We start from the raw sequence: 57,671 nt of genomic DNA, 5'->3' as shown, positions 1-57,671 counted from the left end.
TCTGGCGGTGCTAAGATTTATGAAGTTAATACAAGCCACCAATTGAATAAATAATGCGAGTGTGATCAATAAATATAAATACTTAATATCTGATATCGGACCAATTTGTCTGGATATACCTTTAGAATGTAAATGGATGTCGCTTACTTTTTGAAGATAAAGCTCTTTTTTGAAATTTAACTTAGCAAAATCTTTGGCTCCACGAGCGTTAAGAAAAGCAGGAAGTTTTTCCTGAACTAAAGAAGCATTATCAGGAGAATTTAATTTTACATAGGTATAGATGAAATTTTGAGTAGCAAAGTTTTGTACACTTCTAACGAATTCACCGAGACCGGGTGTATTCATTGTTACTAAATAATTTGGATTTAGGTGTGATTTTTCAGGGTTATTATCATCAAAAACACCTGTAACTGTAAGTGATAATTGTTGTTCTCCACTACCGGATATTATAGTTTTATTGAGTGCAGGAACATTTCCAAAAAGTTTTTTTGCTAAGGATGAAGATAAGACAACAGTGTTTGGTTCTACTAAAGCTGTATTGGGGTTACCTTCTAGAAAGTTAAAAGTAAAAACATTAAATATGGTAGCATCTGCTAAATATCCTCTCGGTTCATAGAACCCTTCATTATTTTCACTTACTCGAATGAGATCTTCTGTGCCTTCTCCCATATAAACTAGCCTTGTAGCCTCTATTACTTCGGGAAAATCCTCTTTCATGGCAAATCCTATTGGAGGACCACTGGATGCAGCATTAAATTGTACAGAACTAGGATCATCAATTACAGTCCTAACTCTATACAATGACTCGGCGTTCTCGTGATGATCGTCATATCCAAGTTGAGCAAATACATATAATAATATACTTAAACAACAAACAGTACCAACTGTTAGTCCTAATAGATTAATAATAGTTTGCAACTTGTTTTTCTGTAAACTTCTCCAAGCGATTTTTATATAATTCTTGATCATGATTTTTCGTTTTTTGATTGATGATTTATTCCGTGCGTAATGCTTTAACAGGGTTTGACAGGGAAGCTTTTACCGCGTGAAAACTAACAGTTAATATTGCGATTAGTATAGCTGAACCTCCTGATAAAAGGAACATCCACCATTTTATGTCGATTCTGAAAGCAAAGTCTTGTAACCAATTGTACATAACATACCACGCAATAGGGGAGGCGATGGCAAAAGCGATCATTACTAGTTTTAAGAAGTCTTTAGACAGAAGGTTTACAATTTCAGAAACAGAAGCGCCGATTACTTTACGAATTCCGATTTCTCTTCTTCGTTGTAGGGTACTGTATGCTGCAAGTCCGAGTAATCCTAAACAAGAAATTAATATCGCTAAGCTAGCGAAGTATAAAAATAAGTTGCCAAATCGTTCTTCGCTTTCATATTGTTCATTAAAAGAATCGTCTAGAAAGAAGTAATCAAATGGTTGCTCAGGTAAAAAAGATCCCCACAATTTTTCAATTTCGCCGATGGTTTTTTTTATATTATTTGGTGCTAATTTTACTGTAATTAAATCATTTCTAGTTTGCTCCATTCGCATTGTGAGTGGACCAATATTATCGTGTAACGAATTGAAATGAAAATTCTTAATAACACCTATTACTTGGCCTTCGCGACCCCATTGTTTAAATCTTGCACCAATAGCGTTTTGCGGATTATTATACCCTAAAAGTTTTACTGCTTCTTCATTAATAATCATTGCTTGCGTAGAATCAGAAGCAAAATCTTTAGAAAAAGCTCTTCCTGCTATTATTTTAAGATCGAATTGAGGGATATATTCGTGATCTATAAAATAGAGGTCTAAGTTTGCAATTTGAAGATCACCAGCTTTATTTTCTATTTCAGAATACGCGGACGAATTTCCTCCTCCAGGAACACTAGATCCTAAGCTTGTAAATTTAACTCCAGGAATTTTATCAATAGCGTGTTTTAGTGCTACTTGAGATTTAGAAGATTCAGCCTCAAGAATTAGTAAACGATCTTTATTGAATCCTAATTCCTGATTTTGCATATATTTCATTTGATTATAGATAATAATGGTACCAGTAATAAGAATAATCGAAATGGTAAATTGCACAATTACTAAGCTTTTTCTGAGAAGAACACCTTTACCACCAGTAGAAAAATTTCCTTTTAATACTTGTATTGGTTTAAAAGATGATAAAACTATTGAAGGGTAAATTCCAGCAAACAGCCCTATCGCTAATGAAATACCTAATAGTTTAAGTATATTGCCATAGTTAGAAAAAAGGCCTTCACTAATTACTTTTCCAGCAATTTCATTAAAAAACGGTAAGGTTATAATCGTTAGTAAGGTTGTTATTAAAAAGGCTAATAAACAGGTTATAATAGATTCTCCAATAAATTGTAATGATAACTGTTGTTTTTCTGCTCCCATTACTTTTCTAATTCCTACTTCTTTTGCTCGTTCTACAGAACGCGCTGTTGTAAGATTAATAAAATTAATAGATGCAATTAGAAGAATAAAGATAGCAATGATAGAAAAGATATAAACATTAGTCATACTGCCACCTCCAGTTCCACCTCTTGTAGATTCTAGGTATAAACTTTTTAGAGGTTCTAGGTTTAGAGTAACAAACATTTTACTCTGTTTCATAAACGCTCCACTATGTTTTTCTAGGAATGCGGGAAACTTGGCGGCAAGTTTATAAGGATCAGTGTTAGAATTAACCAAAATATAAGCTGCAGCGTCATAACTACCCCATCTAGTATCTAATTCTTTATCTAAATGCTGCGTAAAAGTTGTTAGTGATAATATTATATCGGCTTTAATATGAGAGTTTTCTGGAAAATCTTTCATAACTCCAGTTACTGTAGAGTTATATCCTTCTTCGGTTATTTTTAAGGATTTACCAATAGGGTTTTGGTCACCAAAATATTTTTTAGCTATAGTCTCAGATAATACGATGCTGAATTGTTTTTTTAATACTTCTTTTGGATTTCCTTGAAGTAGTTCGAAATCAAAAACAGAGAAAAAACTAGAATCAGCAGCAATAGCATTTGTTTCTTTAAATTTTAGATCGTCTTTACGAACAATCATATTTAGATCATTAATTCTTACTGCAGAAATGATTTCGGGAAAATCCTTCTCTAGATTAGGTGGTACTGCCCAAGCAGTGATATTAGCTTCTATATTATCCGAAGGAGTTTTAATATCGGCAACTACTCTGTAGATATCATCAGTTTTACTATGAAAGCTATCGTAGCTTAACTCGAAACTAACATATAATAACATAAGAAAACTAGCAGTCATTCCTATGGATAATCCCGTGATATTGATAAAAGTAAAACCTCTTCTTCTCCAAAGGTTTCTCCATGCTATTTTAAAATAATTCCTGATCATGATTGTTAGTTTACTGTTCGTTTTTGATTTTTTTATTCTGTTCGTAAAGAATCTACAGGATTTGCAGTTACTGATTTTATTGCCTGTATGCTAATCGTAATAATAGTTATAATAATAGCTCCAGAGCCTGCGATTAAAAATATGTTCCAAGAGATGTCGGTTCTATAAGAGAATTTTTGCAGCCATTGACTCATAAAATAATAGGCTATTGGTGCTGATATAAATAGTGCAATAATTACTAATTTGATAAAGTCTTTAGAAAGTAATATCCATAGATTAGCAAGAGAAGCTCCAAGAATTTTTCGTACACCTATTTCTTTTGTACGTTGTTCTGCTACAAAAGAAGCAAGACCAAATAAACCTAAAAGACTAATGAATATGGCTAATATGGTAAAAACTTTTGCTAAACTGGAGATACGTTCTTCTGCTCTGAATTTTTTAGCGTACTCCTGATCTATGAATTGATAGTCAAATGGTACATTAGGAAAATTGTTTTTAAATACGCTTTCAACTATTTCTAAATTATCACTAATACTGTTTTCAGGATTTAGTCTTACGTTATAGAAAGAAATGTTACCAAATCTATCGAAGGCGTACATAGATTGTTTTACAGGGCTATATGGTGATTGCATAATAATATCATCGATAACACCAATAATTTTAAGAGGGGGCATTGGATTGGGATCATCCACATCAGAGTCCCGTATCAATTTCCCTATCGGATTTTTAATTCCCATATACTCAACTGCAGTTTTATTAAGAAGAACACCTAAAGAGTCCGTTGGAAAATCTCGAGAAAAACCTCTTCCTTCAATTATTTTTGCACCTAAGGTTTCGATAAATTCATAGGATACATCGGTATATGCCAAATCTTCTTGAAAACCAACTGGTTTACCTTCCCAGGTATAACCACCTCTATTGGACCAAACATCTGTAGTAGGACTGCTTGTTGTAGCCATTTCTACAGCTCCTCCAGAAGCTATAAATTGATTTCGCATGATATCTGCTTTTCCGCTAAATTCACTACTCATGACTGGTATTTGAATCAAACCTTCTTTGTCATAACCTGTTGGTCTTTCTTTGCTATACTGAATTTGGTTCATCACCACGAGTGTACCTATAATAAGTGCAATAGATACTGTAAACTGAGTGACTACTAATACTTTTCTTGGAAGTGCTGCAAAACGACCAACTCTAAAAGTCCCTTTTAAGACGGTGACAGGATTGAAAGATGATAAATACAATGCGGGATAACTTCCAGACAAGAATGCAGTTAAAAAAATGAATATTAAGGATGTAATCCAAAATAGTGTATTTGTCCACGGAAAAACAATGACTTTACTTGCTAAATTGTTAAACCCATCTAGACTCAATAATACAATTCCAATAGCTATTAAAAAAGCCACAAATACAACTAAAAATGATTCACTTAAAAATTGAAATATAAGCTGGCCTCTTTGTGAACCTATAGACTTTCTTATACCCACTTCTATAGCCCGTTTTTCTGAACGAGCTGTACTTAAATTAACAAAATTGATACAAGCTAATAATAAAATAAAGATACCGATGATACCGAATAACCAAACATTTTCAATACGACCACCACTTTGAACACCATTTTCAAAATCACCTCTCAAATACCAATTTTTCATTGGAAATAAGAAGATTTGAGGATTAAATTCTGCTTCTCCAGGAGAAGCATTTTTCTTAACATCAATGATTTTAGAAGTAATAGCTTCCATAGTTGTATTATCATTGATCTGCACGAACATTTGAAATGAATTATTTCCCCAAGCTGTCTTTGCTCTTTGTAACCAAGACTGTGTTGCTATATAATACTTCCAAGGTATTAAGTAATCCACATCGTTAAACGAATTGTTATCAGGAATATCTTCATAAACTGCAGTAACAATTAAGTCATCTTGATTATTCACTTTTACAATTTTGCCAACAGCAGGAGTACTTCCGAATAGTGTTTTTGAAGAAGATTCTGATAACATTATTGAATTCTTCTCTTTTAGACCATCTTTTATACCTTCGATAATTTTTAAATTCAACATCTCTGGAGCACCTTCTTGCATCGCATTTCCCCGTCTGTAAATATTAGTTTCTCCAAAACGGATATATCTTGGTTGTTCCCAAGAAGACATAATAATATGTTTAAAATTATCAGCATAACCTTCTCTCAATGCAAACTCTAATGGTCTTGGTATGGCAGGACCCGTATCTATAATATTATTAGCAGATTCGTGCTGAAACACCTGAGCGATGGTTGTATTGTTTTCGAAGTAATTGTTATAGTTAAGTTCATCATATATCCATAAACCAATCAGCATAGTAGCGGCCATACCAATTGCCAATCCAGATACATTTATAAAGGAATAGATCTTATTTTTTAATAAGTTTCTTAATGCGATTTTAAAATAATTCCTAATCATAACAGTTCGTTTTTTGATCCGCCAGAGGCGAAAAGATTGATTTGATTGATGATTTATTCGGTTCTTAAGGAATTTATAGGATTAGCTACAGCCGATTTAATAGCCCGTAATCCTAGTGTAAATGAGGTGATTAATAAAGCTATAAAAGCAGCCAAGCCAAACATCCACCACTTAATTGATATACTATAGGCAAAACCATCCAGCCACGAATTCATCAGATACCACGCAATAGGGAATGCAATAAGGGCAGCAATACCTACTAAAATGACATAATCTTTAGATAATAAGAATACAATTTTAGTCACTCCAGCACCTAATACTTTTCGAACACCAATTTCTTTCACTCTCCTTTTCGCTGAAAAAGAAATGAGTCCAAAAAGCCCTAAACACGAAATAAAAATGGCAAGAATTGCAGTAATATTTACAGATTTAAGAATTCCTTCAATTAATAAATATTGACCGCTGACTTTATCTGTTAATCTAGACTGTATATATCTTTTTCTAGAAGGAATATTCTCAAAAGCAGTAGAAATGATGTTTTCAATACTAGTTTCATGGCCTTCTTGTACTCGGACTGTTAAAAATCTATGTTGCTTTAAGGTTTTACGATCTCTGTAAATATGAACCAATGGTTCAACAGCATTTTGTAAGTCTTGATAGTGAAAATCTTTTACAACACCTACAATAGGTTGTCCTTTCCCATTTCCTCCTTTATAATTCAATGTTTTACCTTTGATCGTTTTCCAGCCAAATGCTTTTAAAGCGGACTCATTTATAATGACCGGGTATTCGTCAGCCTGATCAATATTTTGGTTAAAACTACGCCCTTCTACAATTGGAATTTCTAATGTTTTAAAATAAGACTGGTCTGCATAGGACCTTCGTATCCGCACATCTATATCATTTGTCGGATCGTAATAGTTCGTATAGTTAAAATAATACTCTGATGGTATTGCCTGACTTGTAGAAACACTCTTTACATAAGGATTGGATTCTAATTCGTTTAAAAGTGCATTAAATTTTGATTGTGCAATATCCAATTTTTTATAATCCAAATCTATATTTCCAACTAAAACGTTATTACGTTCAAAGCCCAAATCAGCATTTTTCATAAAGCCAATCTGTTTATTAAGTATAATTGCAATACTTATACATAAAATAGCAATTGTAAACTGAAGAATAATAAATGAGTTGCGTAATAAGAAGTTACTTTTTACCTGTTGAACCTTCCCTTTAATACCTAATGTAACAGGGATTTTTACAAAGCGAAGACTAGGTAAAATAGAAACCATTAAAGTTGCTAAAATCCCAATCAAAATAATTCCTAAAACTATAGGATAATCTTTAAAAATATCAAAGGAAATTCTACCAAATTCAGGACCAAATGTATCATTTAGCCTTGGAAGGTTTATAGTTAAGAAAAGAAATGCTGATAAAAGGATGGATACAAAAACAAGAATCCCATTTTCTATACAATATTGGATAATAAGCCCTCTTTTATCACTTCCTAATACTTTTCGTACTGCAATTGTTTTAGTGCGTCCTAACATAGTAGAGGTGTTGAGGTTAAGAAAATTAACCAATATGATTAATAGAATAAAAAAGGAAGCAGCAATGGAACTAGTGATGATGATATCCACAATGGGAATAGCATCTGTTCTCATATCTACAAACGGCATTACCGTCATTTTTGCAATCGTATTCGCATCGATACTATTTTCTGACATTAATTGAGTTACATTATTCTTAAGTTGTGTAAGATCACTATTAGGTCTCAACCTAAAATAAGTTGGTGAAAAACTATTCGCCCAATTGTTCTGTGCTATAAAAGAAGGATTTGTTTTAAGTATTGTATTAGGAAGTACCACACCTAATCGAAAAGCAGAATAGGGACTAATCGGTTCAAAAACTCCGGTAACTTTTAAGTTAAGCGTATCTGATCCAACTAAGGTCTTCCCAACTGGATTTATATCTCCAAAAATTTGTTTACTTACTTTATCTGTAAGTACAATAGAATATTTTTCTTTTAAAGCTGTCGTTTTATTCCCGTACTTCAAAGGAATGTCAAATACTTCAAAAAATTCTGGGTCCGCAAAATCGGTTCTATTTTGAAAATCTTTCTCTTCAGATGTTAACCACATATTGTTCCAATTGTGTAAATGTGTTCCTGCAATTACGTCTGGCGAACTATTCAATACACGATCTAACAATGGATACGGTACATGAGAATAATCATTACCATCTGTTAAAACAGTTTTTATATAAACAATATTCTCTTTATCAGATATATGATTATCGGCAGTGTAGTAGGCATATACTGAGAATAACAATGTTAGAACACTGGAAATCCCTACACTCAAACCAATGAGATTTAAAAGGGAAAGGGTTTTGTTTTTTAGTAGATTTCTTATTGATATTTTAAAATAATTCTTTATCATGATTGTATTTTTACCGTTCGTTTTTTGATCCGCCAGAGGCGGACAGGTTGATTTGTTTATTCTGTTCGTAATGAATCTACAGGATTGGCTGTAACGGATTTGATGGCCTGCACGCTAATTGTAATAATCGTTATGATCAATGCTCCAGAACCAGCGATTAGAAATATGTTCCAGGAGATGTCGGTTCTATAAGAGAATTTTTGCAGCCATTGACTCATAAAATAATAAGCTATTGGCGCTGATATAAATAGTGCAATAATTACTAGTTTGATAAAGTCTTTAGAAAGTAGTATCCATAGATTAGCAAGAGAAGCTCCAAGAATTTTTCGCACTCCTATTTCTTTAGTTCGTTGTTCTGCTACAAAAGATGCAAGACCAAATAAACCTAAAAGACTTATAAAAATAGCTAGCATGGTAAACACCTTCGCTAAACTAGCAATACGTTCTTCTGCTCTGAATTTTTTGGCATATTCCTGATCCACAAATTGATAATCAAATGGAAGGTTTGGGAAATTCTTTTTAAAAGTTTCTTCTACCAATACCAAACTACTGCTTACACTTTTCGCAGGGTGTAACCGCAGATTATAAAAACTTGCATTCTGATTTTTGTCAAATACATACATCGCTTGTTTTACAGGACTATAAGGAGATTGAACAATCATATCTTTGATTACTCCGATAATTTTAAGTGGATCATTAGGATCTTCGGTGTCAGAATCTCTAATGTATTTACCTATTGGATCCTTCAATCCCATATATTTAACTGCAGTTTCATTAAGAATTACCGCATTAGAATCAGAGGCAAATTCTCTGGAAAAACCTCTACCGGCAATTATTTCGATATCTAATGTTTTAGTAAATTCATAAGATACTTCTGTGTACGCTAAATCTTCCTGAAAACCTTCTGGTTTTCCATCCCATGTATACCCACTTCTGTTTGACCAAACATTTGTAGTAGGACTACTAGTCGTCGCCATTTCTATCGCAGCACCAGAGGCTATGAATTGGTTGCGCATAAGATCAGCTTTACCGATAAATTCATCGCTCATTACTGGGATTTGTATCAATCCTTCTTTATTATATCCTACAGGCCTGTCTTTACTATGTTGTATTTGATTCATTACTACGAGTGTACCTATGATAAGAGCGATAGATACTGTAAACTGTGTCACTACCAATATTTTTCTGGGAACTGCTGCAAAACGACCTGCTTTAAAAGTTCCCTTTAAAACCGAAACAGGATTGAAAGAAGATAAATACAGTGCAGGATAGCTACCCGCCAGAAACGAAGTTAAAATGATAAATACTAGAGACACACTCCAAAACTGAAGACTTAACCATGGAAAAACAATTTCTTTACTAGCTAAATTATTAAAGGCGTTTAAGAATAATAAAACAATAACAAGTGCTACAACAAAAGAGAAAACAACAACCAGAAAAGATTCGCTTAAAAATTGAAAAACGAGTTGCCCTCTTTTAGAACCTATAGATTTTCTTATACCAACTTCTGTAGCACGTTTTTCTGAACGAGCAGTGCTTAAATTTACAAAGTTAATACAGGCTAATAGTAATACGAATAAGCCAATAATACCAAATAACCATACATTTTCGATACGTCCACCTGTTTGAACACCATTTTCGAAATTAGAACGCAGATGCCAGTCTTTCATCGGTAATAAAAACAACTGAGGATTAAATTCTGCTGTTTCTTCATTGGCTTTTTTCTTGGCATCTTTTATTTTAGCCGTAACAATATCCATAGTAGTATTGTCATTGATCTGTACAAAAAGCTGAAACGAATTGTTTCCCCAAGCATCAACAGCTCTTGTTAACCATTCTTGAGTGGTGATATAATGTTTCCACGGAATAATATACTCTGTATCTTCGAAAGCGTTATTAACAGGTATGTCTTCATAAACAGCGGTTACTATTAAATCATCTGTGTTATTTACTTTTATGATCTTACCAAGCGGGTTTTCTTTAGCGAATAGTGTTTCTGCAGTGGATTTAGAAAGCATGATTGAATTCTTTTCTTTTAATCCATATTTTTCACCTTGAAGAATTTTTAGGTTTAATACATCTGGAGCAGGTTCTTGCATAAAATTACCCTCTCTATAAATGCTTTTTTCACCATATCTTAAATATCGGGGTTGCGTCCAGGAAGACATCATTATATACTTAAAATTATCATTGTATTTTTCTCGTAATTCGAACTCCAGAGGTCTTGGAATTGCAGGTCCTGTACCTATTTTACCATTAAATGTCTGACTTTGAAAAACTTGTGCAATGGTTGCTTTGTTTTCAAAATAATTATTATAACTAAGTTCATCTGTGATCCATAATCCTATCATTATAGTTACAGCCATACCAAGAGCAAGACCAGAAATATTAATAAAAGAATAGATTCTATTTTTAAGAAGGTTTCTAAATGCTATTTTGATGTAATTCCTAAACATAATTATTGATTTGCTGATTCGATTTTGATTGATTATTGATTGATGAATGACCTTTGCGATTACGTCAATATATTTTCTGTAACTTTTTGTCCGTCTAGCATTCTGATAATGCGATGGCTGTATTTAGCATCGTGTTCACTATGTGTTACCATAATGATAGTAGTTCCTGCTTCGTTAAGTTCGATTAATAAATCCATCACTTCGTTACCATTAGTACTATCTAAATTTCCTGTTGGTTCATCTGCTAGAATAAGCTTGGGATTATTAACTACAGCTCTAGCTACTGCTACACGTTGTTGTTGTCCTCCAGATAATTGCTGTGGAAAGTGGTTACGTCTATGCATGATTTGCATTTTTTCTAAAACCTCTTCTACACGTTTTTTTCGTTCTGCTGGTTTAACACCTGTATAGATTAATGGAAGTTCTACATTTTCAAAAACTGTAAGTTCATCAATCAGGTTAAAGCTTTGAAAAACAAAACCTACATTATGTTTTCGAAGATCCGAACGTTTACGCTCATTATATCCAGCTACTTCTTGACCATTAAATTTGAAACTTCCTCCATCAGGGTCATCTAATAATCCTAGAATATTAAGTAGGGTTGATTTACCACATCCTGATGGTCCCATGATGGCAACAAATTCCCCTTCTTTTACATTAAAAGATAGTTTGTTTAGTGCTATGGTCTGTACTTCTTCAGTTCTGTAAAACTTTTCTAAGTCCGTAATTTGTATCATTTTATTCGTTTTTTTTAATTGACTTCTTTTTACTTTAATATTAATTCTTCAGTATCTCCAAAACTGTCATAACTAGATGTTACTACTTGATCACCAGGAAGTAATCCTTCGATAACTTCATAATACTCGGTATTTTGACTTCCTAAACGGATGTTTACTTTATACGCACTGCTTCCGCCTTCACTGATCTTAAAAATCCAATTACCACCAGTTTTCTGAAAAAATCCACCTTTAGGAATAAGTAGTGCTTGCTTTTCTGCACTTAAAGCTACTCGGATTTGTAGGTTTTGTCCTCTACGAATTCCTTCTGGCACATCACTTTCGAATTGCATATCTACCTGAAAACGTCCATTAGTAACTTGAGTAAATACTTTTTTGATGATTAACGTATAGGTCTTATCATTAAAAGTAAAGGTTCCCTTTTGTCCATTATAAATTCTGGAAATATAGTGTTCGTCAATATCTACACGAACTTTAAACCCACTTAAAACATCAATTTGCCCTAATCGTTCTCCTTTGTTTTTCGATTGTCCGATTTCTGCATCTAATGAGGTTAACTGGCCATCTACGGGAGCACGAACAACAAGGTCCCCAACTTTTTTACGCATTAATTCTAATGCACTTTGTGTTCTTGCATATGAACTTTGAGCTTGACTCAGTTCTTGTTTAGTAGCAGAAGAATCCTGACTCAATACCTGTTTAGCCAGTTGCATACGTTGTTTTTGATAATTGTAGTCATTTTCAGAAGATTGATATTCCTGACGACCAACCGCACCTTTATCGTATAATTTTTTATTTAGTTGATAAAGACGTTTAGCTTCAATAAGACTATTTTCTACATCTGTGAATTGATTTCGTCTATTAATAGTATTTTGTCGAGCGGCATTTTGAGAGATTTGCATTTGCGTTAACAAGTTGTATACTGATGTTTCTTGATTGATTAGACTTAATTCCAGATCGGTATTCGATAATCTTAAAATTGGTTCGCCTTTTTTCATAATAGCACCATCTTCTACAAATTTTTCTTCTACTCTACCACCTTCTAGAGCATCCAGATAAATCGTAGTGATGGGTAGCACAATTCCATTTACCGGAATATTTTCCTGAAACACATCTTTTTTAATGGTATTTATGGCAATACGCTCTTTTTCTACGTTTAATTTAGAACCCCCAGAGGACTGTATGAATACAAAGAGTATCAATGCTAATATTGCTAAACCTCCTATCGACATTGCGATACGTGATTTTGAAAATTTCTTTTTTTGAATTGGAACGTCCATGTTTGGTCTTTTGATTATTGATGCTAATTAGTTGATTTAGTTGGTTTTGTTTTTAGAACTTGTAAATCTGAATCCGTTATTATACAGTAAATTGTTTTGATTAATGGTGACTGTAGAAAAACTTATAAGCTCAACTTCTTTATTCAAATTTTTTAGAATTGTAATTGAGGAGTCTTTAGCTATGGAATCTTCTTTTTTTATTGGATTTGATTCCTTAGTGTCCTGTCCATAAAAAAAGGTTACTAGAGTTATTATTAGAATTGAAATTAATTTGCTCATTTTATTATGAATTATCTCGTTATACTTTTAATCTTATTTTGTACATCAATTACATAGTCAAGATAGTGCCAAAAACATAAGTAACTGTTTTTCAGTAATTAATGTTTTTTTATGGAAATAAAAGTGTACGGTTTCGATACACTTTGTGTTCGAAAACGGTACATTTAAAGATCTTGAATATTTTGTTTTTCTTATTTTTAAATGCTGAATATAAATATTGTAATATTGTATCAATGGTATTAAAGGAAGCTACGATATTGGTTATAGATGACGATGTAGATGTATTAACTGCACTGCGTCTTTTATTAAAACCTTTGGTAAGAGAGGTTGTTATAGAAAAGAATCCCAGCAATATAGGTGCCCAAATAGAGCAGAAAAAATTCGATATTATTATTCTTGATATGAATTTTAATGGTCTGGTTAATACGGGTAACGAAGGGATTTTTTGGTTAAATAAGATTAAGGAAAAAAAACCTGGAACTGATGTTATTTTGATTACTGCCTATGCGGATATTGATTTAGCAATTCGTGCATTAAAAGAAGGAGCCTCTGATTTCTTAGTCAAGCCCTGGAAGAATGAAAAAATCATAAACACGATTACTACCTTATTACAATCTAAAAAATCTAAAGATTCAAAAGATAATATTGCTCAACCGGGAACGAATGCAATTATAGGAGAAAGTGAAGCGATTAAGGATGTGTTCTTAAAACTTAAAAAAGTAGCTCCTACTGATGCTAATGTCTTAATTCTAGGAGAGAATGGTACCGGAAAAGATTTAATAGCCAGAGCACTACACGATAATTCTAATAGAAAGGATAAGCCTTTTGTAAAAGTAGATGTGGGAGCATTGACTTCATCACTCTTTGAGAGTGAATTGTTTGGTTATAAAAAAGGAGCTTTTACAGATGCTAAAGAAGATAGAGTAGGGCGATTTGAAGCTGCTAACGGAGGAACTTTGTTTTTAGATGAAATAGGTAATATTACTTTAGGACAGCAGGTACGTTTATTAACAGTTTTACAAAACAGATTGGTTACTCCATTAGGATGTAATGAAGCAATTTCTATTGATATTAGATTGATTTGTGCAACCAATATTGAGCCGCAAGTTTTGGCAGATGAACAAAAATTTAGAAAGGACTTAATATATCGGATTAATACGGTAGATATAATGATGCCTCCCTTACGAGATCGAGGAACAGATATCACGCTGCTAGCAAAGCATTTTATTAATATTTATGCAGATAAATATAATAAAAGCGCGTTTACATTAGATTCTGGATTCATTTCTAAACTAAAAAAACACGATTTTCCGGGGAATGTAAGAGAACTACAATATGTTTTAGAACGTGCCGTAATTATGACCGATGGTAATGTATTAAAACCTGAAGATTTAGTTTTTTCTTCTATAGAAAGACAAACCAATAAGACTTCTGCCACAACAATGAATTTAGATAGCATAGAAAAAAATGCAATTCTTACCGTTTTAGAAAAGAATAGAGGAAATGTTTCGAAATCTGCAAAAGAATTAGGAATTACTAGAGCAGCATTATACCGAAGGTTAGATAAGTATGAACTATAACGGTTACATTTTTAGACTATTCATAAGGATTCTAATTTTGGTTTCCCTGATACTAGGTTTGGTATATTCCATTGATAGAGGCTATACTAGTATTGCTTCAGGTATCACTTTTATAATTTTGTATGTTGGGTACACCACTTATAATTTTGTCAGACGTCGTTTTGTTGTTATGGATGATTTTTTTGAAGCGGTTAAGTATCGAGATTTTTCCAGATGGTTCCCGGAAGATAGAGGACCTAAGGATATAAGATTTCTTTATAAAGGTTTTAATGAAGTCAATCGTACTATCAAAGATATCAACTCTCAGAACGAGGCGCAATATGTGTACCTTCAGAAGATACTAGAGATGGTAGATATTGGTATTATTGCTTATAATCTGGAAACTGGAGATGTGTTATGGTCCAATGATTCATTTAGGGAGACATTAGATTTTCCTGCATTTAAGAATATTCGTTTTGTAGAAAAAAGAAAACCCGATTTGTATGATGCCGTTTTTGAAACCTATCATAAAGAGCCGAACTCGATTTCCATAGCTGTTCAAAATGAAAAGATAAAAGTATTAATTTCTGATACAGTCTTTCAGGTTAAAGATGATCCGTTTAAGCTCATCGTTTTACAAAATATTGATGATACACTAAACAAAAATGAATCCGAAGCTTGGAAAAAACTATTAAGCGTAATGACTCATGAAATCATGAATTCTATTGCACCAATTTCCTCTCTGGCAGATACATTACAATCACATTTGCAGCTTACTTTGGACAATCCTAATGAGTATCCGCTGGAGTTAGACGACTTAAATGCAGGCGTAAAAACTATAAAAAATAGGAGTGAAGGTTTACTAAAGTTTGCTAAAACATATCGCAGTCTTAACAAAGTAACACATTTAAATCTGGAGAAAAAGAAGATTACTGAGCTGTTTGATAATATACAATCGCTAATGCAACCTTCTTTGGATGTAAAAAATATTACTATTGACTTTAAGGTAGTACCTCCAAAATTAGAATTGAATATTGATAGCTATTTAATCGAACAGGTTTTGATTAATCTAATCTTAAATGCGGTAGACGCTTGTAAACATAAACCTAATCCAGAAATACGCGTAATTGCAGAACAAAAACCGAATAGAAATATTGTAATTAAAGTATACGATAATGGTTCTGGAATTCCACAGGATATTATGGAGAGTATTTTTATTCCATTTTTTACCAGTAAAACGACAGGTAGCGGTATTGGTCTTAGTCTTTGTAAACAGATTATGTTACTCCATAAAGGCAAAATTTTGGTAAGTAGTAAAGAAACAGAAGGTACTGTGTTTACATTAGTCTTTTAGAGTGTAAAACTTCAATACATATTTTATTTAAAAATTTTCACCAACTCGAATTCAGAAATATATAGTTCTAAGTTTACCTTAAATAATAAGTTTAAAATATTGATTTATTAGTTGTTACAGCATCAAATAATAGTATTTAATCAAAAATTAGCCAACAAACTTTAAAATAAATAATAAAAAAGAGGGGTAATAATATGATGATTTTAGACACTAATAAGAAATTATAAAATCTAAATAATGAAAAACCTTATTATGAAAGGAGTAATTCTTGGAATATTTTTAATTAGCATTGCGTATACAGCTCAAAGTCAAGATGCAGTAATCGATATTAATTTTGAAGAGGAAACCAAAAGAGTATTGTACCAGTATAAGATAACAGAAAGTGGAGATGTTATTGCTCTTCACGGAATTAGAACCTTATCAAAAGATAAACAAGATGCACGTATCGTAAGATTTTCTAATAATTTTGATACCATCTTCAATAATACAATCGAAAGTAATGCATTTTCTAAATTGATTGTGTCCTCAGATGCTAATTACTTCTTATATCACAGAAATGTGTATGATCGTACAGGAAAAAAGTATAAACCTTATGATTTTAAACGAGAATTCGAAACAGGTAATGTCGATCCTTTTATTAATTTTTTTGCGAGCAAGTATGATGTAAGTATTGGAAACAATAAGAACGAAAAAAAAGGATTTAAAGATAAGTTCATTACTTCACAATTTTATATGTTCACAAGAGATAATGAAACGCTTGAGGATAATGAAGTGAAACTGAATTTCCCGGATTTGCCTTATACGGAAGAAGTAATGTTGGTGGAATATAAAAAACATACAGATGATAGATTCTATTTAGCATATAAAGACTTATCCGAAGATAAAAAAAGGGATAGGTATAATATACTCGCATTTAACTATGATGGAACTTTAACCTATGACAAAAGTTTAGAGTTGACATTAGATAATAATATGTTTTTTAACTCATCAAATAATGGTTCCGGAGGATTTTTGGGAGCAGGTAATTTTATAGATAATCTTAGATATCCTAAAGAAACCATCCAGCAAGCTACTGCAGGAAATGTCTATATAGATACTGATAATGAAGCCTTTTATATGTATGGATTGTATTCTGATAAGGATAATTTTTATCACAATAGACCTAAAGGTTTCTTTCTTTTTAAGTATGATTTTGATGGTAATTTGATCTGGAAAGTACAAAAAGATGTGGAAAATAAAGAATTTATGGATTCTAGAAAAGGGATCGATCTGAAAATAGATCTGTTCAATATGATAACGGATATAGGGGTAGGAATAAATATCGATGGTATGTTATTTACTTTTAAGATTGATCCAGAAAACGGAACAATTGGAGACAGTATTATAGAATATTATTACAGAAAACAAAAGCAAGATTATAATAAGAAATTAATGCTCTCTAGTGATACACAGTTTGCAATGTTGTTTAATGATAAGGTAAAAGAGTATTTAGACGCTAAAAAAGGGATAAAACGTAAAGAGATTATTACAGCAAAGGTTATCGATGGTAAAGGGTTTTACTTAATAGAAAAAGAAGATCATTTTCGTAGAGGAAGAGAAAAAGTAAAGATTGTAAAATTTGATTTTTGATTATTAACAAATATCTTTTATTTCAGTTGCCGATAGATTTTTTAAAATATAACTTTCGAGAGTTGGATTTATAATGGGTATATTTATATACGACCTTAAATATGTGATTTGTGAATAAATATAACCTAAATTATCTTGCTGTAGTAATACTATTACTTTCTTTTGGGTCTTGCCAAAAAGGACTAGAAAAGCCTAGAACAGAAATAGAGGAACGACTTTTTAACCTAGAGCAATCCGGATGGAAATCCAGATCTATTTCCCATTTCTTTTCGGATATCGAATACAATGCGACTCTAGTACCGATTCAGTATTATATTTTAAAGAATGAAGGAAGTCAGGATCTTAATAGTGTTGACTCCATATATCAAGAGTATAAAAATGAAAGAGTTATTGAGGTAAAGTTCCAACAAGAAAAAGAAGATGATCTTTTAAAAGATTTGTATACCAACCGATCGTATGAAGATGCCGTTAAATATATGGCATTTACTATACAAAAAGATTTTAAAGCAGTAACCCAATCTGGGGATACGGTAGCCTGCGCAGGAGTAACGTTTGAGCGTAATTTTAAAGTAGCTCCTTTTAAAAGGTTATTATTAAATTTTGGTGGGATTCCCGAAAATGAAACCATTCAGTTGATCTATGATGATCAATTGTTTGGAAATGGATTAATGAAATTTAATTTTAAAGAAAGACCAATAAAGCTTTAATGAAAAAGTTGATTTATTTATTTTAATGCTATAAAATCAGGTGTTTATGGTTTTCAGGTATTTGTTATTGGGGAATTTACTTCAAACGTACAGGGATGCAAGAACGAATATTAAACCAACTTTATGACAAATTTTAGAGATAGTAAAGGATTGTTCTACCAAAAGTTTGACAGCATAATCAACTCTCAGTTCATTTAGATACTGACTAAATTTATATCTACCTGTTAACTTTAATTCCTCCCTAAATGCCTTTAGATTTAAAAGTGATAATAAATTTGGTTCCGATACCTAATTGACTTTCACAATGAATTTTGCCATTCATAGCTTCTACATATTTTTTTACGATGGATAATCCTAGGCCGATAGATGATTCACCAGCTGTAGGCTGTGCACTTAGTTTTTGAAACCTTCCGAATAACTTCTTCTGATCTTCTTCGCTAATACCAGGTCCATTATCTTCGACTACAACTTTTGTTTTTCCTTTATTCGATTTTACGTGTAATACCACTTTACTTCCTTTTTTAGAAAACTTGAGTGCATTAGAAAGCAAGTTTTCTAAAACCTGAATAAGGTAGTTTTTATCTACTTCGACAGAATGATTGCCTTCTTCAACTTCTGCTAATAGTTTAATATTTTTTTCTGTAGCAGTGAGATGAAAATTCTGGACTATATACGGAACCAGTTCATTCAAACTAATAATCTCATTTATTAACTTGATTTCATTTTTCTCTAACGCATGTGTATCCAATATACGACTTATCATTTGTGTCAAGCGATCTATAGAATTGTTGATTTCATACAAATAAGCTTCCTGGTCCTCAGTTACTACCATAACAGGTATGTCAAGCAACCATATTAATCCTTTCATCTGATGTAGCGGAGTTCTAAGATCATGTGCGACCAAATTGACCAGCATATCTTTTTCTTTATTCAAAATGATAAGAGCTTCGTTTTGGTTAGCTACTTCTGCAGTTCGTTCCTTTACCTTCTCTTCTAAAATTATATTTTGCTCTTGAATCAATCTTTCATTTTCTTTGGCTGATATTAGAGCTTCTAATTGTGCATCTTCTTTTTGTTTTTTGTACATGTTAATCCGATCACCTAGTGCAAAGGAAAGTAGCAATACTTCTAGGGCTGAGCCAATCTGCATCGCATTTAAATAGGACATTACAAAAGTTAGGTTTAATGATTCCAGTATAGCAAAACAGATACCAATAATAAGAGCTCCCCAAGCGAACAAATAATAGATAGCAGGACGAAATCCTTTTAATTTAAATCGAATACCTATAATAAGAAAGTACATTGCCATAATAAGAAGACCACCTTGAGCCAACTTAAGACCTTCTATTTTATACCCTAATAATACAAATAAACATACTAAAAAACCTATAAAAAGAAACACCATGGAACCTTTATGTAAGCGAGTATCGGATTTTTTGGTGTTTAGAAATTTTTGAGTAAATAAAGTAGCCGTTATCATAGTCAATCCAGAACTGACCACTACTAATTGATTAAAAAAAGGTGTATTAGGCCAAAAGTATTCAAAGAAATATCCAAATACAGAAGCCATAAACCAGGTAATACTGAACACATAGGCAATGTAGTAGAGGTATATTCTCTCTCTGGTCGAAAAATATAAAAAGAGGTTATACAGAAAGATTAAGAGCATAAAACCAAAATAGATTCCCTGAAGAAAGTCTAAATCATGCTCATATGCCACAAAGTTAGAAAGTGTTCCTACTCTAAGAAGGAAAAATAAGGGCTGATCACTCTTTACTCTAAGGTAAAAAGTTCTTGTGATATCCTTATCAAAATCAAGAGCAAATAAATAATTACCTACTTCAATTTCTCTAGTATCGAATGGCAAGTCATCACCAGTATGTCTTGTAGAAATTAGTTTATTTTTCTCATCAAGTTCATAAAGAGATATTGAGTCAATGTAAGCCGAACCGACATTCAGAAAAAAATTACCGGGTATTTTCTTAGTAATTTTGAATTTTAGCCAGTAAGCGGAAGCTGTACTAGAAAAATTTATAGTTTCTTGTGAATATGATTTAAACGGTGTTTTTAGGTTATTATTTATGATTTCTTCGATGGATAAACCAAGTGAAGCATCCTCCAGATAATAGGTTTGTTTTCCAATATCTTGCAGTTCTGCGGAATCATCCAAAAGAATTGCTGTCTGACCAAATGAAGTAAGAGTTGACAACCATATAATGGATAAGATCCCTAAATAGTATTTGAAATAAGCCGACATTTTTTATGCTTAATATTTTAAAAAATCATTTTTGCATAATAAGTAAATTTATGAAATATATGAGTAAGATTCCCTAAAAATATTTGTTGTATTTAATATTTTAACTCGTAAATTTAAGAACTATATACAAAACTTTACTACTATATGGACCAACTTAAAATACTTGAAGAAGAGGCCAAAGAAATTGTATTTAGAGTCTCTGATAATCCTCAAGGACGCTATAAACTGCGTTACGAATTTTACCAAAAATATGGAGATCGCTTTATAAAGGGAAACGAAGGATTAGGAAATTCTGAATTAGCATTTATTGACTGGGAAATAAAAAGAGGGACACTTAATCCTACGAATACTCAACAACCGGGGAGTCCTTGGTGGAGAGAAGTAAATAGTCATTTTTTATATTTAGCTACGCTTGCTCAATTGATCAAAGAATCAAGAGAGGAGTTTCAGGATCTGCCGATTCCGGTTAGTTTTTGGCTTGATTATATCAATACACCCAATGAATATTCGTGGTATCGCGCACATAATTCTAGTATCATTTCAGGATATCAAGTAGCCGATTCATTAGCTTATAATGAAACTATATATGAGCAATATTTTATGAATATTGTATTGTATAGATTATTATATGCGCAGTCAATGGTAGAAGGCGTAAGTTTCGGAATCTTAGGTAAAATATTTGCCAATCCTCGGGGATGTGCTGTTTCTATGATAACAGATATAGAAGCCTTTTATCCAAGTCATTATCCATTGTCCAAAGAAGATATTAAGTATGTTACCCATCACGCACATAATCTAATAGGGGTGGTTGAAGACGTTTTTGATAAACTTTTCATAGTACCACATTTAAATGAGTTATATACTGAAGCTGCTACATGGAATAATGCTCCAATAGTGAAGAAGTTTATCAAAAAAAATAAACCTATTTATCCGATTAGTCAGAGTGAGCTCAGTACAGCACATTTCAATAAAAACTTAACAACTAAAAAGATTCCAATTTCTTAAAACCAATAAACCAATGCAAAATAAACAAGAGAACAAAAAGAAAATAGCCATTCTTGGTAGTGGGATGTCGTCATTAACCGCTGCTTATGAACTTAGTTCCTATGAAAACTGGCAAGATCATTATGATATAACCATATATCAAATGGGCTGGAGGTTAGGAGGTAAGACAGCTACAGGAAGAGGTCCAAACGAAAGGATTCAGGAACACGGAATTCATATCGCTCAGGGATGGTATGAAAATGCTTTTCGACTGATTCAGGATTCATATAAAGAATGCGAAAAACATAACCTAATGCCCAATAGTCCTTTTAAATCCTGGGAAGATGGCTTTGATCGAGAAGACACAACATTACTTACTCATTTTGATCCTAAGACAAATCAATGGATTAAAAAGAATATCATTTTTCCATCTAACGATTATATACCCGGTCAAGGTGGGCCATTACCTTTTTCTGCCATTGTTCATAAAGCTGTGGGATTGATTTCCGAAATTTTGTTTGGTACGGATCCAAACAAAGATAGTCTTATGAATATGGCTTCCGAGTCTGCTAAAGAAATTAAATCACCAGAACATCATCCACTTTGGGCAAGTTTCAAATCTAAATTTGAAGGGTTTATAAAAGACAAAGTTTTTAAACACGAAGGTGAAAAATTACTGAATTATGTATCCGAATTAGTTCAGAATTTGACCAGTGAAGATCACGATCATTCACAACGAAAAGATCATCATTCCTTGATTAAAGATTTATTAGATGTACTTTCTAAATGGGTTGCTAAGCTCATTGATTCCATAGCAGATCATAATGAATATTTCTATTGGCTAGCTGTATTTGTAGAATTTGGCCTTGTCAATATGAAAGGTACATTTGAGGATGTATATAACCCAGAAACTCATGAACTAGACTATGAGCGTATTAATGATTTGGATTACCGAGCATGGCTTAAAAACCATGGGGCAAGTGAACGATTACTGAGCTCTGCAATGGTTAGATTTCTGTATACAGGAACATTTCACAACCTAACGGGAGCTGATCAGCAAGGTAGTTTGGCGGCTGGAGTAGGACTTCATTTTCTAACAAATTCTGCAGGTTACAAAGGATCTTTTGTATGGAAGTTCAAAGCCGGAACAGCGGATACTATGATTACTCCAATTTATTTGACACTTAAAAATAGAGGAGTAAACTTTAAGTTCTTTCATAAAGTAGAACAGGTGCACTATTCGGATTCTGGAGAAATAGAAAAGATGTCTATTGCCGAACAGGTTACATTAAAAAATGGCACATATAATCCTACGTATCCTTTCAAAGGCCTAGATGTATGGCCCGGAGAACCTCTTTATGACCAGATTGATGATCAACAAGCTAAAGCGCTTAAGGAAGGTAAATATGATCTGGAAGAAGCTTGGTGTGGCTGGGAAAATGTGGGACAAATTGCTTTAGAAAAAGGGAAAGATTTTGATTATGTCATTTTAGGAATTCCTATTGATGTTTTAGGAGGTGATGAAGGAATTTGTAAGGAGATTATTGCTAATAATACAGCCTGGAATAAAATGTATAATCATGTTAAAAGTATTCCTACCATGTCCATGCAATTGTGGATGAAGCCTACACTAAAAGAATTAGGGATGAGCTTACCTGATTGGGGTTTTCCAGAAGGATCATTACCCAACTTGGTAACCTATGCTGATCCTCAGTATTCATTTATAGATATGTCACAAGTGATGCCGTATGAAGATTGGAAAGATGATAAACCAGGTGTATTAATATACTATACAGGATCATTTCTAGACCCAGAAGTTATACCTCCATATTCGGATCAAGCATATCCTCACGATCAACTAGAACGTATTATGCGTGTTTCTGAACAATGGCTGAAAGATAAAATGGGCTGGTTTTTTCCGAACGCTACTACACTAGAGTATCCAGAAGGAATGAAGTTAGATGTAATTCATGATTTTTCGAAAACTGCCAAAACCGGTTATGGTAGATTAAAAACACAGTTTTTTCGTGCCAATGTAAATCCAACAGACAGGTACACCTTATCACTTCCGGGTTCTAATAAATATCGTCTTAAAGCTAGTGAATCTGGTTTTGATAATCTTATAATTACTGGAGATTGGATCAATTTTGGAGTCAACGTAGGGTATTATGAAGGAGCTATAGTTGCTGGTCTTCAGGCAGGTCAAGTGATGAGAGATAAACTAGGATTACCATCAGAAACGGAGATTTTTAGTGGAGTAAAATTGAAATAGTAAAATATAAAGTTTCACTATTTTGAAATATGGATTAGATAAGAGGGACTCGTTTCCCTCTTATTTTTTGCTAATTGTAATTTTATTTTCCAATACAAAATCTATTTTATCAATAAAATAGGTGTTTTTAATATTTAGAGGTACAAATAAGGTACATTTTGAGTTGTTAAAGTAATTATTAGATAGATAATAAACGCATATCAAATCCAACATATTGATAAGTAAATAGTAAAAATATTTTATAACATTTCGTCTTAAAAAATAATAGATAGATATTTAGGTTCTTTTAATACTGAATTTACTACATTTAATTTAACAATATTTGATATAAAGTATTATGAAATTATTTAAAAAATGGTACATACGATTTTTAATTAGCCTTCTATTATCTGGTATGGTTGCCGAAGTAATTAGTATTTCTATTGGTAAAGAACTGCACCCTATAGTGACATTTGTTTTGATTTTTGTTATTTATTTTGTCTTAAGTATATTTTATGGTCTTCATTTAAGGAAGAAGGATAAAATGGATCAAGAAAATCATTAATTCTTTTATTATTGTAAAATTTAGATAGACTTACTCTTCTTCGTTATTATCTTCTTCACTAATACCATTGTTAATATCTTCTATAATATCAGATAATTGTATTCCGCTTTGGATTAAAATATTAAGGTACTCATAATCAAAGTTAGATTCCTTGTATTTTTCCTCAATGTCAAATAAATAAGTTTCGATGTAACTACCATAATATAAATTAATTATTAGTTTAATTTTTATTACTTGACTGTTGTCGAAGTCAAGGTCACCTAATGTGTTTATAAGCATTGCATATTGATCAATAATATATTGAAACCTTCCTATTATGTTGTCTAGCATGCTTTTTTGTATATCTCCATCTTTTAAATATTCTAATTCTTCTAGATGAAATATGAAAAACCTTAATGCTTTGTCGATTGTTCCATTTTCGACTGTTTTACCAATTTTTTCGTGATCTTTTTTTATGTCATCAAATAATTTAAAAACAAACTGGATATTGCCATCATTTCTTGATTCTTCGATTTGTTTACGTAACAACTCTTGATCCTTTAAGAGTAACTCATATTGATTTTTATTAGCAGTTATTTGAGCTTTAAAAGATGGAGATATACCAAGATAGCAGCTAGAAGGTTTATAAAAGGAGCAGTTATTCCTCCTATAGCATCTCCAATTTCTCCTAATCCAAGAAGGGAATAAGAAAACCACTTTACATTTCTAGTAACTAAAAAAATTATCAAGAATAGAAATATACTAAAACCAATTAAGTAGAAAACCTCTTTTTTATAGTCTTCAAAGAATGCATTCTTTTTATGACCTTCTTCTGTATTTTTTTTCATTAAATTATTTTTAGTTTTAACCCAGTTTCAAAGAAATTGAATATTCAGTACTATTGAGATTAAAGTTTAATATATCAGATGTATGTTGGAATATTTTGAGATCGCCATAGTCAAACTCTTTATGATGATTAGGACATAATAGAATGATGTTATTAGGGAGTTCGTTTCCTCCTAGATGTTTTGGTTTTATGTGAGCAGCTTCGATGTAATATGAGCCGTTTTTCATTTTGATCCTTTTAGAACAGATTTGACACCTGAAATCTCTTAATATTTTGATTTTAGCTATAGTAGCATTATCTCTTTTATAGGTTTTACTATTAATTTTAATGTATTCAGGATTGGTAGGTTTTAGATTTTTTAATTCTTGAGCTAATTGTTGTTTGGTTTTATTTTCGTTATTTAAAATTGTTATAATTTCATCTCGCTCTATTTCATTAAATACATCAGAATTAATTTTATCATATTTCAAAAATATTTCACGCATTGAATGCATTGTTATCTTTTGCAAATTTTCGTAATAGGTGATATGTAATTTTAATGCTTTCAAAGCATTAGATATTCCTCTTTTTCCGTAGTTGAGATGGATGTTTTTTAAATAATAATCCATTGAATACGAATTAAGTGTTCTAGTAAACTTTTCTCCATCTAATAAACGTTTTAGATTGTGAATATAATCCGCCGCACTATTAGAGTTCATACGACCATTTCCAGCAATTTTATCAATTCCTTCTTTTCTAGTAAGTTTACCTTGATAAACATTTACGGCAACTTCATAAGCAACATGTACTAATTCTTTGGTAACTTTCATCTTTAGAGAAATTGGTTATTAGTGTTGATGTTAAAATATGAAAGTTTCCATTAAAAAAGAATTTCTGAAGAATATTTTAGGGAAATTACACCTTTTTAAAACTAAATGAAAATTATAAAAAAAAGATACATATTTATTATACTAATGGCTCTACTTTTTATTTTTAGAGGCTATATCTATCGGGTTTCTGTAAAATACGATGCTATAGAAGAAAGAAAAGGATATACTATTATTAATTCAAAATTGATCAGTTATTTAGACGATTCTACGGTAAGTGACAACCTGCCAAGTATTACATCAATAGTAGATAAATCTAATGAACTCACTAGTGAAAAACTAGAGTTTACCTCATCTAAATGCGATGTAGATCCAAATAAAATAGTGAATACACATAAAACGCAATGTGTGGGGTATGCCTACTTTTATGCATTTACTTGTAACTACCTGATAGAAAAATCTAGATTATCTAATGAATGGAAAGCAAAAGCCTACGTTGGGAAGCTATTTTTTTTAGGTATAGACATACATAAATACTTTGATTCACCTTTCTTTAAAGACCACGATTTCGTTATAGTAGAGAACTCTAATACAGGTGAAAGGGTTTATATTGATCCAACAATCTCTGATTACTTGAGTATTGATAGAGTATCAATTAAATCAAACTAGCCTAGTAAGCCAGATAATACTCCGAAATATAGAAATACCTGATAACATAGAATTATAAAAATACCGAGAATAAAGAAGATAGTTTTATAGGTCTGAGTTTTAAATTTAACGATTGCAAATATTATACTTCCAATAAATTGAACAACGGTAATATTAATAATCATTTTAGATATAGAAAGATATGCAGGGCTATCAGTTGAGATACCCACGAATAGAAAAATAGAAAATAGTATAGCCAAAGCTACAGAAACTAATATGCTGTAAATCCAAAACTTTTTCATATTAATCAAAAGGGTTTAAGTCCATTTTTTTGAATTTGTCTTTTAGTTTTTCTAAAAGCTCACTTGCTTTATCAACCGTAGTTTCTTCTCTTGGAGTAGGGTTAGGGTTGGTTCTGGCTGTAATCATATCCTGCGGTTTTTCAACTACGTGAAGTAATCCATCTATAAAAATAGATGCAACTTCTCTTGATACAGGTTCAAAGTTACCAGAAGCTGCCGTAAATTCGTCTATTTCACCCAAACCTTTTTCTTTCATTCTAATACCTAAATACCAATATGAGAAATCGCTCAATGCCTCCGCACAATATTCAACTACCTCATCTTTATTTTTTAGCTTATTTCCTTCGAATTCCCCATCTAACATTTTTAAAAAGAAAGTGGCTCGTTTATCCCATTTAGTATCAAAGTAATCTTGTAGGGCTTCGTGTATGGTTTCAAAATTGTCCGTAGGATCATCAATTTTCGATTCATTATTGCTATCCATTCCACAAACATAAGAAGCTATATCTCCCTCTAAATTAACCATTGCACCGTAACTACTACCAGATATAGGGAAAAGAGATTTTGCTCTCTTCTTAGGGTTTCTAACGCGATCTAAAGATAGTTTTCCAACTCCACCACCAAGATCACCTACCCAAGTGTTAAGCTCTAAACCTGTACCTCCTTGTGTTGGGATACCAATACTTTTAGCACGCCAACTTCTTCTAGAATCCATACCTATAATCAAATGTCCAAAATCTACAGCTTTGTAAGGTGAATCAAAAATTTCGAAGCTGTTAAATAATGAATTGAATAAGTCTGCTTTGCAGTTTTCAGAGCATTTAAGAGCTTCTCTGGCATCTGCCTCCACATTACTATTTGTATATTCATTAAAGGCAAAATTACGTGCTTTACTTTGTTCTTTGGAATAGTCTAAACTCCATTCAGTTCCATAATAAATACCTCTAATGATACTAATTCTATCACCCATATCGTCATAACCTTTGATGATAAGGTTGTCTTCACTGTGTTTGACAAGAGCAACCAGTTGTGCAAAACTTTTTGCAGGCTTTGACTTCTCACAGCAACAATCTGCTATTTCTATAGAAGTAGTTCCTTCTAAATTTCCATCTATGATTAGCTCAAAAGTATTCTTACCCATTAGTTTTAATTTTGTTGAGGTATTACTTCTAGTTTAATTTTTTCTGTATTACTTCTTATTTGATAATTTTCTAAACGATCGTTCGGAAGTACTTCTCCTTCATATTTAAAATCTTTTGTCTTATCCTTTAAATTAAGAGTAAGCTCTTTACCAGTCATATTTTTGGTCTTTACGACAACATAAACTTGGTCACCAACTTCATATTCAGGCTTTTTGTTTCCTTCTAAATCAGTAATGTAATAGTCTATTACTTTTGGCTCAGTATCTTCATCTTCTCTTTCTATAACAGGTTGTCCTAATAATGCTGGATCAGTTTTGCGCCACCAATGTGATAACATTTCTTGTCCATTAAATAGAATTGTTGCTGGAGATAAACTGAAATACACCATCATAGGGCTAGAGCTATCGTGCTGATAGTGTAACTTATAGTATAAGCAATAGGTATCCAGTAACTCTATAGTGTTACTTTTACTTGTTCCAAACCTAGAAGAAAAAGTGATTTTACAATTTTTCATCATTTGCGAATCGATAGACCACTCAAAAAAAGTAGTGTCGTTGCTACCGTGTATTACAAAATCAAAAGTTCGATTCATAGGCTTACTGGTAGGTCTTCCAGTTTGATCTGCATTTTGAAAGAAACTAAAATAATGTTGTTCTACAATAAACTCATTGTCGTCTACAAAAAGTTTGACTTGAATACTCATAGTTAGCTTGAAATTAATTTGCCAAAAATAGATTAAAAAAAGATAATTTCCCTCTTTTATTTTTTCCTGATTGATACAAGTCAAAGACTTATGATTTTTTAGTTAAACCATAAATAATCTTTCAATCACACTCACTATGAATCTATTTCCCAATACAAAAATTAGCAAAAATATTACCAAGCAAATCATCGGATGTAATTTCACCAGTGATTTCCCCAAAATGATATAATGCCTGACGAATATCAATGGCCATTAAATCTCCAGATATTCCTTGATCAATACCGTATTGTACTTTCTGAATTTCTTCTAAAGCTTTTAATAATGCATCATAATGACGAGAGTTAGTCACTATCGTCTCATCATTTCGTAAGGCTCCGGTATTAACGAATTCCAAGAGTCTGTTTTGTAGTTCTTCTACTCCAATATTTTGTTTCGCAGCTAATAAATGAATATTCTCAATTTCAGATTTTAGATTTTTTATTTCAGAACTGTCTAATCTATCGATTTTGTTAGCAACAACGATTAGGGGTTTCTGAGGATATTTATTTTTAATCTTACCAATTTCAGTTTTTAATTGTTTCAAACTATCAATGGTCAACGCTGAGCTATCAACTAAATAAATAACCACTTGTGCTTGTTCGATCTTTTCGAAAGTCTTTTTGATCCCTATACTTTCTACCACGTCTTTAGTATCTCTGATACCTGCGGTATCAATAAATCGGAAACCAATACCACCAATATTAATTTCATCTTCAATCGTATCTCTTGTGGTTCCGGCTATATCCGAAACAATGGCACGTTCTTCATTCAGTAAAGCATTTAGCAAAGTAGATTTACCTACATTAGGTTCTCCAACAATCGCTACAGGAATTCCATTTTTAATAACATTGCCTACTGCAAAAGAATCTATCAATCGTTTTAGGACTTTGGTAATTCTTGATATTAAATCTTGGAACTGAGTTCTGTTGGCAAATTCTACATCTTCTTCCGCAAAATCTAGTTCTAATTCAATTAAAGATGCAAAATTGAGAAGTTCATCTCGTAGCTTTTTGATTTCGTTGCTAAACCCACCACGCATTTGTTGCATAGCAATCTGATGAGAAGCCTCAGAATCAGAAGCAATCAAATCAGCAACTGCTTCAGCTTGCGAAAGATCTAGTTTTCCATTGATGAAAGCACGTAGCGTAAATTCACCTGCATTAGCAATTCTACATCCTTTACGAAGTAATAATTGAATAATTTCTTGTTGTATATAACTCGATCCGTGACAAGAGATTTCTACCGTTGGTTCACCAGTATACGAATTTGTTCCTTTAAAAAGTGATACTAATACTTCGTCTAAGACACGATCATTGTCCAATATATGACCTAAATGTATTGTATGACTTTTTTGTTTAGTAAGGTCTTTACCTTTAATAGAGCGAAACAGAGGAGCACAGATGCCAATTGCATCGTTTCCGGAAACTCGTATTACGGCAATAGCACCAGCTCCTGCAGGTGTCGCTAAAGCTACTATAGTGTCTTGTGGAATCATACTTTTATAAGTCAAAAACACAAAAATAGACATAATATAAGTCTTGATTTTTAATTTATACTTCAAACTTTTTTTATAGATCGTTTTTCTTCCTTACTTTTATCGATGGAGCAGAAGATTAAAAAAGGAATAAAAGGAAAATAGTATAGAGGTAGTTCAGTAATAACTGAGTTGTCTTTTCATGGAATATATGCTTAAGGCTTAACTAACCTTAACAATTGATTTAGTAACTAAATTTAATTTCTATATACTAAAACTTTTATTTTCATGAATTTTCACAGCACAAACTCAAGTAATAGCAGGAGCCTGTTATTAAAACTCAAAATTACTGCGGCTATTTGCACAGTATTCATGCTAATTCCGTTTATCAATTATGCTCAGACGCAGAGTTTAGCGAGACACGAATCTCCTTATAATTTAACCTTAAAATCAGATGGAGTTGTGGGTAAGAATAACTCACAAGTAGTTACAGAAGAAGTTTCGGAAACCGGGGCAACTTGGTTACGTCTTTTTTTTAAAGATGTAAACTTAGGTAATCATAGCACGATTACGATTACTTCAAAATTAGATGGAGCTACACAAACTTTAACTGCTCAAACGATAAAGGATTGGAATAATTCCAGTGCTTATTTTAATGGTGATGCAGTGACGGTTACTTTATCGGTAGCTTCCAATGACAAATCAGTAGGAATTAATATTTCCGCATTAAGTGTTGGAGAACTTGATCCTACAGTAAAATCACAATGTGGTTCTAATGACGATAGAGTAGATGCTAATGACGCAGCTATCGGAAGAATAGTTCCTATAGGATGTACAGGTTGGATTATTACCAATGGTAAATTGGTAACTGCAGGTCACTGTGTAAGTAGTAGAGCAGAGATTATCGAATTTAATGTCCCAAAATCAAATCCAGACAGAACTATTGTACATCCTGGACCAGAGGATCAATATCCAATAGGTAATTTTGTATCGCCGTATCCTAACAGTCCAAGTACAGCTAATGACTGGGCAGTTTTTGAAGGTTTTGCTAATTCTCAAACAGGTCAAACACCAATTCAAGGACAAGGAGCATCGTATAATGTAGTGCAAGATGCACCTGGAGCGAATATTACAATAACTGGTTTTGGAACAGATACTGGGATTGACAATCAAACACAACAAATTCATACAGGACCATTAAGTTCTACGACAAATACTTTCGTTAGATATAGAACAGATACTACAGGAGGGAACTCTGGAAGCCCAATTATTGACTCGGCCACAGGAAATGCTGTTGGCGTTCATGCGTATGGAGGATGTACAGGATCAGGTGGATCTAATTTTGGAGAAAGAGCTACAATACCTGCTTTCTGGGATGCAATGGGATTAGGAACACCGCCACCACCTCCATCAGATGATTGTTCAGGAGATGTTTCTTCTTTTCCTTATAATGAAAGTTTTGAAGGAACTATTGGAGCTTGGTCACAATCCTCTAGTGATGATATTAACTGGACTGTGAATTCTGGAGGTACACCTTCTAGCGGAACTGGACCAAACGGAGCAATTGATGGTAATTCTTATATTTATGTAGAAGCATCTGGTAATGGTGACGGGTATCCTAATAAGCAAGCAATTTTGAATTCGCCTTGTTTAGATTTTGGAGGAGTCTCATCGCCAACGCTTAATTTTCAATATCATATGGTAGGTGATGCTGTTGGTACATTAAATATTGAAGCTAGAACTAATAATACAGGTAATTGGACGAGTGTATTTACCATATCAGGATCTCAAGGTGCTGATTGGAATGAAGCAAGTGTAGATCTTTCTACGTACGCCGGTAACTCTAGTGTACAACTACGATTAAATGTAGTTACTGGTACTAGCTGGCAAGGAGATATCACGATCGATGATCTAAGTATCACAAACGGAACAACACCGCCGCCAACTTGTGAATCATTGAACTTTAATGATTTTAATATTAATGGTTTTTCTAATCAAGACTCAGCAGGAAACTTTTCTGTAGGTAATGGAGGAGCATCGATATCGATGAGTAATAATACTTGGAAATATATTGCACTGAATTATAACGTTACATCTAGTACCGTTATAGAGTTTGATTTTAGTAGTTCTAGTCAGGGAGAAATCCACGGAATTGGTTTTGAAGACGATAATACGTTGACTTCTAATAGATATTTTAAAGTCCATGGAACCCAAAATTATGGAGTTACCAATTTTGATAATTATTCTAGTGGTACAACTACGTATGTAATTCCTGTTGGTAACTTTTATACCGGAAATATGGATAGATTAGTATTTATTAATGATAATGATGCTGGTAGCGGTAATACTTCAGTTTTTTCTAATGTAAAGATATATGAAGGTTCTTGTGGGCAATCAGCAACTGCAGAAAGTTTAGTAGCTAACTTAGAATCTGCCGAGGCAATATTAGGGAATGAACCAGAAGGTATTTTCTCTGATGTTAGTATAGCTCCAAACCCAGCCACTAATAATTTCTCGATACGTCTTAATTCGTTTGTGAAAAAGGCTAATGCTACGGTATTTTCTATTTTAGGTCAAAAGCAGGCAGAAATAAAACTACAATCCGGAGTTAATACTATTTCTGCTCAGAATTTATCATTAGGTCGTGGGATTTATATAATCCGAATAGAAAGTGATGGAGAGAAAGCAACAAGAAAACTAATCATCAACTAACCAATAAATAAACAATAGAATTTAAATTTAGTTAAATTAAAAGCATCTCAGTTTTGAGATGCTTTTTTTATGGATGTTTCTTTTTTTAATGTAACATTTTACTAGTTTTTTCGTCATATATGTAAAGACTGCTAATTTTATTAGCAAACCTAAACAATCATCAATCAAAATCAAAGAAATCATGAGACAAGACAGATCATTACTCGTTATTACCCATTTATCCCAGTTGTTAGACCTTGTAACTGGATTTGGAGGGTTTATAGTGCCTTTAATATTATGGTTAACGCAGAGAGAACAGGTGTTAGCAATGGATAATCATGGAAAATCAATTATGAATTTTCAGATTAGTATGTTTATCTATGCGGTAGTTTGTATACCATTAATATTATTGTTTGGATTAGGAATTTTAGGATTAATTGTAATAGGAGTTTTATGCTTAGTATTTCCTATCATAAATGCTATCAAAGCAAGTAATGGAGAAGAACCATCCTATCCTTTATCTATGGAGATTATAAAGTAATCAAAAAAAGAGGGCGATCATAAATCGCCCTCTTCTTTATATATAACAAGAATTAAATATACCTTCTAGTGTTGGTTAATTCTAAAATCTGGATATGCATCCATTCCATGCTCGTGACCATCTAGACCATCAATTTCTTCTTTTTCAGAAACTCTGATTCCTATAGTTTTCTTTAATCCAAATATAATGATAAAGGATGTTAGCACACAGAACCCACCAGCAGCTAAAACTCCAACTCCTTGCACTAAAAATTGATCAAAACCAGCTTTAGCACCAAATATTCCTACAGCTAGTGTTCCCCAGATACCGCAGATTAAGTGTACTGCAATTGCTCCTACAGGATCGTCAAGTTTCAACTTATCTATCAGTGCTACACCAAACACGATGATCGCTCCAGCAATTGCCCCAATTAATACAGCATCAGTAGGAGTCATTTGATCAGCTCCAGCAGTAATACCTACTAGTCCTCCAAGAATTCCGTTTAAGAACATTGTTAGATCATAGTTTTTATACATTAGTGTAGATACTAAAAAGGCTACAACTCCACCAGCAGCAGCAGCAAGAGATGTCGTTACCAATGTAAGAGATGTTCCAGCAGCATCTGCAGAAAGTACAGAACCACCATTAAATCCGAACCATCCTAACCAAAGGATTAATACACCTGCTGCAGCTAAAGGTATGTTATGACCAGGTATTGCTTGAGGCTTACCATCAGAATTAAATTTTCCGATTCTAGATCCTAATAACCATACTGCTACTAACGCAGCCCATCCTCCCACAGAGTGAACTAGTGTAGAACCAGCAAAGTCATAAAATCCTTCAGCTTCACCAATTTGGAACGAAGATAAAAATCCGCCTCCCCATTGCCATGAACCTACGATTGGATACACAACTCCTACATATACAATTGTAAAAATCATAAATGATCCAAGTTTGATTCTTTCCGCAACAGCTCCAGAAACAATCGTAGCAGCAGTAGCAGCAAACATTCCTTGGAATAAGAAGTCTGTCCAATACGTATATCCTTCATTATATGCTAAGTCTAAAGCTCCTTCTACTACAGGAGAACTTAATCCAAATCCTGCAAATCCGATAAATCCTGCAGCATCTTCGGCAAATCCGGGATACATTAGATTAAATCCTACTAAGCAGTATAGTAATAAACCTACACAGATGATGAATACATTTTTAAAAAGAATATTAATTGTGTTTTTTTGACGAGTTAATCCAATTTCTAAAAAAGAGAAACCTAGGTGCATGAAGAATACAAGTGCTGTACACACCATCATCCATACATTGTTTATAGTTAACATTTCCATTGTATAATTGACTATTTAAAGTTATTTTTTTTGTTTTCAGTTGGTAATTTGTGTGAGTGTGGTTAGGATAGTGTAGCGCTACCTTTTTCAGAAGTACGAATTCTGTAGGCTTCTTTAATATCGGATACAAAAACTTTTCCGTCTCCAACTTCACCGGTTTTTCCAGCTTCCAGAATTGCAGAAACTGCAGCTTCTTCAAATTCATCATTTACTACAATTGATAAAAAACGTCTTTGAATATCTGTTGTACTATAGGAAATTCCACGATATACGTGTCCTTTTTTCTCATTACCTACACCAGTAACATCCCAATAAGAAAAGAATGTAATGCCTTTGTCGTGTAATGCTTCTTTTACAACACGATATTTTGATCTTCTGATGATTGCTTCTATTTTCTTCATAAAGACTAAAAAGTTAAAATTAATGTTAAATCTGTGTCAAAAATATGTGAATTACTTTTTAGCCACCAAATTTTGGAGGGTAATTGCTATATTTTTATCATTTTAAAATATTTACCCCTTAAAAAATTGGGGGTATGTATTTTTTAAAGGAATAAATAAGGATTTCGCAGTAACGTATTACAATTTTTTTACGAAAACGTTTTCATAGATGTTTTTCATTGCTAAATTGCTGTAATCCCTTATGTTATTTGAGTTTTTTTAAGAAAAACACGTTATTGAATTCGTAATTAGAAGTCATTATTTTGTGATTATTTTATTGAAACTTGTGTTTTTTTAAAGAGCTAAGAAAAGTAATCCTGAAAGCTCTGTTTTTCTTTTTCCTTCCTTAAGGTTTTGTTAATTTCAACAACTCGAAACACTTTAGATCGGAAATAATATGAAGAAACAAGGAATGTATCTGCCAGAATTCGAACACGACGCATGTGGTGCCGGATTTATTTGTAGCTTAGAAGGAAAAAAGTCTAATGATATTATTCATAAGGCACTTGAGATTCTGGAGAAATTAGAACATCGTGGAGCAGTAAGTTCAGATGGAAAAACCGGAGATGGAGCTGGAATACTTATAGATATCCCTCACGATTTCTTTGTTGAGAATTGTACATTTGATTTACCTGAAGCAGGGGAATATGCTGTAAGTAATGTATTCTTACCTAAAAAGGAAAATCAGAGAGAATACTGTATGGATACCTTCGAAAAAAGTATTGCCGATCAAGGTCTTGTACTTTTAGGATGGAGAGACGTTCCTGTAGATACAGTTCATTTAGGTGAAATAGCTGCTACGACAGAACCTTTTATTAAGCAAATATTTATAGGTAAAAATACTAAAGAACAAAGCTATTTTGATTTTAATTTAAAATTGTTCACTGCAAGAAAAGCTACAGAACACGAAATATACAGTTCTAAATTATCAGAAAACAAGTTTTTCTATCTACCTAGTTTATCTACAAAAACTTTAATATTTAAAGGTCTTTTGATGCCAGAAGACATTAAATTATACTACACGGATCTTATGGATCCGAAAGTAGTGACTAGATTGGCGTTAGTGCATCAGCGTTTTTCGACCAACACGTTTCCTACTTGGGATCTTGCTCAGCCTTTTCGGTATATGTGTCATAATGGAGAGATTAATACCTTAAGAGGTAATGTGACCAGAATGAGATCCAGAGAAGAATTATTAGAAAGCAACTGGTTTGGTGAGGATATTAAAAAAGTATTACCGGTCGTTCTGAAAGGAAAATCAGATTCTGCATCTATGGATATGGTGGTAGAGTTATTATTGATGACAGGTAGGTCTTTACCGGAAGTAATGATGATGATGGTACCAGAAGCTTGGGAGAAGAATCCAGAAATGTCTGAAGCCAAGAAAGCATTCTATGAATATAATTCTTGTGCTATGGAACCTTGGGATGGTCCTGCATCAATTCCGTTTACAGATGGAAATTATATTGGAGCTGTATTAGATAGAAATGGATTAAGACCATCTAGATACACTGTGACAAAAGATGGATATGTAATTATGTCTTCTGAAACTGGAGTGGTGGATATAGAACCTAGTAATCTAGAGTTTCACGGTCGTTTAGAACCAGGAAAGATGTTTCTGGTAAATATGGACGAAGGTCGAATCATTAATGACGAAGAAATTAAAGAGGAGATAGCAGCTAAACATCCGTATAGAGAATGGATAGACAATAATTTAGTACACTTAAAGGATATTCCTTATAACGACTGTCCGTTGTTTTTAGGCGAAGAAACTATAGGGAAGCGTAAAGAAGTATTTGGATATACTCAGGAAGATATAGATACGATTATTGTTCCGATGAGTCAATTAGCAAAAGAACCTATCGGATCAATGGGATCAGATACGCCAATTGCTGTACTTTCGGAAAGATCACAATTAATCTATAATTACTTTAAACAATTATTTGCACAAGTAACAAACCCTCCATTAGATGGGATTCGCGAGGAATTGATTACAGATATCAGTCTTACCTTAGGATCAGATCATAATATTTTTAATATTAATGAGAAGCACTGTAATAAATTAAAAATACAGAATCCTGTTATTTCAAAAGAAGATTTAGATAAAATTAAAACATATACAGATAAAGGTTTTAAGGCGACTTCTGTTTCTATGTTATATAATATAAATAGAGGGCTTAATGGATTAGAAGACGCTTTAGAAGATACTTTGAATAAAGTATCAGAAGCAATCGATGAAGGAAGTAATATTATTATACTTTCGGATAGAAATATAAGCAAGCACAGAGCTCCAATTCCTGCATTACTAGCCTGTTCTTTTGTTAATAGTGGATTACAGAAATTAGGAAAGCGCTCTCAGGTGAGTATTATTATTGAGTCTGCAGAACCAAGAGAAGTACATCATTTCGCACTACTATTTGGATATGGAGCAAGTGCTATTAATCCATATATGGTAAATGAAATCATAAAAGAACAAATTGAAGATAAAAACATTACCGATTTAGAAGCATTAGAAGCAGTAAATAATTATAACAAAGCTGTAGGTAAAGGAGTACTGAAGGTAATGAACAAAATAGGAATCTCTACCTTGAATTCATACCGTAGCTCTCAACTTTTCGAATGTATTGGTATAAACACCAAAGTAGTAGATAAATACTTCCCAAATACGGCGACACGTATTCAAGGTATTGGGTTATACGAAATTGAGAAAGAAATAGCTAAACGACACAAAAGAGCTTATATAGAGAGAGAAGTAGATGCAACATTAGATTTAGAAATAGGAGGTCAATATAGATGGAGACGTAATGGAGAGAAACATCAGTTTAATCCACTATCTGTAGCTAAGCTTCAGAAATCTGTACGAGATAACGACCCTGCAACCTATAAGGAATATGCAAGTTTGATTAACGAACAGTCTAAAAACCTAATGACGATTCGTGGATTACTAGAATTTTCTAATTACGATCCAATTCCATTAGACGAGGTAGAACCTTGGACAGAAATTGTAAAACGTTTTAAAACAGGAGCAATGTCTTATGGATCTATTAGTAAGGAAGCACATGAGAACCTAGCCGTTGCCATGAATCGAATTGGCGGTAAAAGTAACTCTGGAGAAGGAGGAGAAAATCCGTTACGTTTTTATAAAGATGTAAATGGAGATTGGAAAAATAGTGCGATTAAGCAAGTTGCTTCTGGTCGATTTGGAGTTTCTTCAAATTATTTAACAAATGCTGCAGAGATACAAATAAAAATGGCTCAAGGGGCTAAACCAGGAGAAGGAGGACAGTTACCAGGACCAAAAGTAAATCCTGAAATTGCCAAAACCCGTAACTCCACTCCATATGTTGGGTTGATCTCTCCACCACCGCATCACGATATTTATTCTATTGAAGATTTATCTCAGTTGATTTATGACTTAAAATCAGCAAACCGATCTGCTAGAATTAATGTGAAATTAGTATCAGAAGTAGGAGTAGGAACAGTGGCTGCCGGTGTAGCAAAAGCAAAAGCAGACGTAGTATTGATTTCTGGTTTTGATGGAGGAACAGGAGCGTCACCACTAACGTCATTAAAGCATGCAGGTTTACCTTGGGAATTAGGAATTGCCGAAGCACAACAAACACTTGTAGGTAATAATCTTAGGAGCCGAATTGTTTTAGAATGTGATGGACAGTTAAAAACAGGTCGTGATGTTGCAGTAGCGTGTTTATTAGGAGCAGAAGAGTTTGGTTTTGCTACAGCACCTTTAGTAGCGTCTGGATGTGTAATGATGCGTGTTTGTCACCTTAATACGTGTCCTGTGGGTATTGCCACTCAGAATCCAGAATTACGTAAGAAGTTTAAAGGAAAACCAGAACACGTAGTAAACTATATGTATTTCGTTGCTCAGGAATTAAGAGAAATTATGGCACAGCTTGGCTTCAGAACAATTAATGAAATGGTAGGTCAAGTACATAAGTTAGATCGTAAACAAGCGATTGAACATTATAAAACTGCTGGAGTCGATCTTTCACCAATTTTACATCAGGTAGAAGCAGCTGAAGGAGTTGGGATTTATAATTCAGAAATACAAGATCACTGTTTAGGAAAATCAATAGATTTCGAAATTATAGAACAAGCACACCAGGCATTGTTTAGAAAGGAGAAGACTACGCTAGATTTTGATATTACTAATACAGATAGAGCAGTAGGAGCAATTCTTAGTAATGAAATATCTAAAATATACGGAGCACAAGGATTACCAGATAGCACGCTGAAATTGAATTTTACAGGTGCTGCAGGACAAAGTTTTGGAGCATTCGCTACAAAAGGATTGACTATGATAGTTAATGGGAATACCAATGATTATCTAGGTAAAGGATTATCAGGAGCTAAGCTAATTATCAAAGTACCTGACGAAGCGACTTTAGTGCCAGAAGAAAATGTGATTACAGGTAATGTTACTTTATATGGAGCTACAGATGGAGAGGTATACATTAATGGTAAAGCAGGAGAACGTTTTTGTGTTCGTAACTCAGGTGCCAAAGCAGTTGTAGAAGGTATTGGAGATCACGGATGTGAATATATGACCGGTGGAGTTGCAGTGATCCTTGGAGAAGTTGGTAGAAATTTTGGAGCAGGGATGTCTGGAGGTATCGCTTACATCTATGACGATAAAAAGACATTCGAAGCACATTGTAATAAAGAAGCGTTAAACCTAGATCCGGTGGAACTACCAGAAGATGTAATCGAATTAAAAGGCTTAATAGAATCACATTACAATGCAACATTAAGTCCATTGGCACAAAGAATTCTAGAGAATTGGGAAAACGAATTGCCTAAATTTATTAAGATATTCCCAGAAGAGTATAAGCAGGCCTTAAAACGATTAGAAGAAGAAAAATTAGCACAAGCATAAACGATAATATACATGGGAAAGATAACTGGATTTTTAGAATTTGAAAGAGAGATAGAACAGTACCAACCTGTTAAAGATCGTATTAGAGGATACAATGAGTTTACGGTACCTATGGAGGAAAGTAAACTAAAAAATCAAGGAGCAAGATGTATGGATTGTGGAATCCCGTTTTGTCATAGTGGATGTCCATTAGGAAATCTGATTCCTGATTTTAACGATGCAGTGTATCGAGGTAAATGGGAGAAAGCTGCTAGTATATTACATTCGACAAATAACTTCCCGGAATTTACGGGTAGGCTATGTCCTGCGCCTTGCGAAGAAGCTTGTGTACTTGGAATTAATGAGGATCCTGTGACGATAGAAAATATAGAAAAGAATATAGTAGAGCAAGCTTTTGAAAATGGATGGGTAAAAGCGAACCCGCCAAGAGAGAGAACTGGTAAAACTGTTGCAGTAATTGGATCAGGACCTGCCGGACTAGCAACTGCACAACAATTAAATCGAGCAGGACATTTAGTAACCGTTTTCGAAAGAGATGAAAAAGTAGGAGGGTTGTTACGTTATGGAATTCCAGACTTTAAGATGGAAAAGAATGTGATTGATCGTCGTGTTACCGTTTTAGAAGAAGAAGGTATTGTGTTTAAGACAAATACTGCTATAGGAAAGGATATTAAAGCGGATCAATTAAAATCAGAGTATGATGCAGTAGTATTGTGTACAGGAGCAACAGTACGTCGTAACTTACCGGTAAAAGGATCTGATCTAAAAGGAGTAGTTCAGGCTATGGATTTCTTACCGCAAAACAATAGAAGAGTAGATGGCATAAAAGAGCTGGGCGAAGAAATCTTGGCAACTGGTAAGGATGTGATTGTAATTGGAGGAGGAGATACAGGATCTGATTGTATCGGGACATCGGTGCGTCACGGAGCTACCTCGGTAACGAATTTCGAAATTATGGGTAAAGGTACTATAGAACGCCCTGCCAATCAGCCTTGGCCATTTTGGCCTATGCGTTTACGTACGAGCTCTTCTCATCAAGAAGGCGTAGAACGTAATTGGAGTATTTCTACAAAAGAGTTTTTAGGAGATGAAAATGGGAATCTTAAAGGTTTAATAACTTCTGAAGTAGAGTGGGTAAAAGAGAATGGTCGTTTTACATTAAAAGAAATCCCTAATACAGAGAAAGAATGGAAATGTGAGTTAGCTTTATTAGCGATGGGATTCACCGGATCTGAGCCAACAATTGCAGAGCAATTAGGAATTGATATGGATGCCAGAACAAATATAAAAGCTACTGAGGATGACTATGCCACCAATGTAAAAGGTGTTTTTGCTGCAGGAGACACTCGTAGAGGACAATCATTAATTGTTTGGGCAATAGCAGAAGGCAGACAGGCAGCATATCATATAGATACGTATTTAATGGGGAGCTCTAATTTGCCTCTTAAAGGGGATGGAGATTTGCCAAGAGTATAGGATTTAGATCCATAAGGTTTTAAAAACCTCATTTTTTTTTTAGATGTTAATAATAAGCTGCTAACTTTCGAATTAGCAGCTTTTTTATATACTACCGTTATTTATTTGGAATAAGAATTACTTCTTTAATATTCTGTCATTAACTATTTTTTCCATAATAGAAGTTCTATAGTTACGTCCTAATGGAATATAATGTGAACCAATTGTTATTCCTTCTGTTTCAATAGCTTCAATTTTGTGAAGACAAACAATAAAAGATTTATGGACTTGCATAAAAATATCCGAATCTAACTGTTTAGCGACTTCTTTAAGAGGTATTAAAGAGAGATGTTTCTTTCCATCAATAGTGTGAAAAGCAACATAGTTTTGCATAGATTTGATGAATAAGATATCATCAAAATATATTTTTTTATAAGTACTCTCACATTTTATAAAAACATGATCCGATCCTGAAGTATCCTGATTCTGAGTTACATTAGTTTTACTTTGTGTCAAAAGATACTGTTCTTTTACTTTACAAACAGCTTTAAAAAATCGAGTAAATGTAATTGGTTTTAATAAATAGTCCATTACGTCTAAATCAAATCCATCCAAGGCATAGTTAGGAAAAGCAGTTGTGATTATAACCATTGGTCGAGATTTCATAGATTTTAAAAACTCTATTCCATTCATTCTTGGCATCTGAATATCTAGAAAAAGTAAGTCTGCTTGATGAGCATTCTTTATCTTATTGATTTCCAAAGGATTATTACAAGATCCTTGCAGTTCCAGAAAATCTACTTCGTTTATATAATTAGAAACACATTCTCTTGCTAAAGGTTCGTCATCAATTACAATACATTTTAAAACCATGATTTCTTTTTTTAAGATTGTAATGAAGTTAAAGGTGTAATAGACAGTTCTGATAGAGTAGGAGTTTCATTCAGTGTTACTTCTAGCCTTATCTTATAGATACCTTCCGTTTTTTTTATAGACAGTTCGTATTGGTCGTGATATACTAAATCTAATCTTCTCTGAACATTTTTTAAGCCTATTCCACTATTTTTCATCAAGTCATCAGAATTGTCATCATAATGAATGATAGTATTTGCAACTTCAAATAAGATTTTTTCATTTGAAAAATGAAAATTTATAGAAATCCAATTTTTTTGATGAGCACCTTGTGACACATGTTTGAACGCATTTTCTACGAAAGGCATTAAAATAAAAGGAGCTACAGAAACATTACCATAGATTTGATCTTCGATGTTAGTAATTACCTTTACAGTGTTGTCAAGTCTTAGTTTTCCTAAATCAATAAAATTCTGAAGATAATTTATTTCCTTATTTAAAGGGATTTTGGACTCATTGCATTCATATAATTGATAACGCATAAGATCCGAAAAATTGGCTAGTGATTCTGAAGCCATATCAGGATTCTTATGAATCAATACAAAAATCGAATTGATGGTATTGAATAAAAAATGAGGATTGAATTGTGATTTTAAAAATTTAAGTTCGGTTTCTACTTTTTCTTTTTCTAACAATTGTTGTCTTTGTTGTAATTTAATCCATTTTTTTGCAAGTTTTATGCTCATTGCTAGTGTCATACTTGCTAGTGTAGAAGATAAAGGTCCTGATTTTAATAACGTGACAAAAGTTTGATCACCAAATAATTCTGAGAGTGTGGAATTGGCAACATAGGCCGCAACGAAATATCCAGAAGTAATTATTAATACGGTGATTATTATCGTTAGACCGAAAAAAAAGAGATAGGTTAAGTATTTTCTTTTCTCGAGAAATTTAGGAATTAGATAATACAGATTAAAATAGACTGCTGCCGCTTGGAAAACAAAATAAAACAGAAATTTTACATTATAGGGAGAAAAGAAAATATTATACGCGGCTTCCTTAACGCTACCAATACCAATAGCCCACCACATATAGTGATATACAAACCAAAAAAGAAGGTGATGTACTTTATAGCGGTATAGACCGATAAGTAGTTGAGAATTTTTTATAGTATTCAATTCTATATGCATAAAGTGTAGTACTTAAGACTTAGTAAAATAAGAAAATAGTTTTTAAACACATATAGTAGTACTGTTTTATTGACGAATGTATTCGAATTATTGATGAACGGTTCTAGATTTAATCGTATCCATAATTGTTCAAATAAACAGTAAAAATTTGCAGATCATCAATCGCAGATGAGGTTTTATCAATTTTAGTCTTTACTGTTTTTATTTTCAGAATATTTTAGTTGGAAATCACTAAAAACAATAAACCTATGAGTCATTTCAGAAACAACTTTCTCTTACTATTGCTATTTCTATTTTTTTTGAATGTTCAGCCCGTAATTGCTCAGACAGAGTCAATTGAAACTGAAAACATAAAAGTATATCTAAATCAATTCATTACAGATTGTACTAAAGGAATGCTGACAGCTAATCCTGAGATTATAGTCAATCACTATGACACAGATATGTATTTGATGCCTGCTTTTCAAAAAACACTTTTAGGAAAAGAAAATGCATTGCGTTATCACAAAGCATTTTTTGATCGATTTACTATTTTAGAATACGAGAGGAAAAATATCGAAACATTGGATTTAGGAGCCCAACTTAGTGTTATAGGAGCGTTTAGCATGAAAGTTAAACTAAAGAATGGCACTAAAGTAGAAGAATTGAAAGGAAAATACATAGACATATGGAAAAAGGAAAATGAAAAACTTTCTCTGATGTCAGAAATATGGAATTATGACCATTATACAGATCTTACAGAACATTTAAAATTTAATGATATTCCTGGAACTGTTTTAGCATATCAAGGACACCTTCCTATTAATACTAACATTCGGTTCGAAATTGCATCAATAAATCATTTTACAGAAGAGTTCATAGCTCATAAGGATCATACGTTATGGTCGCAATTATATGCAGATAATCCCATTGCCTTATTTAGCTATAAGCCGGTATTTAAAGATAAAAATAAGCTAGATGAATTTATTAAAAATCATGTGGCAGAACTTCCGATTTTCGAAAAATTAGATATTAGAAACAATTATATCAACGATTTAGGAGACTATGTAGTCAATTATGCTAGTCATATTGCTAATTGGAGGCACGGAGAACATTCGGGTATTAGCACAGGAAAGGGAATTAAAATATGGAAAAGAGCATCTAATGGCACATTGAAAATCTTTAGACAAATATCCACCTATGATTAAAATTACTGATCAAATATATTAGCTTATGAAGTATTCCAAAATATTTATAACTTTTTTGAGTAAAATATCCATACTACCAGTTTTCATGATACTCTGTATCCATAGTATTTCTGCACAATATAAAATGAAAGGAAATATTATAGATGATACTATTAAATCTAAAATTCTAGTTGCTAGTAAAATAGGACTCAATACAAGTAGGAATGTTAAAATTTATCTTCCGCCAGGTTATTCATCATCAAAAAAAAACTATCCAGTAGTTTATTATCTACATAGTTTATTCGTAAATCCTAATCATGTGATTTCTGATCATAAAACACCTGAAGTCATTGATAAAAATATTTCAGAAAACCGATCTAAGGAGTTCATTTTTGTAGTTGCGGATTTTACTTCACCGACTATTGGAAGTCTTTTTGAAAACTCTAGTACGAGTGGTTATTGGTTGGATTTTATTATAAAAGAATTAGTCCCGTTTATAGATCAGAAATATCGAACTATTTCTGATAAAAACAGTAGGGCAGTAATCGGTCATTTTATGGGAGGAAGAGGAGCCTTAAAAGTTGCTATGGCTTATCCGCAAATCTTTGGAATTGTCTACGCTTTGCACCCAGTAGCTACGGGGTCGGGATATTTACCAAGAGTTTCTTTAGGTGTTGATTGGGATAAAGTGCTATTAGCAAAGTCATATAAAGATGTTGGGAATGATATAAGGACCAAGATCTTTACTAGCGTATGTCAAGCATTTCTTCCTAATCCAGATAGACCTCCATTGTATTGCGATTTTCTATTTGAAAAAGACGAAAACGAAGTACTGAAACTTCATCCAAAAAATGTTAGAAAGGAACAAAAGGGGTTTCATTTAGATGAAAGATTAGATGAATATGCTGATAATTTAAGAAGTTTAAAAGCAATCGCATTCGATTGGGCCAGATTCGATCAAGTACAAGAACATGTTATTTCTAATCGTAGATTTAGTAAAAAGCTAATGGATTTAGGTGTTGATCATGAAGGAATTGAATTTGTAGGAGATCCCTGGAATAAATATTGGGGAAATGATGGACGCATTGCCACAATGGTCATACCATTCTTAAATAAACATCTGAGATTCTAATAATCAAAATATACAACAATGAATAGAACTTTTATAACAATACTCTTGATGTCTATATTGGTGTGCATACAATGTGAAATCCAGATGGAAGACAAAAGCTTTTATAAGAATCAGGATCAAAAATCCATACAAAATATTTTAGAAATTCTGGATGATCATACTATTTCAACCAAGAATAAAATGGATGTTTGGGTGGATGATTTAGTACATATGGCTCCAAATCATCCCTTAATTACTAACAAAGCTTCCTTAATCCAACATATCAACAAAGAAAAACAATATGGTTTTGCCGATATGAAGCATGAGATTACAGAAATACACTCTTTTGAAAAAATTGTAGTTATGCATGGCAAGGTAACAGGAACTTTTTACCCTGCTAATGATTGTGTATTCAATACTTTTGAAACTAAAAACCTATTTGTTTTTAGAAGAATGAAAGATAGCTCATTAAAAATATGGAAAGTGATTTTTAATATGACTTCTTAAACAAAGCTAAATGTTAAAGTGGTATTTAAATTGGTGATAATGGTTAAAAACTGAAATAGAGATAAAAACTAAAACAATGAGAAAATATGTAGTTATAACGCTAACATTATTGTTATTATTAGCGTGCGAAGATTCTAAAAAGAAGAAGCAAGATGAATCTGAACAGTCAAATCCGATTAAAAATCTTTTAATAGAATACAATCAAAAAATAATTAATGCTACAAAGACAGGATCATTCGAAGTAATAAGTGATTTATATGATCAAGAGTCTTTGTTGATGACAGATTACAATCCTTTAATAGTAAATAAAGATAATATTAAGACATATTATGATACCTTATTTGCTAGAAAGGATATTAAAGAATATCATAGAGAAACAATAGAGGTTTTAGAATTCTCTAACAGAATTATTGAGATAGGATTATTTACCAAGATTTTTGAAGACTCTGAAAAGTTAGAAGGTAAGTATCTTAATGTTTGGAAAAAGAATGAACAAGGAAGACTAAAATTACGTGCGGAATCATTTGGATATTTACGACCTATAGATAATCCTACTATATTCCTTGTCCCCGAAGCAACTATCGCTACACCCAAAGTTATAACAATACCAAGAGAATTAGAAGCATATATGGCTTTGGGTAAAAATAATGTAATAGCTAGGATTCCTGCGAAAACTGCGGATTCATATACGGATGATGCAATGTACTTGCCGTTTGCGGATACCATTAAAACAGGAAAGTCCGTTTTGATAGATCACTATAAGGCATATTATCATAATCCGGCAAAAATAGATTCTCTTGAACTGATGACGTATGCATACGATAAATTAGAAAACGGTTATATAAAATACGGTGGATTTTATGTAGATTGGACAGTTCCGGGATTTTCTGGGAGTACTGCAGGAAACGGGATTTCATATTGGCGTAGAGAAAAAGATAATTCGCTAAGAATACATAGACAAATAGGATTGCATATACATAACTAATCTACATTGAAAAAGAAATTTCTGAAAACCTGAAATTGAAGTCTCATAAAATCAGTTGATCATTGATAATAGATAAAATATGAAAAATGCTGCTAACTAAAATAATTAACAGCATTTTTAATGATTGATGAATGAATAATAGCTTGGTTAGCTTATAATACTATTAGCTTAAAAATGAATCTTGATTCTAATAGCTTGATCCAATGAAACGTCTTTATCTTGATCTTTCAATGATTTTACGAATTCCGGGGTTACTCCGTGAATCTTTAAACTCTGTGCTTGATCTGCTGTGATATTAGTATATCCTAAATCTTCGAATGTCTTTACAAATTCTGGAGTCACATTATGTATTTTAAAAGACATAATGTCGTCTAAGGGAATATTACCAAACTTAGTTTGTTTAAATTCTTTAATATATTCTGGAGATACATTATGAATTTTTAGAGACATCAGATCATCTATACTTAGGTTGTTGTATCCAATTTTCACATACTCGGCGGCGGCATCTGGAGAGACATTATGGATTCTTAATGACATAGCTTCTTCTAACGAGATATTCTTATATCCAGCTTTCTTGAAAGTGTTAATAAATTCTGGAGTTACATTGTGAATTTTTAATCCTACAACTTCATCTAGCGGGATATTTTTATATCCTGCATCGTGATATTTTTTTATAAAATCGGGTGTTACGTTATGGATTTTAAGAGAAATAATATCGTCCACGGATGCATTATCATAACCAAGAGCTTTAAATTGTTTTATAAAATCACCAGGTGTTTGTTGAGAATCTTGATATGCTTTTCCAGAACTATTGGTAGAACTAGACTGGCCATTACTTTTAGCTATTTTTACTTGCTCTGGAGAAATATTATGTATTCTTAGTTTAATCGCTTCTTTTAATGAAATATTGCTTTGCCCCGACTTTTTATACGATTGTATAAGATCGGCTGTCACATTATGAATTTTTAGATCTTTTGCTTCTTTTAAAGAAATATTAGGATATCCGATCTTTTTAAAACTATTAATAAAGGAAGGTGTTACGTTATGAATTTTTAGGTTTTTAGCCTCTTTTAGCGTTATGTTTTTATACCCAGCATCCTTATAAGATTGAATATGTTGAGGGGTCACATTATGAATCTTAAGGTTTTGTGCTTCTTTTGCAGAGATATTAGTATATCCCTCTTTCTTAAAGTTTGCAATAAAATCAGGAGAAACATTATGGATTTTCAATTTCATATAGTCATTTAGAGACATTTTTTTATATCCGTTATCATTATATGATTTAATGAATTCCGGAGATAGATTATGAATTTTCGCTTTAGTAATTTCCTTTAATGTGGCTTTTTGACCATTTACCTTATTAATAAATTTTATATAAGCTGCATCTACATCAAATAAGTTTAATTTACTTACTTCTTTCATTGTATAGTTAGTGTATCCAAGTGCTGACAGTTCTTTTCGATACATTTTTAATTTTTCGAGAGAAAGTCCTTTATGAATTATATTTTCAAAATCATCTTGACTTAAGGAAAGGTTTTCTTTTTTTAGATATGCTAAATATGTAGTATCAAAATCTGTAAGAAAACAATGAACTAGTTCTTCGTTATCTGCTGTGAACCCTAGTTTAGACAGAGCACTACTGAAACTAGTGTTCGGTGTGAAAGTATATCTTCCATCTCCGATTCCATTTTCGAATTCACCTATATATACCATAGTTCCCGCATCTCTCGTTATTTCTAGTTTTTGTTTATCACCAGAGGGGAAATCCGCAAAGAAAGACGGATCATAACAACGAGTTGTTGACCAAAAACTTCGTTTAAGAGGTTCTGCGCTTCTATACATAACACATAGTTTTCCTCCACCAACTTCGGCATCCCAAACACCTTTAGTAAAATCATTTTTAAATTTTGACTCTTTAAAATGTTCATCAGTTGGAGTTTCTAATTCATTTGAATAAGTCTCATCAGCTTCAGCGATTGATGGATTAATACTAACCGGATTGAATGATAACACGGTTATAGCCAGTAATGGAATAATGATTAAGTATTTCCATCCTGATTTTGCAGTCGATTTTTTAGAATTCATCATAATTATTCGTTTTTTGAGAAAGGATTGATTGTAACTTGTTGCCAAACCTGTTGGCATATCTGGGGTTGATACTTTTAGTAAATTCATTTGATAAATTTCTTTATCCTCACCTTTAGTTAGCATACCATTATCTGTGAGATATTCGAGGTTATTATCAATAGCTTTTCGATATAACCACGCAAAAGGATTAAACCATTGTACGGTTACTAGCAATTCTACCAACAACATGTCTAAGCTGTGTTTACCAGTAATATGCATTTGTTCATGTTTCAAGATTTGCAAATACGTATCGGGATTATATTGATTTGGGTTGATAAATATTCTGTTCCAGAAAGAGTAAGGAGCATGATTCGTATCTGTTTCTACTATTTTATATCTATCCACTTCTATACTAGGATATTGTATCATCCTATATAAGAGCACAGCCAATTGAATTAAAAAATTAACACCAAAAGCCATAACACCTAAAATGTAGATATAGATGATAATGGATTTCCAATCTAAAGAAATAATAGAAGGAGTAATAGTATTTGCAATATTTTCAGAAGCTAAAGTCGATACACTTATAGATTCGTTATATTGAATTTCATTTTCGGTAATTGCAAATTCAGCTACTTCAGTAGGTTGATTTTCAATTTCAGATTTCTGAAAAATAGTAGTTCTAAAAGAAATATTTTCTGGTATTGATATAAAAGGTAATGAGAACGAAACAAAGATTAATCCTAGTAAAACCCATCTGTTTAAGTGGTAGAATGTCTCTTTAGAAAGGAATAATCTGTAGATTAAATACGATAAACCTATAAGCGCTGCACTGTAGATGATATAAGTCATTACTTATTGTTTTTAATGAGTTTAATAATTTCTTCTAATTCTTCGGTATTTATTTTTTCTTCTTTGGCAAAGAACTTTACCAAAGCTAGTGGTGAGTTGTCGAAGTAATTATTAACTACCTCACCTAAAACATCTTTTTGATACTCATTTTTAGAAATCAATGGGTAGTACTGAAAACTATTACCAAATGCTTTGTGGCTGATGAAGCCTTTTTCTTCTAGAATCTTTACAATCGTAGCAGTTGTATTATAATGAGGCTTGGGATCAGGCAGTTCTTCAATAATTTCCTTAATGAAGGCTTTCTCCAGTTTCCATAAACTCTGCATGATCTGTTCTTCTCTTTTTGCTAACTTTTGCATGATCTTGAAATTTGATATAGCAAACGTACTACTAATTGATTAGTTTTGCAACTAATTAGTTAGTAGTTTAACTAATTAATTAGGAGTTTTATGTCGTAAGTGTTTTTTTATAGGCGTTTTAAGAGATTGTTAAATATGTGCTAAAGTGTTTTTAAAAAGGTAGATTACCTAAATCCACGTTTCCTCCGGAGAGAATAATTCCTATTTTTTTATTCTGAAATCGTTCCTTTTCTCTAAGCAAAGCGGCTAATGGAACTGAACAAGAAGGTTCTATAATGATTTTCATACGTTCCCAAATCAAACGCATGGCCGATATAATTTCTTCCTCATCTACTCGAATAATCTCCGAAACGTGTTTCTGTATGATGGGAAAAGTAAGATCACCTAAAGGCATTTTGAGTCCGTCAGCAGCAGTGTTGGTGGTTTCGTTAATTTCTAACGTACCACTTTGTAATGCTCTATAAGCATCATCTACTTCAAAAGGTTCTCCGCCAATGACTTTACAGTTTTTTCCATAAAAATAAGCTGCCAATGCCGTTCCAGAAATCAGTCCGCCACCGCCAACAGGAGAAAATATATATTCTAAATCAGGATAATCTTCCAGTAATTCTAAAGCTGCAGTTCCTTGTCCTAATATTACATTGTGGTCATTATAGGGATGTAAAAAAGTTGCTCCTTTTTCAGTTTGAATTTTATTCGCTGTTGCTTCACGATCTTTATGAGTAGGAGGGCATTCTATAATTTCTCCTCCATAATCTTTAACTGCATCTTTTTTTACTTGTGGAGCATTAGATGGCATTACAATATATGCTCTGACTCCTAAAGTCTGAGCAGCAAGAGATAATGCCTGCGCAAAATTACCCGAAGAGTGTGTCACTACTCCTTTAGCTTTTTGTTCATTAGATAATTGTAAAATTGCATGTGTTGCACCACGCATCTTAAAAGCTCCCATTCGCTGAAAATTTTCACACTTAAAGTATAAATCAGCTCCTGAAATCTTGTTAAGAAGTCGTGATGTAAGGATAGGAGTTCTATGTATATAGGATGCTATGGTTTGGGCAGTATCGGTAAGGCTTTTCGCATTCATGCTAATAAAAAATAAGATCAATAACGAAGATACTATTTTTTTCTACCTATTAATAGAGTATTAGTTCCATGGACATTACTGTGTAGTTGGAACTCTATCTTTTTGGAGTAATTGGTTATAAGCAATTGTATGTCAGAATCATCATTCAGTTGGATACCAGCATTAAAAAGCAAATTTCCTTTAGGTTTTATTAATTTAGTAAGTTGATCCCAAAAAGAGATCTGATAAAATTCGATAGGTACCTTTAGATCAATAAAAAGATCTATAATGATTAAGTCAAAAGAATTTTTACAATTAGATACAAAATCAAGTGCATCATCAGAAATAATTGATAGTTCTTTGTTTTCCGCAATATCGAATTCATCTTTTGCCAATTGAATAATTATTGGATCAATTTCTACAGCGGTAATATGACCAATGTGTTTATATCGATTTCTTAATGTATCTATAACACTTCCTCCGCCCATTCCCAATAATAGAATACTCGACTTACTATCAAAATATATTTTAGACAATCCATAATCTAAAATACGCTGTAATGAACCATAAGAGTAATTAGCGGTTTCACTATCCAACACTTTTTTTCCATTCATCCAGGTGATTTCCAATGTTCCGTTAATTTTAGACTGAATTTTTTTAGTAAGTGGCCAGATATAACTAACGATTTTTTTCATGTATCAATATTGGAGATAGTTAGTAGCGATATTTAGACGAATACCATTTCTGACTTAAAAATACCTATGTTTTATTTGAGTATTTTTAAATCAGAACTTGTATAAAATATAAACGTGCAGATTATTCATATTTAATTTTAGATAACCTACACGCTAATTTTTAAATAATTATAAAGCGTTTGCACCAGCTTCTGCCACAGCATGATCATTTTCTACGCTACTCCCACTTACTCCAATTGCTCCTATGATCTCATCGTTTTCATTCTTGATAGGAACTCCTCCTGGAAAAGTTATTAGGCCTCCGTTAGAATGCTCGATGTTATATAAAGAACCTCCGGGTTGTGATAGTTCTCCAATGATACCTGTATTCATATCAAAGAAACGAGCTGTTTTTGCTTTCTTTAAAGAGATATCAAGAGAACCTAACCAAGCTCCATCCATACGCGCAAAAGCTACAAGATTTGCTCCCGCATCAACGATAGAGATATTCATTTTTGTATTTAATGCAATCGATTTTGTCTTAGCAGCGCTAATAATTTTCTCCGCTTGTTCTAATGTAATGTTCATTTAAATTTTATTTTATGAGTATTCTAATTTCACGGCAATATCTTGATAATACTGCACCAAAAATGAGAATTACATCATAAATAAAGTATAAAGTTTTATTGATGATTGTAGAGTATATAGTAATACAATGATAAATAGTGGTTTATAGTACTTAGGATTTATTACACAGACATTTCATAAGCTTCTTTTAACCATTCTGTGAGTTCAGTATCTACTTGATCTATAGATATTATTTGAACTCTATGAGTACACATGGTACCAAAAGGACCAGAGTTTTGAAGCCGTTCGGTAGTAGGTTTCCCTTTTAGCTTTAAACCCAGATCAATTCTGGTTTTAGTAGCGGGTTTAATAAGTGCAAATTGCTTTTTTCTAATAATGCTAACACTTGTTTTTTTAGGTGTTTTAACAACATCATCACCAAAAGATGTTACGACGGTAAGAAGCTTTTCATAAATAGGGAGTAAGTTTTCTTTGCCCTTGTATTGGCTGGTTACCAAATCATTAGGAGTATCATCAGATTCTTTAGATAAAGCGACTATAGTATTAGCGAAACCGTGAGTTACACTATGTTCTGTTTTTAAGAATTTAACTGCTTCACCGTGTTTTGCAAAAGATTGTTCTTTTAGAATTTGTTTCCATTCCTCTAAGGACTTGCCTGTTTTCTCAGGCATATTATTAATCATTGTTTGTAGTGCTGGATCCATCGTGTTAGAATTTTATAGCTTTTCCTTTTTCAAGATATGCAATTAACTGTTGATATGACATTTCGTTTCCAGAAATAAAGAATTTCATTAATGATAGATATTTCGGATTGTTTTTATATCCAATTCCATAAGAGATTATCTTTGTTTTTTTGCTGGTTAAAGACTCAAAACAAATAATGTTATAGAGATCTTTTTCATCTTTTTTCATAAAATCAGGAAAGTTATTAGTGAGTTCCGCTTGTAAAGTAATCAACTTTTTTGGGATATAATTAACCACTTTTAAGTTGATCGTGGTACTATCTCCAATCTTTCCGTTCTTGTCATAATTGGTTTTGATTGTCCCGTTAATTTTAAAATCAACTTCGGCCAAAGGCACTACCCAACTTTCCCAACCGTTTTTGGTTGTATATGCATTCCAAACAGAATCTAACGGTACATTAACAATAAACTCTTGTATGAGTACAAGCTCCTTTTTGTTGGTGGAATCAATCGTAGAAGTAACTCTTTTTTCTGTTTGTATCTTTTGATTCTGTGAATAAATAAATAAACCAGGAAGAAATAGTAAGATGATGAAAGTAATTTTTTTCATTTTGTAATAAGTTTAACGCTAAGTACGAAAAACAAAAAATACTATAATAGTAAAAAATTAACCTTCTCTATCCAAAGGAAAGAAATTTGACTCATCTTTATTGAATTCTTTCTTGATAAATTCTTGAGGATTAAAACCAGAAAAATGATTAAACTCTTTGATAAAGTGAGATTGATCCGCATACCCACATTGATAAGCTACTTGGGACCAAGATATACTTTCTTTTTGTTGAATTTGTTGTAAGATTTCATTGAAACGTAAGATTCGTTGATAATATTTAGGAGTCACGCCTATGTATTTTTTAAATTGATCTATAAGGTGTTTCTGAGTATATGGATAGCTTCCGATGGCATCATTAAAATTAGTTACAGGTTCTGTTTCTAACTTTTGTACTACAGAAAGTAATTCTTTAGATGGTACTTTAGATTCATTAAATCTACTTATTAACCATTTTTCCGCTACATTGAATTTATCTAGAGAAGCCTCTTGTTTTAGAAGGTTTTCTCTTAATACTAGGAGCTCTTTTTCAAAAACTTCTTCATAAGAAAGAATTTTTTCACTTAGATCTGCTGCAGGAAAATGAAAAAAAGGATAGGTTCCAAAAGGCTTAAATTGAATCACAAACATTTCGGATTTTGGATGAGCAGAAATTGAGATATAGTTTTTGTGTATCCCAGATATCCAAGCTTTCGTATATGTTTTGTTAGGTTTTAGCGTAATATTATCAAATGTATTTCTTGGGATGTCATCTAATTCGAAAATAATAAACACATGCCCAGTGGGTACAACTCGCTCTATAGAATGGTCCGGTATAAAATCTTTAAAATGAAATATAGATTCAATGTACTTGCTAATTGGAGAATTCAGTTGATGAGTTTCGAATATCATATTTAATTACCGCTAAGTTTATGCAGATTCTAGTACTAAAGATATACATTAGAAATTAGTTGTTCTACCGTAGGATGATCATTTCCCCCAGCGGGTTCAATTGTTATATTTAATGATTCCGCATTCTCAATATATTTCATTGTGATCATTTCTTGATTAGCAGAAATCACACCCATATCGATCATTTCTCCATTTACATCTGCCCACATTTGATAGGTTTTATTATTCTTTAGTTTAGAAAGTCCCGTTGGGTTAAGGATAACCTCTTTGTTCTTATGATTTACATATGCTATAGCAGCAGAACCAGGTGATTTTTCATTCCCTTTTAATACCAACTGTACTACTTCTGGTTTATTGATCGCTTGATACCATTTTTCAGTTTTCTGATAATTACCTTCTAAGTTTACAAGCCTATCTTTTAGATCATTGGTCTCTTTTTGTAATGTAATCATAGTACGTTCCGTATTTTTCCATTGGTTATACAACCAACCAGAACTCAATAAAAATAGCGCAGCAAGACTCGCGGCAATCGCAAAATTGTAGGAGACTCTTTTTCTTTTTTGCAATGGAATTACTTTTTCTTTAGCAACCAAGCTAGAATTTTCTAGTTCATTTAATATCGCTGTTTTAATATGAACAGGAGGAGTAATTGCATTTTCTAATGCTATTTGCTCCATATCATTTTCCATTTTATTGAAATACTCTCGTAACTCTTTATCTTTTTTAAGAATGTTCTCTACTTCTATAGATTGCTCCTCAGAAAGTTCACCTAATAGATATTGTTCTAGTATTCCTGTATCTTTTATCGTATTCCTATCCATCATCTCATCATTTCAATAATAATCCATACTACTAGAAGTTCTTCTTTATAAGATTCTCTTAATTTTTTAAGAGCTTGTTTTATATAAGATTTAAATGTTCCTAAAGGAACATCCATTTCCTCTTGTGCCTCTCTATGCGTGAGCCCATTAAAATATACAAGCTCTAAAGCTTTTTGATGATGAGGTTCTAATTTTTTTAAAGAACCATCTAATTCTAATGTTTCTTTTTCTACTTCAGAAGTACTTCTATCTTTATATACACTTAAATCCTCATTTTGGATGAGGATATTCTTTTTGCGTAGCGCGTTTAACGTTATATTCCTTGCAATTCGATATGACCAGGTAAAAAACTTTCCTTTTTCCGGATTATACGTATGCGATTTTCGCCAAATTTTCATAAATGTTTCTTGTAATAAATCCTGTGCTAGAGGCTCATCTTTGCACATTCTTAAAATCACCCCATAAAGTGCACCAGAATAGAGATCATAAACCTTAGACAAGGCATAAGAATCTTGACTCTGTAACTTCTTTATAAGTTCTAAATCGTCTTTCATTTAGTTATTGGCTTCTTCAAATTTAAAAAAAATCTCATCCAAACTCATCCAAATGAAACAAACTTGTGTATATGAATATGTAAAGCGCGTTTAACAATGTTTAATTCTTAAAAAATAAAATCATGAAAAAACTAATTTTTATTGCCTCGACTCTTTTCTTATTCGTATGCACTCAATCCACATTTGCACAATCAAAAAAGGACATTGTAGATGTAGCTGTATCAGTAGACGATTTTTCTACCTTGGTAACAGCGCTTAAAGCAGCTGATCTGGTTGGAGCTCTAAAAGGTGATGGACCTTTTACGGTATTTGCCCCTACCAATGATGCTTTTGCCAAGATCGATTCTAAAACTCTGAATTCTTTATTGGAACCAGCCAACAAAAGTAAGTTAACTTCTATCCTAACGTATCATGTAGTATCAGGTAAGATCGATGCGGCTGCTGTTGTAAAAGCATTAAAAAGTGGAGGAGGAAAGGCAGAGTTAACTACCCTAAGTGGTGCGAAACTAAAAGCCGTAAAAAAAGACGGTAAGATCTGGTTAAAAGATCAAAACGGAAATTATAGTGAAATCATAAAGACTGATGTAATGGCTACAAACGGAGTGATTCATGTAATTGGTGATGTTGTGATGCCTAAGTAATAGTCATTATGTTGTTTTGTAAAGCGCCGTATTCGTTACGGCGCTTATTTTAAAAAAGAATAGATAGTTACTTCTTAATATTATGATGATGGATCATCTTAGTGTTCTTATATTTTTTTACTATATAAATAGAGCCATTTAGATTTCGAGATTATTCTTGGAGTCATCTATCAAAGCATTCCATTTCTCCTTATATTTTCTAAAATAGATAGAACCAATAGCGCTAACCAGTGCTGTAGCAACTCCTACTAATGAATAAAAAATTGGAATTATATTAGTATCCACTTTAAGAATAAACGGAATTCTTGTAAGTACTTCAGCAAAAAAAGCACAATACAATCCGATAACACTCCAATACATAAAACCATAATGAAGTTTTAAATACTCCTTAGGTTTAATAAACATCGGCACAATTCCTAACAAGAGCGTGATACTACTTATCACAGCAAACCAATGAAGAACTC

General features: G+C 32.6%; 46 protein-coding genes (2 of these 46 only partly in view). 16 read left to right on the top strand and 30 right to left on the bottom strand.

The window, feature by feature from the left end:
- The 8 genes in view from D1818_RS05905 to D1818_RS05870 are tightly spaced (at most 59 nt apart) and all read right to left on the bottom strand, a layout consistent with a single transcriptional unit that may run on beyond the window.
- On the bottom strand, positions 1-969 hold the start of the coding sequence (locus D1818_RS05905) for an ABC transporter permease (RefSeq protein ID WP_118456938.1). Its footprint begins 1,458 nt before the window's first position; the window shows 969 of its 2,427 coding nt (coding positions 1-969); it begins with the start codon at positions 967-969; the stop codon falls past the left edge of the window.
- Between the two features lie 25 nt (positions 970-994).
- Positions 995-3,376, bottom strand: a complete 2,382-nt coding sequence (locus D1818_RS05900; RefSeq protein ID WP_118456935.1) for an ABC transporter permease — start codon at positions 3,374-3,376, stop codon at positions 995-997.
- A gap of 32 nt (positions 3,377-3,408) precedes the next feature.
- Positions 3,409-5,814, bottom strand: coding sequence for an ABC transporter permease (locus D1818_RS05895; RefSeq protein ID WP_118456933.1), 2,406 nt, complete (start codon positions 5,812-5,814; stop codon positions 3,409-3,411).
- A gap of 53 nt (positions 5,815-5,867) precedes the next feature.
- Entirely contained in the window at positions 5,868-8,252 is a 2,385-nt protein-coding gene (locus D1818_RS05890) for an ABC transporter permease (RefSeq protein ID WP_118456931.1), read from the bottom strand.
- A 56-nt stretch (positions 8,253-8,308) separates the two neighbouring features.
- Positions 8,309-10,708, bottom strand: a complete 2,400-nt coding sequence (locus tag D1818_RS05885) for an ABC transporter permease (protein WP_118456929.1) — start codon at positions 10,706-10,708, stop codon at positions 8,309-8,311.
- Between the two features lie 59 nt (positions 10,709-10,767).
- Complete coding sequence (locus D1818_RS05880; protein WP_108805674.1) at positions 10,768-11,445, bottom strand: ABC transporter ATP-binding protein; 678 nt, start codon at positions 11,443-11,445, stop codon at positions 10,768-10,770.
- Positions 11,446-11,474: 29 nt separating this feature from the next.
- Positions 11,475-12,725 carry an efflux RND transporter periplasmic adaptor subunit gene (locus D1818_RS05875; RefSeq protein WP_118456927.1) on the bottom strand — a complete coding sequence of 417 codons (1,251 nt, stop codon included), beginning with the start codon at positions 12,723-12,725 and terminating at the stop codon, positions 11,475-11,477.
- 36 nt (positions 12,726-12,761) lie between these two features.
- Positions 12,762-13,004: a hypothetical protein gene (locus D1818_RS05870; protein ID WP_118456925.1), complete on the bottom strand. Its 243-nt coding sequence runs from the start codon at positions 13,002-13,004 to the stop codon at positions 12,762-12,764.
- Positions 13,005-13,237: 233 nt separating this feature from the next.
- Here D1818_RS05870 and D1818_RS05865 point away from each other — a divergent pair, with 233 nt between their 5' ends.
- The 4 genes from D1818_RS05865 (at position 13,238) to D1818_RS05850 (ending at position 18,253) form a co-directional block, all read left to right on the top strand.
- Positions 13,238-14,584 (top strand): sigma-54 dependent transcriptional regulator, encoded by a 1,347-nt coding sequence (locus D1818_RS05865; RefSeq protein ID WP_118463530.1) that lies wholly within the window; start codon positions 13,238-13,240, stop codon positions 14,582-14,584.
- Positions 14,574-15,917: a PAS domain-containing sensor histidine kinase gene (locus D1818_RS05860; RefSeq protein ID WP_118456923.1), complete on the top strand. Its 1,344-nt coding sequence runs from the start codon at positions 14,574-14,576 to the stop codon at positions 15,915-15,917. Before D1818_RS05865 ends, D1818_RS05860 begins: the two co-directional genes overlap by 11 nt.
- Before the next feature lie 237 nt (positions 15,918-16,154).
- Entirely contained in the window at positions 16,155-17,546 is a 1,392-nt protein-coding gene (locus tag D1818_RS05855; RefSeq protein ID WP_120752431.1) for a hypothetical protein, read from the top strand.
- Positions 17,547-17,656: 110 nt separating this feature from the next.
- Positions 17,657-18,253: a hypothetical protein gene (locus D1818_RS05850; protein ID WP_118456919.1), complete on the top strand. Its 597-nt coding sequence runs from the start codon at positions 17,657-17,659 to the stop codon at positions 18,251-18,253.
- Between the two features lie 241 nt (positions 18,254-18,494).
- Here the strand turns inward: D1818_RS05850 and D1818_RS05845 are convergent, their stop codons facing one another.
- Positions 18,495-20,510: a sensor histidine kinase gene (locus D1818_RS05845; protein WP_118456917.1), complete on the bottom strand. Its 2,016-nt coding sequence runs from the start codon at positions 20,508-20,510 to the stop codon at positions 18,495-18,497.
- Between the two features lie 144 nt (positions 20,511-20,654).
- On the opposite strand from D1818_RS05845, the gene D1818_RS05840 reads away from it, so the two are divergent.
- Together D1818_RS05840 and D1818_RS05835 are read left to right on the top strand one after the other, a co-directional pair.
- Positions 20,655-21,515 (top strand): hypothetical protein, encoded by an 861-nt coding sequence (locus tag D1818_RS05840; protein WP_118456915.1) that lies wholly within the window; start codon positions 20,655-20,657, stop codon positions 21,513-21,515.
- Between the two features lie 13 nt (positions 21,516-21,528).
- Positions 21,529-23,766, top strand: a complete 2,238-nt coding sequence (locus D1818_RS05835; protein WP_118456913.1) for an FAD/NAD(P)-binding protein — start codon at positions 21,529-21,531, stop codon at positions 23,764-23,766.
- A gap of 574 nt (positions 23,767-24,340) precedes the next feature.
- On the opposite strand, the gene D1818_RS05825 is transcribed toward D1818_RS05835, so the two are convergent.
- The 3 genes from D1818_RS05825 to D1818_RS05815 are packed head-to-tail and all read right to left on the bottom strand — an operon-like array spanning position 24,341 to position 25,945.
- A complete protein-coding gene (locus tag D1818_RS05825) occupies positions 24,341-24,838 on the bottom strand; it encodes a hypothetical protein (protein WP_118456909.1) in 498 nt (165 codons plus the stop codon).
- Positions 24,839-24,882: 44 nt separating this feature from the next.
- Complete coding sequence (locus tag D1818_RS05820; protein ID WP_118456906.1) at positions 24,883-25,137, bottom strand: hypothetical protein; 255 nt, start codon at positions 25,135-25,137, stop codon at positions 24,883-24,885.
- Between the two features lie 16 nt (positions 25,138-25,153).
- On the bottom strand, positions 25,154-25,945 hold the full coding sequence (locus D1818_RS05815; protein WP_118456904.1) for an HNH endonuclease: 792 nt from the start codon (positions 25,943-25,945) through the stop codon (positions 25,154-25,156).
- 105 nt (positions 25,946-26,050) lie between these two features.
- On the opposite strand from D1818_RS05815, the gene D1818_RS05810 reads away from it, so the two are divergent.
- Positions 26,051-26,611, top strand: a complete 561-nt coding sequence (locus tag D1818_RS05810; RefSeq protein WP_120752649.1) for a hypothetical protein — start codon at positions 26,051-26,053, stop codon at positions 26,609-26,611.
- Between the two features lie 282 nt (positions 26,612-26,893).
- Here the strand turns inward: D1818_RS05810 and D1818_RS05800 are convergent, their stop codons facing one another.
- The 3 genes from D1818_RS05800 to mnmE all read right to left on the bottom strand — a co-directional run bounded on the left by D1818_RS05800 (position 26,894) and on the right by mnmE (position 30,271).
- Positions 26,894-28,033, bottom strand: coding sequence for a hypothetical protein (locus tag D1818_RS05800; protein WP_118456898.1), 1,140 nt, complete (start codon positions 28,031-28,033; stop codon positions 26,894-26,896).
- 5 nt (positions 28,034-28,038) lie between these two features.
- A complete protein-coding gene (gene tssD / locus D1818_RS05795; RefSeq protein ID WP_120752460.1) occupies positions 28,039-28,737 on the bottom strand; it encodes a type VI secretion system tube protein TssD in 699 nt (232 codons plus the stop codon).
- Positions 28,738-28,879: 142 nt separating this feature from the next.
- Entirely contained in the window at positions 28,880-30,271 is a 1,392-nt protein-coding gene (mnmE, locus tag D1818_RS05790) for a tRNA uridine-5-carboxymethylaminomethyl(34) synthesis GTPase MnmE (protein WP_118463527.1), read from the bottom strand.
- Between the two features lie 267 nt (positions 30,272-30,538).
- Here mnmE and D1818_RS05785 point away from each other — a divergent pair, with 267 nt between their 5' ends.
- On the top strand, positions 30,539-32,962 hold the full coding sequence (locus tag D1818_RS05785) for a T9SS type A sorting domain-containing protein (RefSeq protein ID WP_118456894.1): 2,424 nt from the start codon (positions 30,539-30,541) through the stop codon (positions 32,960-32,962).
- A 181-nt stretch (positions 32,963-33,143) separates the two neighbouring features.
- Positions 33,144-33,482: a DUF4870 domain-containing protein gene (locus D1818_RS05780; RefSeq protein ID WP_118456892.1), complete on the top strand. Its 339-nt coding sequence runs from the start codon at positions 33,144-33,146 to the stop codon at positions 33,480-33,482.
- Between the two features lie 65 nt (positions 33,483-33,547).
- Here the strand turns inward: D1818_RS05780 and D1818_RS05775 are convergent, their stop codons facing one another.
- Both D1818_RS05775 and D1818_RS05770 read right to left on the bottom strand, forming a co-directional pair.
- Complete coding sequence (locus tag D1818_RS05775) at positions 33,548-34,801, bottom strand: ammonium transporter (protein ID WP_118456890.1); 1,254 nt, start codon at positions 34,799-34,801, stop codon at positions 33,548-33,550.
- A 62-nt stretch (positions 34,802-34,863) separates the two neighbouring features.
- A complete protein-coding gene (locus tag D1818_RS05770; protein ID WP_118456888.1) occupies positions 34,864-35,202 on the bottom strand; it encodes a P-II family nitrogen regulator in 339 nt (112 codons plus the stop codon).
- 436 nt (positions 35,203-35,638) lie between these two features.
- Here D1818_RS05770 and gltB point away from each other — a divergent pair, with 436 nt between their 5' ends.
- Both gltB and D1818_RS05760 read left to right on the top strand, forming a co-directional pair.
- Entirely contained in the window at positions 35,639-40,138 is a 4,500-nt protein-coding gene (gene gltB, locus D1818_RS05765) for a glutamate synthase large subunit (RefSeq protein ID WP_118456886.1), read from the top strand.
- A gap of 12 nt (positions 40,139-40,150) precedes the next feature.
- On the top strand, positions 40,151-41,614 hold the full coding sequence (locus D1818_RS05760) for a glutamate synthase subunit beta (protein ID WP_118456884.1): 1,464 nt from the start codon (positions 40,151-40,153) through the stop codon (positions 41,612-41,614).
- Positions 41,615-41,731: 117 nt separating this feature from the next.
- Here the strand turns inward: D1818_RS05760 and D1818_RS05755 are convergent, their stop codons facing one another.
- Together D1818_RS05755 and D1818_RS05750 are read right to left on the bottom strand one after the other, a co-directional pair.
- Positions 41,732-42,466, bottom strand: coding sequence for a LytTR family DNA-binding domain-containing protein (locus D1818_RS05755; RefSeq protein WP_118456882.1), 735 nt, complete (start codon positions 42,464-42,466; stop codon positions 41,732-41,734).
- An 11-nt stretch (positions 42,467-42,477) separates the two neighbouring features.
- On the bottom strand, positions 42,478-43,635 hold the full coding sequence (locus D1818_RS05750; RefSeq protein ID WP_118456880.1) for a sensor histidine kinase: 1,158 nt from the start codon (positions 43,633-43,635) through the stop codon (positions 42,478-42,480).
- A gap of 248 nt (positions 43,636-43,883) precedes the next feature.
- Between D1818_RS05750 and D1818_RS05745 the strand changes: the two genes are divergently transcribed.
- From D1818_RS05745 to D1818_RS05730, 4 genes are all read left to right on the top strand, one after another.
- The gene (locus tag D1818_RS05745; RefSeq protein ID WP_118456878.1) at positions 43,884-44,822 is read left to right on the top strand and encodes a hypothetical protein; all 939 of its coding nucleotides are present in this window, start codon (positions 43,884-43,886) and stop codon (positions 44,820-44,822) included.
- A gap of 25 nt (positions 44,823-44,847) precedes the next feature.
- On the top strand, positions 44,848-45,933 hold the full coding sequence (locus D1818_RS05740) for an esterase family protein (RefSeq protein ID WP_118456876.1): 1,086 nt from the start codon (positions 44,848-44,850) through the stop codon (positions 45,931-45,933).
- 18 nt (positions 45,934-45,951) lie between these two features.
- The gene (locus D1818_RS05735; RefSeq protein WP_147406144.1) at positions 45,952-46,419 is read left to right on the top strand and encodes a hypothetical protein; all 468 of its coding nucleotides are present in this window, start codon (positions 45,952-45,954) and stop codon (positions 46,417-46,419) included.
- 76 nt (positions 46,420-46,495) lie between these two features.
- Positions 46,496-47,404 carry a hypothetical protein gene (locus D1818_RS05730; RefSeq protein WP_118456872.1) on the top strand — a complete coding sequence of 303 codons (909 nt, stop codon included), beginning with the start codon at positions 46,496-46,498 and terminating at the stop codon, positions 47,402-47,404.
- Positions 47,405-47,572: 168 nt separating this feature from the next.
- Here D1818_RS05730 and D1818_RS05725 read toward each other — a convergent pair whose 3' ends face one another.
- The 10 genes from D1818_RS05725 to D1818_RS05680 form a co-directional block, all read right to left on the bottom strand.
- The gene (locus D1818_RS05725; protein ID WP_118456869.1) at positions 47,573-50,323 is read right to left on the bottom strand and encodes a M56 family metallopeptidase; all 2,751 of its coding nucleotides are present in this window, start codon (positions 50,321-50,323) and stop codon (positions 47,573-47,575) included.
- Entirely contained in the window at positions 50,323-50,682 is a 360-nt protein-coding gene (locus D1818_RS05720) for a BlaI/MecI/CopY family transcriptional regulator (protein WP_118456867.1), read from the bottom strand. Before D1818_RS05720 ends, D1818_RS05725 begins: the two co-directional genes overlap by 1 nt.
- Before the next feature lie 151 nt (positions 50,683-50,833).
- On the bottom strand, positions 50,834-51,769 hold the full coding sequence (locus D1818_RS05715; protein WP_118463524.1) for a pyridoxal-phosphate dependent enzyme: 936 nt from the start codon (positions 51,767-51,769) through the stop codon (positions 50,834-50,836).
- A 32-nt stretch (positions 51,770-51,801) separates the two neighbouring features.
- Positions 51,802-52,443, bottom strand: coding sequence for a spermidine synthase (locus tag D1818_RS05710; protein ID WP_118456865.1), 642 nt, complete (start codon positions 52,441-52,443; stop codon positions 51,802-51,804).
- A 168-nt stretch (positions 52,444-52,611) separates the two neighbouring features.
- Entirely contained in the window at positions 52,612-53,010 is a 399-nt protein-coding gene (locus tag D1818_RS05705; RefSeq protein WP_118456863.1) for a heme-binding protein, read from the bottom strand.
- A gap of 161 nt (positions 53,011-53,171) precedes the next feature.
- The gene (locus tag D1818_RS05700) at positions 53,172-53,714 is read right to left on the bottom strand and encodes a DUF4287 domain-containing protein (protein WP_118456860.1); all 543 of its coding nucleotides are present in this window, start codon (positions 53,712-53,714) and stop codon (positions 53,172-53,174) included.
- 4 nt (positions 53,715-53,718) lie between these two features.
- Positions 53,719-54,303, bottom strand: coding sequence for an SRPBCC domain-containing protein (locus tag D1818_RS05695; RefSeq protein ID WP_118456858.1), 585 nt, complete (start codon positions 54,301-54,303; stop codon positions 53,719-53,721).
- A gap of 57 nt (positions 54,304-54,360) precedes the next feature.
- A complete protein-coding gene (locus tag D1818_RS05690) occupies positions 54,361-55,191 on the bottom strand; it encodes an AraC family transcriptional regulator (RefSeq protein ID WP_118456855.1) in 831 nt (276 codons plus the stop codon).
- 35 nt (positions 55,192-55,226) lie between these two features.
- Positions 55,227-56,012 (bottom strand): anti-sigma factor, encoded by a 786-nt coding sequence (locus D1818_RS05685; protein ID WP_158596956.1) that lies wholly within the window; start codon positions 56,010-56,012, stop codon positions 55,227-55,229.
- On the bottom strand, positions 56,012-56,566 hold the full coding sequence (locus tag D1818_RS05680; RefSeq protein ID WP_118456850.1) for an RNA polymerase sigma factor: 555 nt from the start codon (positions 56,564-56,566) through the stop codon (positions 56,012-56,014). The genes D1818_RS05685 and D1818_RS05680 overlap by 1 nt, the downstream gene beginning before the upstream one ends.
- 122 nt (positions 56,567-56,688) lie before the next feature.
- Between D1818_RS05680 and D1818_RS05675 the strand changes: the two genes are divergently transcribed.
- The gene (locus D1818_RS05675; RefSeq protein WP_118456848.1) at positions 56,689-57,207 is read left to right on the top strand and encodes a fasciclin domain-containing protein; all 519 of its coding nucleotides are present in this window, start codon (positions 56,689-56,691) and stop codon (positions 57,205-57,207) included.
- A gap of 138 nt (positions 57,208-57,345) precedes the next feature.
- Here the strand turns inward: D1818_RS05675 and D1818_RS05670 are convergent, their stop codons facing one another.
- Positions 57,346-57,671 carry the 3' portion of a DUF2306 domain-containing protein gene (locus D1818_RS05670; protein WP_118456846.1) on the bottom strand. The gene runs 187 nt beyond the window's last position, so only the last 326 of its 513 coding nucleotides appear in the window; its start codon lies beyond the right edge, outside the window; its stop codon occupies positions 57,346-57,348.

This window comes from Aquimarina sp. BL5 (genome assembly GCF_003443675.1).
GTDB lineage: Bacteria > Bacteroidota > Bacteroidia > Flavobacteriales > Flavobacteriaceae > Aquimarina.
This window is presented reverse-complemented; position numbering and strand designations above follow the sequence as displayed.

What these genes read in the sequence shown, in the direction of transcription:
- D1818_RS05835 (WP_118456913.1), top strand. Translation starts at nt 21,529, where the DNA reads ATGCAAAATAAACAAGAGAACAAAAAGAAAATAGCCATTCTTGGTAGT.
- D1818_RS05705 (WP_118456863.1), bottom strand. Translation starts at nt 53,010, where the DNA reads ATGAACATTACATTAGAACAAGCGGAGAAAATTATTAGCGCTGCTAAG.
- D1818_RS05815 (WP_118456904.1), bottom strand. Translation starts at nt 25,945, where the DNA reads ATGAAAGTTACCAAAGAATTAGTACATGTTGCTTATGAAGTTGCCGTA.
- tssD (WP_120752460.1), bottom strand. Translation starts at nt 28,737, where the DNA reads ATGAGTATTCAAGTCAAACTTTTTGTAGACGACAATGAGTTTATTGTA.
- D1818_RS05885 (WP_118456929.1), bottom strand. Translation starts at nt 10,708, where the DNA reads ATGTTTAGGAATTACATCAAAATAGCATTTAGAAACCTTCTTAAAAAT.
- D1818_RS05845 (WP_118456917.1), bottom strand. Translation starts at nt 20,510, where the DNA reads ATGTCGGCTTATTTCAAATACTATTTAGGGATCTTATCCATTATATGG.
- D1818_RS05800 (WP_118456898.1), bottom strand. Translation starts at nt 28,033, where the DNA reads ATGGGTAAGAATACTTTTGAGCTAATCATAGATGGAAATTTAGAAGGA.
- D1818_RS05770 (WP_118456888.1), bottom strand. Translation starts at nt 35,202, where the DNA reads ATGAAGAAAATAGAAGCAATCATCAGAAGATCAAAATATCGTGTTGTA.
- D1818_RS05715 (WP_118463524.1), bottom strand. Translation starts at nt 51,769, where the DNA reads ATGAATGCGAAAAGCCTTACCGATACTGCCCAAACCATAGCATCCTAT.
- D1818_RS05880 (WP_108805674.1), bottom strand. Translation starts at nt 11,445, where the DNA reads ATGATACAAATTACGGACTTAGAAAAGTTTTACAGAACTGAAGAAGTA.
- D1818_RS05675 (WP_118456848.1), top strand. Translation starts at nt 56,689, where the DNA reads ATGAAAAAACTAATTTTTATTGCCTCGACTCTTTTCTTATTCGTATGC.
- D1818_RS05760 (WP_118456884.1), top strand. Translation starts at nt 40,151, where the DNA reads ATGGGAAAGATAACTGGATTTTTAGAATTTGAAAGAGAGATAGAACAG.
- mnmE (WP_118463527.1), bottom strand. Translation starts at nt 30,271, where the DNA reads ATGATTCCACAAGACACTATAGTAGCTTTAGCGACACCTGCAGGAGCT.
- D1818_RS05745 (WP_118456878.1), top strand. Translation starts at nt 43,884, where the DNA reads ATGAGTCATTTCAGAAACAACTTTCTCTTACTATTGCTATTTCTATTT.
- D1818_RS05720 (WP_118456867.1), bottom strand. Translation starts at nt 50,682, where the DNA reads ATGCAAAAGTTAGCAAAAAGAGAAGAACAGATCATGCAGAGTTTATGG.
- D1818_RS05680 (WP_118456850.1), bottom strand. Translation starts at nt 56,566, where the DNA reads ATGAAAGACGATTTAGAACTTATAAAGAAGTTACAGAGTCAAGATTCT.
- gltB (WP_118456886.1), top strand. Translation starts at nt 35,639, where the DNA reads ATGAAGAAACAAGGAATGTATCTGCCAGAATTCGAACACGACGCATGT.
- D1818_RS05700 (WP_118456860.1), bottom strand. Translation starts at nt 53,714, where the DNA reads ATGGATCCAGCACTACAAACAATGATTAATAATATGCCTGAGAAAACA.
- D1818_RS05695 (WP_118456858.1), bottom strand. Translation starts at nt 54,303, where the DNA reads ATGAAAAAAATTACTTTCATCATCTTACTATTTCTTCCTGGTTTATTT.
- D1818_RS05865 (WP_118463530.1), top strand. Translation starts at nt 13,238, where the DNA reads ATGGTATTAAAGGAAGCTACGATATTGGTTATAGATGACGATGTAGAT.
- D1818_RS05900 (WP_118456935.1), bottom strand. Translation starts at nt 3,376, where the DNA reads ATGATCAGGAATTATTTTAAAATAGCATGGAGAAACCTTTGGAGAAGA.
- D1818_RS05820 (WP_118456906.1), bottom strand. Translation starts at nt 25,137, where the DNA reads ATGAAAAAAAATACAGAAGAAGGTCATAAAAAGAATGCATTCTTTGAA.
- D1818_RS05690 (WP_118456855.1), bottom strand. Translation starts at nt 55,191, where the DNA reads ATGATATTCGAAACTCATCAACTGAATTCTCCAATTAGCAAGTACATT.
- D1818_RS05875 (WP_118456927.1), bottom strand. Translation starts at nt 12,725, where the DNA reads ATGGACGTTCCAATTCAAAAAAAGAAATTTTCAAAATCACGTATCGCA.
- D1818_RS05860 (WP_118456923.1), top strand. Translation starts at nt 14,574, where the DNA reads ATGAACTATAACGGTTACATTTTTAGACTATTCATAAGGATTCTAATT.
- D1818_RS05735 (WP_147406144.1), top strand. Translation starts at nt 45,952, where the DNA reads ATGAATAGAACTTTTATAACAATACTCTTGATGTCTATATTGGTGTGC.
- D1818_RS05810 (WP_120752649.1), top strand. Translation starts at nt 26,051, where the DNA reads ATGAAAATTATAAAAAAAAGATACATATTTATTATACTAATGGCTCTA.
- D1818_RS05750 (WP_118456880.1), bottom strand. Translation starts at nt 43,635, where the DNA reads ATGCATATAGAATTGAATACTATAAAAAATTCTCAACTACTTATCGGT.
- D1818_RS05895 (WP_118456933.1), bottom strand. Translation starts at nt 5,814, where the DNA reads ATGATTAGGAATTATTTTAAAATCGCATTAAGAAACTTATTAAAAAAT.
- D1818_RS05710 (WP_118456865.1), bottom strand. Translation starts at nt 52,443, where the DNA reads ATGAAAAAAATCGTTAGTTATATCTGGCCACTTACTAAAAAAATTCAG.
- D1818_RS05840 (WP_118456915.1), top strand. Translation starts at nt 20,655, where the DNA reads ATGGACCAACTTAAAATACTTGAAGAAGAGGCCAAAGAAATTGTATTT.
- D1818_RS05780 (WP_118456892.1), top strand. Translation starts at nt 33,144, where the DNA reads ATGAGACAAGACAGATCATTACTCGTTATTACCCATTTATCCCAGTTG.
- D1818_RS05785 (WP_118456894.1), top strand. Translation starts at nt 30,539, where the DNA reads ATGAATTTTCACAGCACAAACTCAAGTAATAGCAGGAGCCTGTTATTA.
- D1818_RS05725 (WP_118456869.1), bottom strand. Translation starts at nt 50,323, where the DNA reads ATGACTTATATCATCTACAGTGCAGCGCTTATAGGTTTATCGTATTTA.
- D1818_RS05755 (WP_118456882.1), bottom strand. Translation starts at nt 42,466, where the DNA reads ATGGTTTTAAAATGTATTGTAATTGATGACGAACCTTTAGCAAGAGAA.
- D1818_RS05740 (WP_118456876.1), top strand. Translation starts at nt 44,848, where the DNA reads ATGAAGTATTCCAAAATATTTATAACTTTTTTGAGTAAAATATCCATA.
- D1818_RS05890 (WP_118456931.1), bottom strand. Translation starts at nt 8,252, where the DNA reads ATGATAAAGAATTATTTTAAAATATCAATAAGAAATCTACTAAAAAAC.
- D1818_RS05775 (WP_118456890.1), bottom strand. Translation starts at nt 34,801, where the DNA reads ATGGAAATGTTAACTATAAACAATGTATGGATGATGGTGTGTACAGCA.
- D1818_RS05855 (WP_120752431.1), top strand. Translation starts at nt 16,155, where the DNA reads ATGAAAAACCTTATTATGAAAGGAGTAATTCTTGGAATATTTTTAATT.
- D1818_RS05685 (WP_158596956.1), bottom strand. Translation starts at nt 56,012, where the DNA reads ATGGATAGGAATACGATAAAAGATACAGGAATACTAGAACAATATCTA.
- D1818_RS05730 (WP_118456872.1), top strand. Translation starts at nt 46,496, where the DNA reads ATGAGAAAATATGTAGTTATAACGCTAACATTATTGTTATTATTAGCG.
- D1818_RS05870 (WP_118456925.1), bottom strand. Translation starts at nt 13,004, where the DNA reads ATGAGCAAATTAATTTCAATTCTAATAATAACTCTAGTAACCTTTTTT.